This window comes from Massilia rhizosphaerae, from assembly GCF_016093545.1.
Lineage (GTDB): Bacteria > Pseudomonadota > Gammaproteobacteria > Burkholderiales > Burkholderiaceae_D > Telluria > Telluria rhizosphaerae.
The window spans coordinates 1-54,566 of the sequence record NZ_JADKYX010000009.1; the positions used below are offsets into that span (position 1 = coordinate 1).

A 54,566-nucleotide genomic window follows, 5' to 3' on the forward strand; every position below is an offset into this window, starting at 1 on the left:
GTGGGAGAGGTGAAGGGCTTAATCTACACTCGAAGGTCTATGCCTTAAGGGTGGGCTCAAGCTGCTCTTCACCTCAGTTGATGGTAGCTAACCATCAACTCTATCAAGATACAAGGGTGGGCACCCCTGTGCCCACCATGCGTTACTGCAACGCATACGTTTGGTGGGCGGGGGCCGCCCACCCTACCCGTTAGAACATGTGGCGGATACCCCAATCCATGCGGTTCGCGTTCTTGGGATCGATGTGGCCGATGGAGGTGAACAGCGCGGTGCGCTTGGACAGGGCGTAGGTGTAGCCGAGCGCATACTGCGCCATGTCCGCGTTGCGCGCCGAGCGGTCGTTCAGGCGGTTGTACGACGCCAGGATGCGTCCGCCGCCCGCCGGGATCGTCAGGCCGAGCAGCAGGTCGCTCGCATCCACCGGCGCGAGGCCGGCGGCGTCCGTCTTCTGCCGGTCGAGACCGAAATGCAGCTTGGCGAAGCCGAAGTCGTAGTTGGCGCCGACGAACTTCAGCTTGGCCGCGCCGGTGCCGTTGGCGTCGTTGTTGTTCTGGTAGCCGTACGCCAGCTTCAACTTCCCGGCGGTGTACGTGAACGCGCCGCTGATCTGCCGGTTGGCCGACATGCTGCCGGCCGTCTCGCCGAACGCATACGACACCTCGGCCTTCAGGGGTCCCTGCTGCTTCGCGTAGAACACCGCGTTCTGCGTGCGGATGTCGATCGCGGCATAGATATTACGGCCGAAGAACGATTCGGCCGCGCCGGACATGCCGTCCTCGAACGGATCGATCACGTCGGTCAGCAGGCAGTAGGACGGCGTCCAGGTGCGGCCGAAGCGCACCGTGCCGAAGTCGCCTTTCAAGCCCACCCAGGATTGGCGGCCGAAGATGCGTCCGCCCTGCCCCGCGGTGCCCGTATCGGGGCTGAAGCCGTTTTCGAGCTGGTAGATGACGGACGTGCCATTACCGAGGTCTTCCGAGCCGCGAAAGCCGAGGCGGGAACCCCACCAGCCGCCGCTGTCGACACCCCAGCGCGTGGGCGCCACATCGGATTTCGAGTACACCAGGCCGATGTTGATCAAGCCGTAGACGGTGGTACTCGATTGCGCGGACGCGGTGCCGGCAAAGACACCGGATACCGCCAGCAGAAGCAGGGATTTTTTCATGATTGTCTCCTTCGATTATTTATGGATGTGGCGTGAGCGGGTTGGAAAAAACCTGCTTGAATGAGCTCGCGATCATCCGCTCCACATGCATCAATTTAAGGCTGCCCCCACAACACATTTCCTCGAAAGAGCGTGGGCCGACAACATGAAAACTGCGAATTCGCCGTGCGCGACGGCGCAATATGCTGCGCCGTTCTACGCGCTGCGCCGGTAGATGTCGGCGAGGTCGCACAAGTCCCAATTCCCGCCACTGAGCACCGCGCAGACCTTCTCATCCGGCCTGACGGCGAGCGCACCGCCCAGCAAGGCGCCGATGCCGATGGAGGCCGCCGGCTCGGCGATCAATTTCGCATCGTTGGCCAGCATGCGCATGCCCGCGACGATATGCGCGTCGTCCACCAGCACGATCTCGTCCACGTACTTCTCGATGATGGGATAGGGATTGCGGCCAGGGACGCTGAGTCGCAAGCCGTCCGCCACGGTGTCCTGCAACGGGAGCGAGGTGCGTTCCCCGTTGATCCGGCTGTGGAAATACTTCGGCGTCAGGGCCGGCTCCGCGCCGATGACCCGCACCGACGGCTTCGTTTCCTTGATGGCCGTGGCGATCCCGGAAATGAGGCCGCCGCCGCCCAGCGGAACGATGACCGTGTCGACGTCGCCCAGGTCGTCCAGGATTTCGCAGCCGATCGTGCCCTGGCCCGCCATCACCAGCGGGTCCTCGAAACCATGGATCACCGCGTACCCGTTTTCTGCGGCGATTTCATATACCTTTTTCCAGCGGGCCGCGTTATCGCCGTCGAACAGGATGACTTCGGCCCCGAGCGCCCTCGTATTGGCGATCTTGACCTCCGGCGCGGTGACCGGAAGCACCAGGAAGGCTTTCACGCCCAGCATTCTCGCCGCGTAGGCCAGTCCCTGGGCATGGTTCCCCGACGACGTGGCGATCAGGCCGTTCGCCACGGCGTCCCGGGGGAGCGACAGGGCCGTGTTCAGGGCGCCCCTGATCTTGAATGCGCCAGTGATCTGCAAGGTTTCGGGCTTGAGATAGAGTTGGCAGCCGAGGGCCTTTTCCATCTTCTCAGCACGCAGCAGCGGCGTGTGCCGGATATGGGGCCGCAGCCGCTCCCGGGCGTCCCGGATGTCCTGGATCGTAGGGTAGTCATGCATGATGTCGGGATGCCTCATTGGGTGATGAACGCGAAGAACGTACCGACCTGGTTTGCCAGCGCATTCCGGTAGATCCGGGACGCGGTGGTGTTGTCCTGGATGGCCATGCCCGTGGAATCGAAAATCGTGATCTCGTCGTCGTTCTCCCGTCCCGCCTTTGTCCCCGCCAGGATCTCGCCGATTTCGCCGTGAATCTCGTCCCGCGCGATGATGCGTGCGTTCAGCGGATACCAGGTTTCGCCCTTCGTGACGCATTGCGCGATGGAGTCGTTGACGATCTTCGCGTTGCGGAAGATTTCCGGATCGAGTTCCTGCTTGCCTTGCTGGTCCGTGCCGATGGCCACGATATGCGTGCCGGGCTTGATCCAGCCGGCTTCCACCAGCGTGCCTTTGCCGCGCGTCGTCGTCACGAGGATGTCGGCGCGGCGGACCGCGTCTTCCTTCGAGGCGGCCATCACGACGGGAATGTCGAACTCTCTTTCGATATCGGCCTTGTAGGCGGCCAGCGCCTCGGGGTGATGGTCCCAGGCGTGGATCGCCTCGATCTTCATGACCTCGCGGATCGCGCGGATCTGCAACCGGGCCTGGATGCCGGTGCCGATCGACGTGACCGTTTTCGCATCCTTCCTGGCCAGGGCTTTTACGGAAACGGCGCCGGCCGCCCCGGTCCTGAGGCCGGTGATCAGGCTCCCGTCCATCACGCACGCCAGCGCACAGGTCCTGGCGTCGAACAGGAGAATCGTGCCCATATTGGTGGGCAGGCCGAATGCCGCCGGGTTGTCCGGGAATCCGCCGGACGACGCTTTCATCGAAATCATCTCGTTGGCCGGGTAGTAGCCGAGCTTGAAGTCGATTTCCCCGCGCGGGGGCGGCAGATGGATGCCGATATAGTCGGGTTGCTCCACCTGCCCGCTGCTGAACGCCACGTAGGCTTCCTCCACCGCGGCGATGACTTCCTTCATGGCGATCAAGCCGCCCACGTCTTCCTTGCTAAGCAACAGCGTTTTCATGTGTTCTGTCTCCAACCCCGGTCATGCGGCAGCCAATCTGGCGAGGTCCCGCATCAGCAAAGGCGGGCTTGCCAGGACGGGGCATGCCAGTTCGGCGGCGAGCAAGTCGCGCAGATGCGCCAGCGATGCCTGCGCAAGCACCAGCACATCCACCTTGCCGGACAGTGCGCCGGCCGCCGCGACGAGAAGTGCATCATGTCGCGTGCGGTCGCCGGCCATCAGCGCCTGGTAGGCCTCGGCGCACAGCGCGGTCTCGATCGTGATTTCGCAGCCCTGCTCCGCGGCATGCGCGCGCAGCAATGCGCTGCTCGGTCCGACCGTGCTGGCTGCCGTGCAGAGCAGGCCGATGCGCGGGCCGCAGCGCACCGCTTCCGCCGCCATCGGGTCGTCGATCTTGAGGATCGGCTGCGGCACGATACGGCGTGCGATATCGACGGCGGGCGACGTCGATGAACAGGTGACGACGATCAGGTCGGGCCGGGCTTCCGCCGCCAGGACGATTTGATCGACCACGCGCCGGTAAACCAGCGGCTGCGGCGCGCCGCGCAACAGGTCCTGCAACAGGCTCTCGTTAAGGATATGAAAACAGTCGGCGCCGGGGATGTCGGCACGCGCCCGCGCGCGGAATTCGTCGACGAGAAAACCGACGGTATGGACAAACGCAATTCGCTTGGTCATTCAATATTCTCCAGGGATGGCCGTTTCTGCAGGTCGAGCTTGAACACCGACTTGAGATCCTCGATCTGCTCCGCGTTCAAGGGGCGGGTCGGCGCCGTGCGCAGCAGCAGGAACAGCTTGGCCGTCTCTTCCAGTTCCTCCGTCGCATGGACGGCAGCGTCGAGCGAGGCGCCCGATACGACCGGCCCATGATTGGCAAGCAGCACGGCACTATGCTTGCGCGCAAGGCCGCGGATCGCGGCGCCGAGCGCCGGATCGCCGGGGCGGTGGTAGGGAACCAGCGGCAGGCGGCCGACCTTCATCACGAAATAGGCCGTCAGGGGCGGGATGCAGTCGTCGTGATTCAGGCCGCACATGCACGACACGGCGGCGGCATGCGTGGCATGCAGGTGCACGATGGCGCCCGCGCCCGGGCGTTCCTCGTACATCGCGCGATGCAGGAAGGCTTCCTTGGACGGCGCATCGCCGCCGACATGGCGGCCGCTCCAGTCGAGCCTGGCCAGTCGTGCGGGATCGAGGCGGCCGAGGCAGGCATTGGTCGGCGTCAGCAGCCAGCCGTCGTCCAGCCGCACGCTGATGTTGCCGCTGCTGCCGGCGGTCAGACCGCGGTCGAACAGCGAGCGGCCGAATTCGACGATCTTCTCGCGCAATGCCGCTTCGCCTCGGCCGGTGGAAATCATCGTGCTCATTGCAGCTTGTCCCAGGCCTTGAGGAAGAAATCGTCGCTGCCGAAATTGCCCGACTTGAGCGCGAGCGCCAGCGGCCGCGTGTCGTCGTCGTGCAGGGTGCTGGTCCACGGCACGCCGGGATCGATTTCGGGCCCGATGCGCAATCCCGTCACCCCGAGCGCCTTGACGACCGCGCCCGACGTCTCGCCGCCGGCCACGATCATCCGGCCCACGCCGGCCCGGACCAGGCCGAGCGCAATCGTCGCCAGCGCAGTCTCCACGAGATTGCCGGCATGCTCGACGCCGAGTTCGGCCTGCACCTGCCTGACCGCCTCCGGCGCGGCCGTGGCATAGACCAATACCGGTTGCCGCGCGATGCGGCCGGCTGCCCAGTCGAGGGCGGCCGCCACCACGTCCTCGCCGCGCGCCAGCCGCACCGGATCGATGCAAAAGGAGGGACAGGACGCGCGCATCGCCTCCACCTGCCTTTGCGTGGCCGGCGAACAGCTGCCCGAGACGACGGCACGCAGGCCGCCGGTCTGCGGTAGCGCATCGGCCACGGCATTCGACGCCAGCAGTCCGCGCCGGCGGAAGTTCCGCGGCAGGCCGAGCGCGATGCCGGAACCGCCGGTCACCAGCGGCATGTCGGCACAGGCCGCGCCGATCGCGTCGAGGTCCGCGTTGGACAGCGCATCGACGACGGCAAGTCCGTTGCCCTGCTCGCGCAGCGCGGAAAAACGCGCGCGGATCGCGGCATCGCCCTGGCTCACCGTCGCGTAGTCGACGAGGCCGACCTTGCGCTCCACCTGCTCCTGCAGGACGCGTACCAGGTTCGCGTCGGTCATCGGCGTCAGCGGATGGTTGCGCATGCCGGACTCCGAGAGCGGCACGTCGCCGACGAACAAACAGCCCTTGTAGAGGGTGCGTCCGTTGGCGGGGAACGCCGGACAGGCGATGGTGAAATCGGTGCCCAGCGCCTGCATCAAGGCCTCGGCGACGGGGCCGATGTTGCCGCGCGGCGTAGAATCGAAGGTCGAGCAATACTTGAAGTAGAACTGCCGGCAACCCGCCTCGCGCAACCAGCGCAGGGCGGCCAGCGATGCCGCCACCGCATCCCCGGCCGGACAGGTACGCGATTTCAGCGCGATCACCACCGCGTCGACATCGGCGGGCGGCGGCCCGTCCGGTACGCCGATCAATTGGACGGTACGCATGCCCGCCTTCACCAGCATGCCCGCGAGGTCCGTGCCGCCGGTAAAATCGTCCGCGATGCACCCCAGCAGAACTGTCATGGCCGTCTTCCCTTTACGCCGGGCGGTAGATGACGTACAGCTTTGCGACGTTGTCGCGGTTCTCCCAACTGCAGGACGCCCCCTGCTCGATGAGGAACACATCGCCTTTCGAGAACGTGCCGCTGCGCCCCGTTTCATCGACGAAGGTCACGCTGCCTTCCAGCAGAACCATCAGTTCCATGTGACGGAAGTACAGTGGGCGGCGGGCATAGGGCGTCGAATCCCAGGTGCCGCACGTGAATTCGCCGTCGGCGGACCGATAGTCCGTGTGGTTGCGGCAGACCGGCGCCGGCGTGAGCAGCAGGTCGGGCGGCGGCCCGCCGGCCGACGGTCCCATCTCCGGGTTCTCTTTGATCGGCACGATGGCGCCGTCGCCGGCCCGGCTCTTGTTGTAACGGACGAAGATCAGCGACACCGGCCCCTGCGCAGACCAGGTGAATGCGGCGCCCTGCTTGAGCACTGCGCTCTGGTTCGGCCCCAGCGTCAGGGCGGCGCCCTGCTGCGTCAGGGTCAGGCGGCCGGCGTCGACGATGATGAATTCATCCGCCGGCAGAGACTGCACGGCGCCGCTGCCGGCTTCCAGCGTAATGACGCCGGCGGTCACGGGGCTCGGCGCCCAGTCGAGGATACGGCGGCCGGAAAGGAAGCGATCCGGTCCCGCCGCAGCGGTCACTGCGATGCCCCGGGTCTTGTCCCGCGCGAATTTGCGCAGGTCGACGAAGGAGGGCGTGCTGACCGGGACGGCCACTGCTGCTTGCATTGAATTCGACATGGTTTGTTTTTAAGTTGATGACAATGAGGATGAAAATGACACGGCTGCTCACGCCGCGTTCGCGACCGGCGTGGCGAAACGCCCGATGTGGTAATGGTCGATCGGCGTCGTCGTGGTGCCGGTGTGTATCAGTTCCGCCATCACGTCGCCGACGCCCGGCCCCAGCTGGAAGCCTTCGCCGGAGAAGCCGAAGGCGTAGTACAGGCCGGGTACGCGCGCGCTCGGTCCCATGGCTGGCCGGCTATCCTCCATATAACCCTCGATCCCGCCCCAGACGCGAATGATGTTCAGGTGATTGAATGCCGGGATCACGTGCGGCGCACTCTTCAGTTTGAACAGCGTCCTGCCCGGATTCACGTAGGCGCGGCGTTTCTCGATGTCCGCCGGTTCGTGGCCGCCGCCGCCGATGACGATGTTGCCGCGCGCGACCTGGCGGAAGTAGACGACCTGCTCGAACACGTCCGCGATCGCGCCGATGGTCGGTCCGATGGCGTAAGGGACGGGTTCGGTGACGCACATCTGCGGCGCCTTGGCGACCATCGGCACCGGTTCGCCGAAGCGGGTGCTGATACGATTTCCCCATGCGCCGGCCGTGATGAGCGCCACGGGCGCACGGAAGACGCGGCCATCGGCAGCGGTCGCGCGGAAGTCCCCGCCGTCCTTCTCGAGGTTCGTCATCTCGGTGTTTTCGAACACCTGCGCGCCCGCGCGCATCGCGGCACGGCCGATGGCCGGCGCCGCCAGGCGGGGATTGGCATGGCCGTCGTAAGGGGCGTAGCAACCCGCGGTGATGTCCGGTCCCAGGTACGGAAAGCGCTCGTGCAACGTTTTCGTGCCCAGCATCTGCATACCGATGCCGAAGGACCTGGCGTCCTCCGCATACTTGACCATGCGTTCTTCGTGCGCCGGCGTGAAGCCGACGCGCAGGTGGCCGTTCAGCAGGAGCTCGACATCCGCATCGAACAATTCCTTGAACTTCAGCCAGATGTCGCGCGAGCGGTTCGACAACGGCAGTTGCTCGACGGGGCGGCCCATCCGGCGCGTGTTGCCGAAGTTGACGCCGCTGGCCTGCTGGCCGATCAATCCCTGTTCGAGCAGGATGACGGACATCCCGCGCTGGCGTAAAAAGAAGGCGGTGGAGGCACCCATGATGCCGCCGCCCACGATAATGACATCTGCTTTCTGCGCGCTCATTCCACTTCCTCCCGCACCGCGATCGACAGCGGCTTGACCGGGGCCTGGCCACGCAGGCGCCCGACTTGTTCCAGCGGCACGCCGGCGGCATGCGCGATGACTTCCGCACCCGCATGCCCACAATACCTCCCCTGGCAGCGCCCCATGCCGACCCGGCTGAATGCCTTGGCGCGGTTCGCTTCCTGGGCGCCCATGTCCCCCACCACGCGGCGCAGTTCGCCGGCGGTGATGGCTTCGCAGCGGCAGACGATGGCGTCATCCGGCAATTGGGCCGCCTGCTGCGCCGGCCACGGGAACGCTTGCGCCAGGCCCTGGCGGAAACGGTCCATGCGGGCCTGTTCGGCGCGCAGCCGCTGCAGCTCGCCGTTCGCCACCGGCAGCCCGACATCCTGCAGCACCGCCAGCGCCGCCAGCCGTCCGCCGATCTCGGCCGCATCCGCGCCCAGCACACGTACGCCGTCGCCGGCCAGGTAGACGCCCGGCACCGAGGTGCGCCCGTCCTCGCCCAGTTCGGGCAGCCATTGGCGCGTCTCCGGGTCGAAGCGGAAGGCGCAGCGGGCCAGGTCGGCCAGCTGGGTCTCGGGACGCAGGTGGTAGCCCATCGCCACCGCGTCGCATTCCAGCGTCCGGGTGCGTCCGGCGGCGTCCTGGAACACCACCTCCTGCACCCCGATGTCCGCGGCACCCTTGATTTCGACCGGGGTGATGCCGGTCAGCACCGGCACCCCGGCCCGCTTCAGCGCCCCGACCAGCGCCATGCCGTTGCGCAGCGCGGCGGGACGGGCCAGCAGTTTGGGCAGCGCCGCGACGCGCCGCAGGAAGGGCGACGTATCGAGCACCGCCGCCACGTTGGCGCCCGCCTTGACGTATTGCGACGCCACGAGGTACAGCAGCGGCCCGGTGCCGAGGAACACGACCTTGCGCCCGATCGCACACGCCTGCGCCTTCAGGGCGATCTGCGACGCGCCCAGGCTGTAGGTGCCGGCGTATTGCCAGCCCTTGATCGGCATCAGGCGGTCGGTCGCGCCGGAACAGATCACCAGTGCGTCGTAGGGCAAGGCCCGCGAGCGCCGCTGGTCGGTGACGTGCAGCCGGCGGCCGAAGATATTCCAGGCCAGCGTCTCCGGCAGGTAATCGATCTGGTCGCGCAGCGCGTCGAAACTCTCGTGCAGCGACTGGGCGCGGCCGGCCTCTGTGCCGTACAGCTTCGCATACGGACGCGTGAAATTGTCCGGCTGGCGTCGATAGATCTGGCCGCCGTCGCGCCGGTTCTCGTCGACCACGGTCGGGCGCAGCCCGGCGGCGACGAGGGTTTCGGCGCAACGCACGCCCGCAGGGCCGGCGCCGACGATGATTATGCGAGGTTGGGCCATGTCGCCTCCGGTTGTGTTGTGACGATGCTCATTCCCTCTGCCACCACGGTGGTGCAGGCGCGCAGGCGCGCGCCGTCCGCGGTCCAGACCCAGCAATCCTGGCAGGCGCCCATCAGGCAGAAGCCGGCCCGCTTGCCATCGCCGAATTCCGACTCGCGCAGGTGGCGCACGTTGCCCAGCAGGGCGACCAGCAGGGTGTCGCCGGCCAGCGCCTCGACCGGGTGCCCATCGATCACGATGCGCACCGGCGCGCGGCCGGTTTCGGCAAGTCGTACGAAACGGTGGTTCATGCGACGTCTCCTTCGAGCAGGCGCAGCGGCGCCTGGATATCGCGCAACTCGGCGTCGGACCGGTGGCACAGGATGCTGCCGCCGTTGTCGAGCGTGTGGCGCGGCGGCGGCAGGCTGTTGCATACGCCGTCGATGCGCAGATGGCAGCGGTCCAGGAAGGAGCAGATGCCGCGCGCCTGCCCGGCCGCCACGAGCGGCGGCAGCGACGCGGGTTTGCGGCCGGCCGTCTCTTCCAGCCAGCCCCGGCGCAGCGTCGGCACCGACGAGATCAGCAGGTGCGAATACGGATGGAATGGCGGCAGCGCCTGCGCTTCTCGCTTGCGCGCCTCGACCTTGCGGCCGGCGTACAGCACCACGATCTCGTCGCAGATCGCGCGCACCGTGCTGATGTCGTGGCTGATGAACATGTAGGACACGTTCAATTCCTTGCGCAGCTCGGCCATCAGTTCGAGGATGGCCGCGCCCACCACGGTGTCGAGCGCGGAGGTGACCTCGTCGCACAGGATCAGGTCGGGCTGGGCCGCCAATGCACGCGCCAGGTTGATGCGCTGCTTTTGTCCGCCCGACAGTTCGCCCGGCAGGCGGTCGGCCACCGACGCCGGCAGGCGCACCAGGTCGAGCAGCTGCAGCACGCGCTTGCGGCGCGCCTCGCCCTTCATGCCATGGTAAAACTCGAGCGGCCGGCCGAGGATGCGCTCGATGCCGTGCTGCGGGTTGAGCGCGGTATCGGCGTTCTGGAACACGAACTGGATACGCCGCAACTGCTCGCGCGTGCGCCCTTCCAGCGTGGGCGCCAGGCGCTTGCCGTCGAGCAGGATGTCGCCTTCGGACGGCGCCACCATGCCGGCGATGGTGCGCGCCAGCGTGGTCTTGCCGGAACCGGATTCGCCGATGACGCCGATGGTGGCGCCGCGCGGGATCACCAGGTTGATGTCGTCCAGCACGCACTTGACCGGCACACCGCGCCTGGCCGTGCCGTACGAGGCAGACAGGCCACGCACCTCGAGCAGCGGATGCTCGTGCGCCGGCTTGGACTCGCAGCCGGCCGGCACGGACTGCTTGGGCGCGATCGCCGCCAGCAGGCTCCTGGTGTACGGATGGGCGGGCGCCGACAGGATTTGCGCGGTCGGCCCGCACTCCCGGATCTCGCCGTCGCGCAGCACCACGATGCGGTCGGCCATCTGCGCCACCACGGCGAGGTCGTGCGACACGTACACGGCCGTGCTGCCGCGCTCCTTGACGACCTTCTTGAAGGCGCGCAGCACCTCGATCTGCGTCGTCACGTCCAGTGCGGTGGTCGGCTCGTCCAGGATCACCAGGGCCGGATCGGTGATCAGCGCCATGGCTGCCATCAGGCGCTGCAACTGGCCGCCCGACACCTGGTGCGGATAGCGCATGCCGATCTTGTCCGGCTCCGGCAGCGCCAGCGCGCGAAACAGCTCCACGGCCTTGGCCTCGGCCTCGGCGCGCGGCATCACCTTGTGGATCAGTGCGCTTTCGACCACCTGGTCCATCAGCCGTTTGGACGGGTTGAACGAGGCGGCGGCGCTCTGCGCGATGTAGGCCACGGTGCGGCCGCGCAGGCCGGCCAGCTGGCCCTCGTTCAGCGCCAGCACCTGGTGGCCGGCCACGGTCACGTTGCCGCCGGCCAGGCGGCAGCCGGCGCGGGCGTAGCCCATCAGCGCCAGCGCGATGGTGGTCTTGCCGGAACCGGACTCGCCGATCAGCGCCAGCACCTCGCCTTGTTGAATCGAAAAGTCAGCGCCATGGACGATGGGCACTTCCTCGTCCATGTCGTTGCGGGCGGTGACGCGCAGGCCCGATACCTTGACGATCGTGTTCATGTCAGCCCCCCGTGCCACGGCGTTTGCGGCCGGCCAGGCTGTCGATGGCCAGGTTGACGGCGATGGTCAGCGTGGCGATGGCGATGGCGGGCATGACGACGGCCGGCGCGCCTTCGGACAGGCCGATGATGTTTTCGCGCACCAGCGATCCCCAGTCCGCCGCCGGTGGCTGGATGCCCAGCCCCAGGAAGGACAGGCCGCTCAGCAGCAGCACGATGTACAGGAAACGCAGGCCAAAGTCGGCCAGCACCGGCCTGAACATGTTCGGCAACATTTCAAAACACGTGATATAGGCCAGGCCCTCGCCGCGCGCCCGCGCCGCCTGCACGTACTCCATTGCTTGCACATTCACGGCCAGCGCACGCGCGATGCGGTAGGCGCCGGGCATGTAGCCGATGCCGGCGGTCAGGACCAGCAACGGGATCGACGTGCCGAAGCCGGCCACGATGATCAGCGCCAGCAGCTTGTGCGGGATGCTGAGCATGGTGTCGACGACGCGGCTGACGATGGCGTCGAACCAGCCGCCCGCGGCGGCCGCGGACATGGCCAGCGCGGTGCCGCCGACGCTGGCCACCAGCACGGCCGCCAGCGCCAGGCCGACGGTGTATGGCGCGCCGTGCAGGATGCGGCTGAGCATATCGCGGCCGAGGTAGTCGGTGCCGAGCGGATGCAGCGCGCTGATCGGCGCGAACACGTCGTCGCCGACGCCGCCCGCGTCGTCCGGTACCAGGTAGGGACCGGCCACGGCCATCAGCAGCCAGAACGCGAACACGGCGCTGCCGATCACGCCGGCCAGCGGCAGGCGCCGGCGCGGCTTGCGCCGGGCGATGGGAGAAATCACGGAGGTCTTCATTTTCTTAACCTTGGGTTGGAAACGATTGCGCACACGTCCGCCACGGTCAGCAGCACCAGGTAGCCGGCGCAGAACAGCATCGCGCAGGCCTGCACCACCGGCATGTCGCGCATGGTGACGGAATCGACCATCAGGCTGGCGATGCCCGGATAGTTGAAGATCGATTCGACGATGATCACGCCGCCGATCAGGTAGGCCAGCGACAGCGCCACCGCGTTGGAGATCGGGCCGATCGCGTTCGGCAGCGCGTGACAGAGCACCATGCGCACCGGACGCACGCCCTTCAGGCGCGCCATCTCGACGTAGGACGAATCGAGCTGGTCGATCACTGCAGCGCGGGTCATGCGCGCCATCTGCGCCACGATCCCGCAGCACAAGGTGATGACCGGCAACGCATACGTGCGCATGAATTGGCCGAAGGTGGCGATATCGTCGGTATGCGACAGCGCGGACAGCCAGCGCAGCTTGACGGCGAACAGCAGCACCGCCAGCGTGGCGATCAGGAATTCGGGCACGGACACGGTCCACACCGTCGCCACGCTGACGACGCGGTCGAACAACGAGCCGCGGACCATGGCGGACGCGATGCCGAGCGTCAGCGCGAGCGGCACCGACACGACGGTGGTCGCGGCCGCCAGCATCAGCGAGTTCGGCAACCGGCTGCCGATCAGCTCCGTCACCGGCAGGCCGTTCGCCATGGCCACGCCGGGATGGCCGGTCAGCAGCCCGCCCAGCCAGTGCAGGTAGCGCACGTGGGCCGGCAGGTCCAGCCCCAGCTTGACCCGCAGCGCAGCCACCAGTTCGGGCGTCGCCTCCTGTCCGAGCGCCGCCTGCGCCGCGTCGCCCGGCAGCAGGTTGGTGATGGTGAAGATCACGAGCGACACGGCCAGCAGCGTCAGCACCGCGACACCCAGCCGGTTCAGCACCAGTCGTACGGTGGTCCCGTTCATGGTCACGCTTCCAGCCAGATTTGATCGGCGAACATGAACCCCATCAGGCCGCCCAGCGGATGGCTGGCGTAGCCCTTGATCTTGTTGCTGAAACCGTCGAGCGAGTGGATGAACATCGGGATGCCGACGCCGCACTGGTCGTGCACGAGCACCTGCATGTCGCCGTACATCTGCTTGCGTTTGGCTTCGTTGGTTTCGCTCCGTGCCAGGTCGAGCAACTGGTCGAATTTCTCGTTCTTCCAGCCCGACACGTTCATCGGGGAATCGGACTTGTAGAACAGCGAGAACATCAGGTCGACCGTCTGGCGCGGATTGATATTCCCGAACGACATGGGATGCTTGGCCCAATGGTTCGACCAGTAGCCGTCCGGCGGCATGCGCTTGATGTCCAGGTTGAGGCCGGCCCTTTGCGCCGACAGCTGGATGATCTGGGCCATGTCGACCGAGCCGCCAGCGGCGGTCGAGCACACGACCGGCAGGGTCTGGCCGGCCATGCCGGATTTCTTCAGGTAGAACTTCGCCTTGTCCAGGTCGAAGGTGCGCTGCGGCAGGCCGGCGAAGTAGTAGCGGCTGCCCGGCTGCACCGGCTGGTCGTTGGCGATGGTGCCGTAGCCGCGCATCGCCACCTTGCGGATCTGTTCGCGGTCCAGCAGGTACTTCATGGCCAGCACGAAGTTCGGGTTCTTCACCGGGCCGAGCTGGTCGCGCATGATGAGGTCGGTGTACAGGCCCGTCTTCGATTCGAACAGCGTGCAACCGGAACCCGAGAAACTGGCCGCCGAGCGCGGGTTCACGCCGTTGATCAGCTGCACGTCGCCCGACAGCAGGGCGTTGACGCGGGCCGCCTCGTCCGGGATCGAGAAATATTCGATCTCGTCCAGGTAGGGCTTGCCCGGCTTCCAGTACTCGTCGTTGCGCACGCCGATCGAGCGCATGCCCGGCCTGAATTCCTTGCACTTGTACGGGCCGGTGCCGACCGCGGTGGCGAAGTCCGTGGTGCCGTCCTTGACGATGGCGAAATGGGACGCGGCCAGCAGCGCCGGCAGGTCGACATTCGGCGAATTGAGCTTGATCTGCAGCTCGAGCGGACCGGTGGCCTTGACGTCCGCGAACTCGTCGGCCACGGCCTTGGCCTTGGAGGCATTGGCCGGATTCTTGTGGCGCAGCAGCGAGTACACGACGTCCGCCGCGCCCAGCGGCTTGCCGTCATGGAAGCGCACGTCCTTGCGCAGCTTGACGGTCCACAGCGTGCCGTCCTTGCTGTCGATCGATTCGGCCAGCGCCATCTGCGGCGCGAGCCTGGTGTCGATGGTGGTCAGGCAGTTGTAGAACATGTAGTGCCGCACGTAGTCGGCAATGGTGCTGCCCCGGGCGGGATCGAGCGTGTCCGCCGTCGATCCGGCGCCCATGGCCACGCGGATCCGGCCGCCCTTGCGCGGCGTCTGGGCCAGCGCGGTGCCGGGAAAGGTCAGCAGGCCGCCGGCGCCGGACGCCAGCATGCCTCCCGCCAGCAGCGTGCGCATCACGTCGCGGCGCTTGCCGTCTTGCACGACGCCGGCGGCGTCGAATGGTTTGTCGCTCATGATTGTCTCCTCGTTCTTCTTGCGTCTTCAATGATTGTTATGGGAACGGTCCTGCGGCCTCAATGCAGCCAGTCCTGCAGCCGGTAATAGGCGCCCACGACCGGCAGGAACCAGGGCGTGCCGAAATGCCCGGGCACCGCCGGCCACGCCAGTGCGCGCCATGGATTGCGGTCGGTGCGGCCGGCCATGACGTCGGCCATCACCTGCCCCATGTGCACCGACATCTGCACGCCGTGCCCGCTGTAGCCCGTCGAGTAGTACATGCCGCGGTGCTCGCCGGCACGCGGCAGGCGGTCCGCCGTCATGTCGACCAGGCCGCCCCAGCAATAGTCGATGCCCACGCCGCGCAGGGCCGGGAACATCCGCTCCATCGCCGCGCGCAGCACGACCCCGCTCTTTTCGTCCGAGCGCGGGTTCGACATCGCGAAGCGCGCCCGCCCGCCGAACAGCAGGCGGTCGTCCGGCGAGACGCGGAAGTAGTTGCCGATGGCCCTGGACGTCACGTAGTTGCGGCGTCGCGGCAGCAGGCGGTCGAGCAGGGCCGGCTCCAGCGGTTCGGTGGCGACGATGAAGCTGCCCACCGAGATCATGCGGCGGCGGAACCAGGCAAACGGTCCCGCGCGCGAATTGCCGGTCGCCAGCAGCACCTGGCCGGCGCCAATGACGCCGCGGGGGGTGGTGACGCGAAAGCCGCCCGCGGGCAGGCGGTCCAGGCCCGTCACCGGCGTGTGTTCGTGAATGCGCGCGCCGGCACGGGCGGCCGCATGGGCCAGGCCGACGCCGAATTTCCCCATGTGCATCTGGGCGCTCGTCTTCTGCAGCAGGCCGCCGTGGAACTCGTCCGAGCCGACCTCGTCGCGGATGCGCGCCGCGGACACCATCTCGACGTGCGGATCGGCCTCGCGCCGCAGCACGTCGCAGCTGCGCACCAGCTTGTCGTAGTGCTCCGGCTTGGCGGCCAGCTTGAGCTTGCCGACGCGCGCGAAGTCGCACGCGATATCCTCTTGCGCGACCAGGCGTTCGACCGTGTCGACGGCGGCGTTGTAGGCGTGGTAGAAGTTGCGCGCCGTGTCCACGCCGAGGCGGGCGGCGAGCGCGCCGAAATCGTGCGCCGTGCCGCCATTGCAATGTCCGCCGTTGCGGCCGGACGCTTCGCCCACGACGCGGCCCGCCTCCAGCACCACCACCGAGGCGCCGCGCCGGGCCAGCGTCAGCGCGGCCGACAACCCGGTAAAGCCGGCGCCGACCACGACCACGTCGGCGCGCCCTTCCACCGGCCCTGGCGCGCCCGCCGCGAAGGCCGGCGCGGTATCCAGCCAATAAGATTCGAGCTTCATCATGCTCTCCTGTCCGGGTGGCTTTCCGGGTTCATGCGCATGCCGCTTACAGGCCGACCAGCGCCGGCAGACCGCCCAGGTCCGTGACCTGGTGCGAGCCGAACGCCGGCCACGCCGGTTCGTGGCCGCGGGCGACGAAGACGCGGTTCTTGATGCCCACGTCGTCGGCCGACAAGTGGTCGTAGCGCATGCTCGACGACACGTGCAGGATGTCTTCCGGATTGCAGCCCAGCTGGTCGATCATGTACTCGAACGCGCGCAGGCGCGGCTTGTAGGCTTGCGCCTGCTGCGCGGTGTACACGCGGTGGAACGGCGCGCCCAGCTTGTCGACGCTGTCCTGGATCTGCGCATCCATCGCGTTCGACAGGATCACCAGCCGGTATTCCTTGGCCAGGCGCGCGAGCGCGTTCGGCACGTCCGCGTGCGGGCTCCAGGTCGGCACGGCGCGGTAGAACTTCAGGCCCTCGTTGTCGCGGTAGTCGACGCCCCAGCGCTTGCAGGTGCGCTCGACCGAATTGCACAGCAGCTGGTCGTACGGACGCCAGTCGCCCATCACCTCGTCCAGGCGGTAGCGCGCGAAGTCGGTGGTGAACTGCTGCATGTGCTCCGGCGCGATGCGATCGGCGAACAGTTCGCGCGCCAGCTCCGCCATCTGGAAGTTGATCAGCGTGCCGTAGCAGTCGAAGGAAATGTATTTGGGCCGCAGGTTGGTCGTCATGGTTCTGGTTCCTTGGATGATTGATGTTCGCGTCCGCGGCGCGGAAAATCCGGTTGGCGGCTCGGGTCGGGAAGCGCGTTCGCAGGGGCGATTCGCGGTCGCTGCAACGTCGTCTCCTGCTACCCATTACACCATCGCCTCCCTGCATGAAAATCCCGTTTTGACCCTGGCAAAACACAGAAACCGTGGCATTTCCGGCGGCCTTCGGCACACTATGCGGCGTCATTCTCCGGGCGCGAAATCGACCAGCACGCTCTTGTGGCGCAGGTTCGCTTCGTAAGCCTGGCGGCCGAGGTCCTTGCCGATGCCGGAGCGCTTGTAGCCGCCGGTCGGAATCACGTAATCGGCCGTGCGGCCATAGCGGTTGATCCATACCGTGCCCGCCTCGATGCCGCGCGCCAGGCGCAGCGCGCGGCCGATGTCGGCGGTATGCACCCCGGCGGCCAGGCCGTAGTCCGGATGATCGGCCAGCGCCAGCGCCTCCTCCTCGTCGTCGAACGCTTGCACCGTGATCACCGGTCCGAAGATTTCCGACTTCACGGCTTCCATCGCGGGATCGACGTCGGCCAGGATGGTCGGCCGGTAGTACGCACCGTCGTTGCCGCAGTCGATGCGGCCGCCGCCGGCGACCAGCCGGGCGCCCGCGCCGACCGTGCGCTGCACGATGCCGTCGATGCGTTCCAGCTCGCGCTTCGAAATGATGGGGCCCAGCGTAGCCTCGGGGTCCCAGGTGGCGCCGGCCTTGAGCTCCGCGAAGACCGCGGCCAGCCGCTCGACGACACGGTCCGCCACCGCGCGCTGCACGATCAGGCGCGAGCCGGCCACGCACACCTGGCCCGCATTGAGCGTGATGGCGCGCGCGACGGTGCGGACGGTGCGTTCCAGGTCGGGCGCATCGGCGAACACGAGTTGCGGGCTCTTGCCGCCCAACTCCAGCGTGACCGGCTTGGTGCCGCTTTCCGCGCAGGCGGCCATGATGGCGGCGCCGCTGCGGGTCGATCCGGTGAACGTCACTTTCGCGATGCGCGGATGGCGGCACAAGGCGGCGCCGGCGCCCTGGCCGTCGCCCTGGACGATGTTGAAGATCCCCGCCGGCATGCCGGCCTCGATGGCCAGTTCGGCCAGGCGCAGCACGGAAAACGGCGTCAGCTCGGAGGGCTTGAGGACCACCGCGTTACCCGCCGCCAGCGCCGGCGCCACCTTCCACGAGGCCATCACCAGCGGCAGGTTCCAGGGGGCGATGGCGGCGATCACGCCATAGGGTTCGGCGATGGTCATGCCGAGATGGTCGGCGCGGGTCGGCACGACGTCGCCGCCGATCTTGTCGGCCCACTCGGCGAAGAAGCGGATGCCGTCGGCGGTGAACGGCACGTCCCAGCCGGCGGCATCCGCGAGCGGACGGGTCGAGCCGACCGCCTCCAGCCGCGCCAGGACCTGCACATCGGCGTCGATCAGGTCGGCCCAGCGGCGCAGCACGCGGGCGCGCTCGCGCGGCGCGCAGCGTGCCCAGTCGCTCGTCTTCCAGGCGCGCCAGGCATCCTGCACGGCGCGGTCGACCAGGTCGGCGTCGGCCAGCGGCACGCCGGCATACACCCGCCCGTCGGACGGGCGCCTGACGTCCATCCCGTGCGAGCCGCCCGCCACATACTGCCCGCCGATAAAGTGCGCGCTGCGCACCGCCACCCGGTCCGGGTCGAAACGTTCCATCTCCTGTCCTTTCAATGATGCGTCATGTGCGACTTCGAAAGGATTGTAGGTGCGTTCCTCAAGCATTTTATGTGGTCCGGCCGGCCGAAAACGGCACAAGCTTTCGTATTGGCGCGGCAAATGGCGGATCGTTTCGAATTGCGTTTACCCCGTCGCCGGACGCATTCGCATGTGGCATGATGCGACCCGGTAGCCACTCGGCGAGGAGCACTCAGATGAAAGATCGAAACGCAAGCAGCGCGGTCCGGTACCGCAGGATGACGGCCGCCGACCTGCCGGCGGCGCACAAGCTGTCATTGTCGGTGTTGTGGCCGCACCGGCTGGAAGACTGGAAGTTCATCCACGAACTGGGCGAAGGCATCGTCGCCGAAGGTCCGTCCGGCATCGTCGGCACGTGCATGTGCTGGTTGCACGGCCCCGACTACGCGTCGCTCGGCATGACCATCGTCGCGCCCGATCACCGGCGCCAGGGGATCGCGAACGAGCTGCTCGAGCGCATCCTGAACGCGATCGGCGACCGCACCATCCTGCTGCATACCACCGCCACCGGCGTGCGCTTCATCGAGCACGCGGGCTTTGTCCAGACGGGCTGGGTGCGCCAGCACCAGGGCAGCGTGTTCCGCGCGCCCTTCGTGCCGCTCGGCCCGGGCGAGCGGATCCGGCCGGTCGGCCCGCGCGACGAGGCGGCGCTGGCGGACCTGGCCGCGCGCTCGACCGGCGTGCCGCGCGCCACCGTGATCAAGCACCTGCTGACCGTGGCCGATATCGTCGCCATCGACCGCTACGGCGAACTCGTCGCCTTCGCGGCGCTGCGCAAGTTCGGCCACGGCCACGTGATCGGCCCCGTCGTCGCGCCCGACGCCGAGCGCGCCAAGGCGCTGATCGCGCATTGGGCCGGCGCGCATGCGGGCGCCTTTGTCCGCGTCGACGTGCCGGACACCAGCGGCCTCAGTCCCTGGCTCACCGAGATGGGCCTGGTCCAGGTCGAGGAAGCGGTACACGCCATGACGCGCGGCGACCCGCCGCGGCCCGCGGCGTCGATCCAGCGCTTCGCACTGCTCAGCCAATCGCTCGGCTAGCATGACGACCCCATTTACCGCCATCGCCTACCGCCCGATGGGCGAGTTCGACCTGCCCGCCGCGCACGCGCTGTCGCAAGCCGTGCGCTGGCCGCATCGTCCCGACGACTGGCACTTCGCCCTGCGCCTGGGCGCCGGATTCGTGGCCGAGGACGATGGCGCGGTGGTGGGCACCGCGCTGTGCTGGGACCAGGGCCCGCACCACGGTTCGCTGGGGCTGATCATCGTCTCCCCGGCCCACCAGGGCAAGGGCATCGGACGCGGGTTGATGCGGCTGGTGCTGGATCGCCTCGGCGACCGCTGCACGCTGCTCAACGCCACCGCGGCCGGACAGCCGCTGTACGAAAGCCTGGGCTTCCGGGCCATCGGCACCCTCCACCAGCACCAGGGCACGCTGGCGGCGCCGCCTCCGCCGGCGGGACCATGTCCGCGGCCGGCCGAAGCGCGCGACGTCGCCGCCATCATCGCGCTGGCGAACCGCGGTACCGGCATGGCGCGCGACGAGTTGCTGAAACAGTTGATCGGCGTCGCCGAGGGCGCCGTGCTGGAGCGCGACGGCGAAGTGGCCGGCTTCTCGCTGATACGGCCTTTCGGGCGCGGCTACGTGATCGGGCCGGTGGTCGCCCCCGATACCGACGGCGCGCAGACGCTGATCGCGACCTGGAGCGACGCCTACGCCGGCGCCTTCGTCCGCGTGGACGTCACGGGCTCGAGCGGCCTGGGCGAATGGCTGGCGCAAGCCGGCCTGGCCGAAGTGGACACCGCGGTGACCATGGCCCGCAACGGCGTGCCGCCGCGCGACGGCACCGTCCAGCAATTCGCCATCGTCAGCCAGGCGCTCTGCTGACGCGAGCCGCCACGGACGCTCAATAACCGCTCGTCCGGTCGACCACGCCGTCGACCGGCAGGCCGCGTTCCAGCCGGGCGATCCTGGCCGCGATCTGGCGCGCGCTTTCGCGGCGCAGCGTCAGCGCGGCGACGTGCGGCGTGACTTCGATGCGCGGATGCTCCCAGAACGGGTGATCCGGCGGCAGCGGCTCCTGGCGGAACACGTCCAGCGTGGCCTGGGCCAACTGGCCGCTGGCGAGCGCCTGCAGCAAATCCTCCTCGACCAGGTGGGCGCCGCGCCCGATATTGATCAACTGCGCGCCCGGCGCCAGCCGCGCGAACAGCGTCCGGTCGAGTATGCCCGTCGTCTGCGCCGTCAAGGGCAGCAGGTTCACGAGGACATCCAAGCCATCGAGAAAATCCGTCAACGCGTCCTGCCCGGCAAAACAGGCGACCTGGCCGACCGCGCGCGGACTGCGGCTCCAGCCGCGCACCGCGAATCCCAGTTGGGCCAGCGCGGTGGCGACCGGCGTGCCGAGCGCGCCCAGCCCCATGACCCCGACCGTGTGCGTGCCGGCGTCGCGCCCCGGCAGGGGCTGCCAACGCCGCGCCCGCTGAAGCGCCGCGTACTCGGGGAACCGGCGCAGGTGGCGCAGCACGGCGGCCAGCACGTACTGCACCATTTGCGGTGCCATGCCGGCGTCGTCCAGCTTGATCAAGGGCACGTGGGGCGGCAACAGGTCCGGCTGCGCCGCCAGCAGCGCGAGCACGGCGTCCACGCCCGCCCCCAGGTTGAACACCGCCTTCAGCCGCCGGCGTCCGGCCAGCGCCTCCCCCGGCGGACGCCAGACCAGCGCATAGTCGGCGGCGGCGCGATCGCCCGGCCGCCATGGGCGCACGCGGGCCGCCGGCAGCGCGCGGACCAGTTCGTCGATCCAGGACGCGGTATCGTCATCGGGCAGGCACAACAGGATATCCAGGTCGGGCATGGTCTTCTCTCGGCGATGGTGTCAGGTCAAGCGTGGATTGCCGGCCGGCGGTTGGCGTTCGAGCTGGAACACGGTCACCAGTTCGCTCAGCCTGCCGGCCTGGTCGCGCAAGGCGGCCGCGGCGCCGGCGGCATCGTCCACCAGCGTCGCGTTGCGCTGCGTGGCCCGGTCGATATGGCCGATCGCTTCGCTGATCCGGTCGATGCCCGCGCTCTGCCGCTCGCTGGCGGCGGCGATGTCGCCCACGATGTGCGTGACCCGGCCGACGCTGTCCACGATGTCCTGCATCGTCTGGCCCGCCTGGCGCACCAGCGCCGCGCCAGCGCCGATCTGGCCGACCGAGGCGTCGATCAGGGCCTTGATTTCCCTGGCCGCGCCGGCGGCGCGCTGGGCCAGGGCGCGCACCTCGCCGGCAACCACGGCGAAGCCGCGCCCCTGTTCGCCGGCGCGCGCCGCCTCCACGGCCGCATTCAACGCGAGGATGTTGGTCTGGCAGGCGATGCCGTCGATCACGCCGATGATGTCGACGATCCTGCGCGCCGACGCGTCGATCGCTTCCATCTTGTCCACCGCGCCGGCGACGACCGCGCCGCCCCGTTGCGCGGTCTCGGCGGCGCACGCCACCAGCCGGTCGGCGTCGCGCGCGCTGTCGGCATTCTGCTTCACGGCGCGGGCCACCTGGTCCATCGAGGCCGCGGTCCGGCTCAGGGCGCTCGCCTGCTGCTCGATCTGGCCGCGCAGATCCGCGCTGCCGCCGGCGACCTGCGTCGACGCGGCGCCGATCGTCAGGGTCGCGGCGTCGATCTGGCCGATGGTCCGGGTCAGGTTGCGCTGCATGGCATCCATGGCGGCCAGCAGGCTGCGTTGGTCGCCCGGGCGCAGGGCGACTGCGCCGCTCAAGTCCCCTGCCGCGATGCGGCGGACGATGGCGGCCGCGTAGGCCGGCTCGCCGCCCAGGTCGCGATAGACGTGGCGGATCAGGTAGCGGCCGAACAGCGCGGCGGCAAGCGTGCCCAGCACGATGGCCGCCGTCGCGCCATTGCGCAATACCGTGTAGCGCGCGGCCGCCTGCTCGTATTCGCGCCGTGCCGCGTCCACCTGCAGCCGGCGCAAGCCGTGGATGTCCTCCACGACCCGGGCCGCCAGCGCCTGCATGTGCTCCTGCGCGGCCTTGGCCGCTTCCACGTCGCCGCCGCGCAGCGCGGCGATGGCCGGCCGCAGGCCCTCGTCCTGCATGCGCGTCCAGGCGGCGCCGAAGCGGTCGGCCAGCCGCCGCTCCTCCGCCTGGCGCACGGCGGGCAGGCTGGCGCGCCAGGCCTGGTTGATCTCGGCCACGCCGCGCTCGATGCGCGCCGACTCGGCCTTGATGTCGACCATCGGATCGTTGATGGCCTGCGACAGCGACAGGCGGTTTTGCAGCAGCAGCGCGTCGATGCGCGAGATCCGTTCCAGCATCAGCGCACGGTTTTCGTACACGGCCTTCAGGCCCTCGTTGGCCAGCTGCATGCCGTGCAGGCCGAGCACGCCGATGCCGGCCGCGAGGATCGACAGGAATACGATCACGATGCTGAGGCGGGTCTTGATGGTGATGGTCACGGCACTTTTCCTGGTGGGTTACGGGCTGCGGCGAGCAGGCAGTATCGCACCGGGTACGCAGCAGGAAATTCCGAATCGTTCCCAAATACGCAATTTCCGGCGATGTTTGCACGGCGCCGGCGGCAGCTATCGCTGCGCTCCCCTGGCTACCATGTCGCTGTCTTTCCTCTCCCGGCGCACCGCACGGAAGTCCGCCGCACCGCGGCTTCCCGGCGCACTTGTTCAATCACTGATACGGAACCCGCCATGCCAACCAATTCCCTCGTCGCGCTGGACCGCGACCACCTGATCCACCCGCTCGTCAACTACCAGGCCCATGAGCAAAGAGGCGTCACGATCCTGGAGTCGGGCCACGGCGCCTACCTGCGCGACGCGCAGGGCACGGAACTGCTGGACGCGTTTTCCGGCCTGTGGTGCGTCAACGTCGGCTATGGCCAGGAGAGCGTGGTCCGGGCCGCCGCCGAGCAGATGCGCAAGCTGCCGTATGCGACCGGGTATTTCCATTTCGGCTCCGAACCCGCCATCCGTCTCGCCGCGCGCCTGGTGGAACTGGCACCGGCCTCGCTGCGCCATGTCTATTTCACCTTGGGCGGGTCGGACGCGGACGATTCCGCCATCCGCTTCATCACGCACTACCACAACTCGACCGGCCGCCCCGCCAAGAAGCATTTCATCTCGCTCGAGCGCGGTTATCACGGCTCGTCCACGATGGGTGCCGGCCTGACCGCGCTGGCGACGTTCCACCACAATTTCGACGTGCCCCTGCCCCAGCAGCACAAGATTCCCTCGCCTTATCCTTACCGCAATCCGGCCGGTTCCGATCCGGAGACCATCATCCGCACGTCGGTCGAGGCGCTGCGTGTCAAGGTGCACGAGCTGGGGCAGGACAATGTGGCGGCGTTCTTCTGCGAGCCGATCCAGGGCTCCGGCGGCGTGCTCGTGCCGCCCGAGGGCTGGCTCAAGGCCATGCGCGACGCCTGCCGCGAACTGGACGTCCTGTTCGTCGTCGATGAAGTCATCACCGGCTTCGGCCGCACCGGTCCGATGTTCGCGTGCGAGGCGGAAGGCGTGGAACCCGACCTGATGGTCGTCGCCAAGGGTCTCACGGCAGGCTACGCGCCGATGGGCGCCGTGCTGATGTCCGACGCGGTGTACCGCGGCATCGCCGACCACATGCCGGGCGGGGTGCCGGTGGGCCATGGCCACACCTATTCCGCGCACCCGGTCAGCGCGGCCGTCGGCCTCGAAGTGCTGCGCCTGTACACGGAAGGCGGATTGCTGGCCAACGGCCAGGCCCAGGCGCCGCGCTTCGAGCAGGGTTTGCGCGACCTGCTGCAGCACCCGCTCGTGGGCGACGCCCGCAGCCGCGGCCTGCTCGGTGCGCTCGAACTGGTCGCCGACAAGGCGGACAAGACCCGCTTCGACCCCGCGCTCAAGCTGCACGAACGCATCACGGCGGCGGCCTACCGCAACCGCCTGGTGTTCCGCGCCTTCGGCGACAACGTGCTCGGCTTCGCGCCGGCCCTGTGCTATACGGCGGCCGAGTTCGACCTGATGTTCGAGCGCCTGGCCAGGACGCTCGACGAGGTGCTCGACCAGGCCGAGGTGCGGCGGGCGCTCAGGTGAATTTGATGTGGCGTCAGGGAAAAATCGTCATATTCTGAACGGAAATTCGCTGATAGTATGATGACCAGTATCAACGGTTAGACAGGAATGGCAGGCCATGATGATCCCTGATACCCTCAAACTGGACCGGATCGACATCCGCATCCTCAGCCACCTGCAGCGTAACGGCCGGGTCACGAACGTCGACCTGGCCGATGCCGTGGGCCTGTCTCCCAGTCCCTGCCTGATCCGCGTCAAGCGCCTGGAGAAGGCGGGCTACATCAACGGCTACGGCGCCCATCTCCAGCTCGAGAAACTGGGCGACACGCAGGTGGTGTTCACCCAGGTGACCCTGTCGGACCACCGCCGCGAGGACTTCGCCAAGTTCGAGGCGGCCATCCGCAGCATCGACGAGATCGTCGAATGCCACCTCGTCAGCGGGGGCTTCGACTACCTGCTCAAGTTCGTCACCCGCAGCGTGGCCCACTACCACAGCATCGCCGAGGACGTGCTCCGGCAGAGCATCAACATCGAGAAATACTTCAGTTACATCGTGATCCAGTCGCCCTTCGTCAAGCACCATTATCCGATCGAGAGGCTGTTCTCGTCCCACGAATAACATCTGCGCACCGGCGTGCCGCGGCCGATTTACCGCGGAGGCTTGTACTCCGGGAACATTTCCTTGTACAGGAAATTCATCAGTTCCTGCGTATCCTGCGGCCGCGCCGACAGCGTGACCACGCGGTTCAGGCGATGCGATTCCCACTCGAAGTCGCCGGTCTTTTCCTTGCGGATCAGCTCGATCATCTTCTTGACGATGGCCGTCTCGATGTCCGGCTCGTTGCCGCGCTCGACGTTGACGGCCGTCAGCCAGCGGCGCTTGAAGTTCGGGTTCCAGCCGCGGAACTTCAGGTCGGCGGAGTTGAACGTCTTGTTGGTGACGCTGAACACGCCGCCCGTTTCGTTCGGATCCTGGCCGCCGCGGCCGTTGATGGCGGCGATGTTGGCCAGCGCGTTGCGCGTGCCGCGGGCCGCTTCGCTTTCCTCGGCCTGGTCCGTCTGGGCCGGGGCGCCGCGGCGCTTGCGCTGGGCCTCGATATAGGCCTGCATGTCGACTTCCTGCGGCGGCGCCTTCGTCTCTTCCTTGGTCGGCTTCGGCTTTTCCTCGGCGACTTTGACTTCCGGCACAGTGATCGTGTTCGGCAGGCGCGGCATCGTGATGCGCGGCAGCGTCAGTTTCGGCGCGGCCGCCTTGGACGTCTGCTTCGGCGCCTGCTCGGCCGGCTTGGCGGCGGGTTTGTTCTGTTTCAGGGGCGGCAGCCAGACGACGGCTTCGCCGGCCTTGGGCTGCGCGTGCTTTTCGGCCTTGGGCTGGAGCAGCCACACGGCCACGAGCAGCAGGTGCAGCCCGATCGTGATGGCGATGCCGGTGCGATTCGGGCCCTGATCTCTTCCGTAGGTGACCACTTTCCGTCCGGGCAGCGGCTGGCCGCAATGTGCGCAGACATCGCTGTCTTCCAGCGGGATATGGGAATGGTCACGCAAGATAATGAGCGCCTCCGGTCGGAGGACAGTAAAAAGATATTGACGAGGCGCAGTCTAACCGGTTTGGTTTCACCGCGCACGCGCTGTTAAGCATCTGTAATGAGCTTACAAGCTGCATGTATTTAAGGTTGTTACAGTGTGTATCAACCTTGCGACAAGGAATCGGTCGATGTGAAATGGAATTGACCCGCATTTCACATCGCCCGGCCGACGTTCACGCCACCTTGGTCACGCCACCTTGGTCAGCACGGCCTTCGGCCCCTGCTCCATCTCGACGACCTGCGCGTCGGTCATCGGCCCGCTGCCGCTGTATTTGTCGAGATACAGGTAGATCACGGGCGTGATGTACAGCGTGATCACTTGCGAGAAGATCAAGCCGCCGCACACGGCCAGGCCCAGCGGCTGGCGCAGCTCGGCGCCGGCGCCCAGGCCGAGGGCGATCGGCAGCGCGCCCATCAGCGCGGCCAGGGTCGTCATCACGATCGGGCGGAAGCGCAGGATGCACGCCGCGCGAATCGCCTGCTCCGGGCTCATTGCCTGGTTGCGCTGGGCGTCGAGGGCGAAGTCGATCATCATGATCGCGTTCTTCTTGACGATGCCGATCAACATCAGGATGCCGATGATCGCGATCATCGTCAGGTCCAGGTTGAACAGGCGCAAGGTCAGCAGCGCCCCCACGGCAGCGGACGGCAGGCCGGCCAGGATCGTGATCGGGTGAATGAAACTCTCGTACAACACCCCCAGCAGCACGTAGATCACGCCGACGGCCGCGACGATGAGGATCAGCTGGCTCGACTGCGAATCCTTGAACACGGCCGCGTCGCCGCCGTACTTGGTGATGATGGACGCCGGCAGCTTCATGTCGCGGCCCATCTGCTCGATGGCGGCGGTGGCGTCGCCGAGCGGCGCATTGGGCGCCAGGTTGAACGACAGCGTGATCGCCTGCAGCTGGCCCTGGTGGTTGACGGCGATGGGGCCGACCGTGCGCCTGACGGTCGCCACGCTGGACAGTTGCACGAGCTGGCCCGTCTTGCTGCGCACCGACAGGCGCGCCAGCGCGTCCTCGAACTGGCGGTCTTCGTTCGCCGTTTCCAGGATCACGTAATAGCTGGCCGCGCTCGAGTAGATCGTCGACACCTGGCGCTCGCCGAACGCCGCGTACAGCGCCGTGCGGATATCGCCCAGTTGCACGCCCAGCAGATTCGCCTTGTCGCGGTCGATGTCGAGCTTGGCCTGCAGGCCCTTGTCCTGGGTGTCGCTGGTGACGTCGCGGAACATCGGATTGTTGCGCATGCGCTCCAGGTATTCGTTGGCCCACTGGCTGATGTCCGCGCCGGACACGCTCTGCAAGGTGTACTGGTAGCGGCTCTTGCTCGGGCGGCCGCCCAGTTGCAGGTTTTGCACCGGCGCCATGTACACATTGACGCCGGGGATCTTGCTCGTCGCCTTGCGCAGGCGGTCGACCACCTGCGGCATCTTGACGCGCTCGCCGCGCGGCTTGAGCACGATGAACATGCGGCCGTTGTTGCCGCCGCCCGAGAACGACGTGACGTCCTGCACGGCCGGGTCGGCCTGGATCACGTCCGCCACCTTCGTCTGCAGCTTGACCATCGCGGACGACGAGATGTCCTCGGCGGCCTCCGTTGTCACGCGCAGCTGGCCGATGTCTTCCTCGGGGAAGAAACCTTTCGGGATGGTCGTGTACAGCACAACGGTCAGCGCGAACGTGCCGAACGCGACCATCAGCACGACGAAGCGGTGTTTCAGCGCCACGTCGAGCGTCTTCTCGTAGGCATCGCGCACGATCGTGAAGCCCCGTTCGAAGTGGCGGCCGATGAAGCTCTTCTCTTCCGCGTGGTCGTGGCCATGCGCCGGGAGCAGGCGCGACGCGAGCATCGGCACGAGCGTCAGCGACACGGCGGCCGACACGAGGATCGCCAGGCCGACGATGACCGCGAATTCGTGGAACAGCAGGCCGATCACGCCCGGCATGAAGAAGATCGGAATGAACACGGCGACGAGCGAAACGGAGATCGAGAGAATGGTAAATCCCATCTCGCGCGAGCCGTCGAGCGCGGCGCGCAGCGGCCGCTTGCCCATCTCGATGTGGCGCACGATGTTTTCCAGCACGACGATCGCGTCGTCGACGACGAGGCCGACGGCGAGCGTGATACCCAGCAGAGAAATATTGTCGATGCTGTAGCCGAGCCAGAACAGCAGGCTGAGGGCGCCCAGCAGCGAAATCGGCATCGTGATCGCGGGGATGAACGTGGCCGACGCGCGGTGCAGGAACAGGAAGATCACCAGCACGACGAGGCCCACCGTCAGCGCCAGCGTGACGTTGACGTCGTGGATCGCCTCGCGGATCGAGCGGGAGCGGTCGTTGACGAGGTTGATCTTGATGGACGCGGGCAGCTGCGACTGGAAGCGCGGCAGCAGCCGGCGCACGCCGTCGACCACCTCGACCGTATTCGCGTCCGGCTGGCGCTGCACGAGCAGCACGATGGCGCGCTCGCCGTTGTAGGCGCCGAAGGCCCGGGTCGATTGATAGCTGTCCTCGACGTCGGCCACGTCCTTCAGGCGCACCGGCTGGCCGTCGCGGATGGCCACGATCAGGTTGGCGAAGTCGGCCGCCTTCATCATCTGCGGCGGGCCCTGGATGGTGAGTATCTGCTGCGGGCCGTCGAGGATGCCCAGCGCCGAGTTCGAGTTGGCCGAGCGCAGCGCCGTGGCCAGCTCGTCCATCGTGAGGTTGCGCGCGTTCATGAGGTCGGTCTTCGCGCGCACGCGCACGGCGAACCGCTTGCCGCCATGGACCAGCACCTGGGCCACGCCCGGCAACGTGGAAATCGCGGGGGACACGAGGTTTTCCGCGTAGTCGTTCAGGTCCGACAGGTTCATCGACGGCGACGTCATCGTCATGAACAGCACGGGCGCGTCGGCCGGGTTGACCTTGCGGTACGACGGCATCGTCGTCATTTCCTGCGGCAGCTGGCGCTGCGCGGCGAGCAGCGCGGCCTGGACGTCGACGGCGGCCGCGTTGACGTCGATCGACGGGTCGAATTCCAAGGTGAGCGACGTGTTGCCCTGCGTGCTCGTCGACGTGATCAGGCTGATGCCGGCGATGGTCGAGAACTGTTTTTCGAGCGGCAGCGCGACGGACGACGCCATCGTTTCGGGACTCGCGCCGTCCAGGTTGGCGTTGACGTTGATGACGGGCGTGTTATAGCTGGGCAGCGCCGCCACGGGAATGTGCGAATACGCCAGGATGCCGACCAGGATCAGGCTGATCGACAGCAGCACCACCATCACGGGCCGGCGGATGCACAGTTCGGACAGGTTCATCGTGTTCAGCCCTTGCCGGCGACGGCCTTGGATCCGCCTTTGCTCATGTCCGACGCCAGGCGCACCTTGGCGCCCGGGCGCACGTTCTGCTTGCCGTCGGTGATGATCTGCTCGCTGCCGGCGAGGCCGCTGACGGCGGCGACCAGGCCGGCGCCGTACACGCGCTGCACGGGCACGAGGCGCGCGGACCGGTCTTTCTCGAGCACGTACACGAACGTGCCCTGGGCATTGGTGATGATGGCGTTCTGCGGAATCACGACGGCATCCTTGAGCGTCTGCACGACGACCTTCGTGTTCACGTACTGGCCCGGCCACAAGGTCGTGGCGCGGTTGTCGAACTCGGCCTTCACCTTGATCGTGCCGGCCTGCGGGTCGACCGTGTTGTCGACGAAGCTCAGCAGGCCCGTCACGGGCGGCAGGTCGGCGCCCGGCAGCGCCTGGACCTCGACCTTGCCGCGCTTCTGGGCCGCCAGCAGCGCCGGCAGGCTGGATTCCGGCAAGGTGAACGCGACGGTGATCGGGTCCAGCTGGGTGATCGTCGTGAGCGACGTGGCCGGCTGCACGAGGCTGCCCGGATACACGTTGATGCCGCCCACGCGGCCGGACATCGGCGCGCGGATCGCCGTGTAGCTCGTCGCGACGCTGCTCGCGCGCGCGGCCGCGGCGTCGGCCTGCAAGGCGGCGCGGGCCTGGTCGACCTGGGCGCGCAGCGTGTCGACGGCGCTCTGGGCGATGAATTTCTGGGCGAACAGGTCCTGGCTGCGCTTGAACTGGCGCTCGAGGTCGGCCAGCGACGCACGGTCGCGCGCGACCTGGGCCTGGGCCTTGTCGAGGTTGGCGCGGTCCGCGCGGTCGTCCAGCGAGAACATCAGTTCGCCCTGTTTGACGAACTGGCCTTCCTTGATGTGGACTTGCCGGATGGTCGCCGTCGTCTGCGGGTGCAGGTCGACGGCGCGGATCGGCGTGACGGTGCCGTTGGCCTGCTGGACGATGGCCACGTCCTGGCGTTGCGGCGCGACGACGTTGACGACGGCCGGCGGCTGCGCCTTGCCCTTGCCGCCCGCGTGCGGATCCGCCCGGTGATCGAGGACCCACGTACCGGCACCGACGGCGACGGCGACGGCGACGCCGGCGATGATCCCGATATTTTTGCTTTTCATTCCACTCCCTGTGCCGCGCGCGCGGCCGATCTCTTTATTGATTTATGCGATGAGGACGACGCCCGCCGCAAGGACCACGTCGTCGCCGGCGATTGTCCCATACGGTTGTATCAGCAATGTTTCCGCCGATGCGACGGCGCGCGGACTACTTGCCCGGGTAGTATTCCGGCAACATCAGCGTCGCTTCGAGCCCGCCCTCGGGATGGTTGGCGAGGCGGATGCTGCCGCCGTGCTGCTCGGCGATGTTGCGGGCGATGGTCAGGCCCAGCCCGGTCCCGCCCGATTCGCGCGAGCGCGACGACTCGACCCGGTAGAACGGATCGAACACGCGCGCCAGCTCGACGCCGGGGATGCCGGGACCGGTGTCGCGGATCCGGATGCGCGCCGCGCCGTTGATGCGGTCGACGTGGACCTTGGCCGCGTGGCCGTACTTGACGGCGTTGTCGATCAGGTTCACGAGGCAGCGGCGCAGGTCGCTCGGCCGGCCCAGCAGCGCCATGCCGGCGTGGCCGGACAAGGTCACGCGCTGGCGGCTCTCGGCCGCGTCGGCGACGACGGAATCCAGCAGCGAGTCGAGGTCCAGCATCTGCATGGCTTCGTTCGTGTCCATGCTGCGCGCGAGGTCGAGGCCTTCGCGCACCATCGCCTGCATCGCCGACAGGTCGCCGATCAGGCGCTCCTGCAGTTCCGGCTCGTCGACCTTTTCCAGGCGCAGGCGCATGCGCGTGAGCGGCGTCTGCAGGTCGTGCGTGATGGCGGCCAGCATCTGCGTGCGCTGGAAGATGTACTGGCGGATGCGCGCCTGCATCGCGTTGAACGCGGCGCTGGCCTGGCGGATCTCGTCGGCGCCCGTGAGGTCGAGCGGCGGGTGATTGATGTCGTTGCCGAGATCCTTGGCGGCCTGCGCCAGCTGCTTCAGCGGCCGCGTCGTCATGCGCGCCACGAGGTAGGCGAGGAAGGCGACGCTGACGAGGAAGATCGCGATCGTCCACGTGTAGTCGGTGCGCTGGGGCGACAGGGCCGAGCGCGGCGGCAGCACCGACAGCACGAGCTCGTCGCCGTCGCGCAGGCGCACGCTCAGGCTCTCGCACGTGCCGCGCCACTTCATGCGCAGCAGGCCGAACACGACGGGCTGGTCGCGCGCCGTCGCGCACGCGGCCGGGCGCGCGGCCAGCGAGCGCATGACATACCCCTTGCCCATGCGCGCGGCCAGGGCCTGGGTGAATTCGGAATTGGCGGATGCCAGCGCGGCCGGCACGGTGTCGACGTCGACCAGCTGCATGCCGGGACGGTTGGCGACGTCGAGGTAGGCCTTGCGCGCGGACTCGGGGACGATCTCGGTGGCCATGATCAGCTGCTCGGCGCGATCGAGCATGTGCAGGTCGCGGAACTCGTCGATGACGCGCTGGCGCTCGGCGTCGGCCAGGATCTGGGTCAGCGCGGCCGTCAGCAGGATACCCAGCAGCAGGGTGGCGAACACGCGGCCCGTCATCGAGCCGAGGAACGCTCTCACGCGCTCGGCTCCACCGTGACTTGGCCGGCCAGGACGTAACCGCCGTTGCGGACGGTCTTGATAATCTGGGGCATGCGCGCGTCCTCGCCCAGTTTCTGGCGCAGGCGGCTGATCTGGATGTCGATCGAGCGGTCGAACGGATCGGCGTCGCGGCCCTGCGTGAGGTTCAGCAGCTGGTCGCGGTTCAGCACGCGGTTCGGGTGTTCCAGGAACACGCGCAGCAGGCGGAATTCCGCGCCCGACAGCATGATGACCACGCCCTGCGGATTGACGAGGTGGCGCGCGGTGAGGTCGAGCGTCCAGCCCGAGAATTTCATCTGCTGCACGTTCTCGGCCTGCGAATTCGGCGGCATCGCATGGCTGCGCCGCAGCACGCTGCGGATGCGCGCCAGCAGTTCGCGCGGCTCGAACGGTTTCGGCAGGTAGTCGTCGGCGCCCATCTCGAGGCCGAGGATGCGGTCCAGCGGCTCGCTGCGGGCCGTCAGCATGATGACGGGCATGGTCGAATGCGCGCGCAGCTTGCGGCACAGCGTGAGGCCGTCGTCGCCCGGCAGGTTCAGGTCGAGCACGATCAGGTCGGGACGCGACTCGTCCAGGATTTTCCACATGGCGGGGCCGTCGGCCGCGGCGAGCGCGCGGTAGCCGTTCGCTTCCAGGTAGTCCGCCAGCAGCGAGCGGATATCGCGGTCGTCGTCGACGATCAGGATGGTAGATGACGTGTCCATAACGTCATTATCGCGACTTGGCGCGCCCCTGAACAGTCACTTTGTATCGGCTTGTATATGGATCTTCAGGGGAAACAAATTGATACAAAGAACGAGGCAGCGGAAACGCTGCGCTTACATCTGCGGCCCATGATGGACAACGTGCGAAGACGACGCGATGCACGCAGATCGGAGCACGATGACAACGTGTGGCCGTTTGCCACGTTTAACCCTGACTAGGATACGAGATGAAAACCTATCGCAAACACCTCCTTGCCGCCCTGTCCGCGCTGACGCTGGGCGCCGCCGCGCTCGGTGCCCAGGCACAAACGACGGCGCCAGCCGCGCCGGCCGCACACCACGGCATGCGGCACCAGAAACCGACGCCGGAACAGCGCGCGCAATTCCGCGCCCAGCGCATCGCCAAGCTGCACGACGCGCTCAAGATCACGCCGGCCCAGGAAAACGCCTGGAACGCGTTCGTCGCGTCGATGCAGCCGCGCACGCACGAACCGCACGACCGCGCCGCCTGGGCCAACCTGACGGCGCCGGAACGCATGGCGAAGATGGTCGAGCACCAAAAGCAGCGCACGGCCGCCCTCGAGCAGCGCCAGGCCGCGCTCGACACGTTTTATTCCGTGCTGAATGCGGACCAGAAGAAGACGTTCGACGACAAAGCTGCACGTCTGCAGGGACGCTTCGGTCACGGCCACCGCAGTTAACGTAGGGTGGGCACCCCCGTGCCCACCATGATGTCGACGTAACGCATGTATTTGGTGGGCACGGAGTGCCCACCCTACATGAGCTTGCCTAACGACCCGAGGAATTTCTGGGCGTCCTGGTAGCCGATCACGCGACTGTCCGGAATCTCCTTCCCCTGCCGGTCGAACATGATGATGCCGGGCGGCCCGAACAGGCCGAAGCGCTTGAGCATCGCCCGGTCATCCGCATCGTTGGCCGTCACGTCGACCTGCAACAGCACCGTGTTCGCCAGCCGCGCCTTGACGGCCGGATCGACGAACGTCAGCTTTTCCATCTCCTTGCACGACACGCACCAGTCGGCATAAAAATCCAGCATCGCCGTGCGGCCGCCGGTGGCGGCCAGCGCCGCGTCGAGCTGGTCCACGGTCTTGATGCGCGTGAACGCGAGCGGCCGCGCCGGCGCGCCGCCCGTGAAGCGGGCCAGCGGCGCGAGCGGATCGCGCGCGCCGGCGGCCGCGCCGACCAGCTGGATCGCGCCGAGCACGACGCACGCGGCGCCGACGGCTGGGCCGGCCCAATGACCGCCGCGCAGTCCACGCAGCAGATAACAACCATAGCCGAGCAGCAGCGCGGCCCACAACAGCATCTGCGCGAGGCCAGGCAGAACTGGCGCGGCCATCCACAGCGCCATCGCCAGCATCAGCACGCCGAAGAAGCGTTTCACGGACTCCATCCACATGCCGGCGCGCGGCAGCAGCGAGCCGGCGGAGACGCCCACGAGCAGCAGCGGAATGCTCATGCCGATCGCCATCGCGAACAGGGCGGCGCCGCCGACGACGACGTCGCGCGTGTGGCTGATGTACACGAGCGCCCCGGCCAGCGGCGCGGCCACGCACGGGCCGACGATCAATGCGGAGATGGCGCCCATCACGAACACGCCGGCCAGCTTGCCGGACGCCTGGCGCCCGGAGGCGCGGGCCAGGCGGGTCTGCAGCGCGGCCGGCACCTGCAGCTGGAACACGCCGAACATCGACAACGACATCAGGGCGATCAACAGCGCGAAGGTGGAGAGGATCCACGGATTCTGCAGCGCCGCCGCCAGGCCCTCGCCGACGAGGCCGGCGGTCACGCCCAGCGCCGTGTAGACGATCGCCATCCCGAGCGAATACGCAAGCGACAGCACGAAGCCGCGTGTGCGGTGCACCTGCTTGCCCTCGCCGACGATGATCGACGACAGGATCGGCACCATCGGCAGCACGCACGGCGTGAACGCGAGGCCGAGGCCCAGCAGGATGAAGGCGGGAATGATGGCCAGCAGCCGCCCGCCCTGCAGCAGCGAAGCGATGCCGGACAGGTCGGACGGGGGCGCGGCCGGCTTGGCGGCGACGGGCGCGGGTGCGGGTGCGGCTAGTGCGGCCGGCGCAGGCGTGTCGGCTTGCGGCGCCGGCTGGGCGGCCTGGCCGGGGAAGGCGAAGCCGCCCTGGCCGGCCGGCTGCGACTGGCCCGGCGCCACGCTCATCTGCGGCGCACCGCCGCCCGCGGGCACGAGCCGGATCGATGCGTCCTGCGGCGGATAGCACAGGCCCTTGTCCGCGCAGCCCTGGCCGGTGGCGTTCAGGGTGAACGGTCCGGTCGCCTCGACCGGGATGCGGATCTCGACGCCGTCATGGTAGGTCTCGACGTTCTTCTGGAACGTGTCGTCGAAATGGATCTTGCCGGGCGGGATGACGGGCGCGCCCAGCTTGGCACCATTGGCGCTGAAGTGGAAGCGCTCGCGATACATGTAGTAGCCGGCGGCGATCGCATAGTTCACGACGATCGTGTGCTCGTCCGCCATATGCGCGGAGAACTTGAACGCCTGATCGGGCGGCAGGAAGCCTTCGTCCGCATGGGCGACGGGATTGAGGCCGAGGCAGGCCAGCAGCAGCGCGGCCAGCAGGCGCAGCATCGACGGGAGGGAGAGTCGGGACATGATCGGAATATTGGTTCAACGCATCAGCATGGTACACCGGGTCCGCGCAGGCTGCAGGCGAAAAAAAACCAGGCCGAAGCCTGGTTTTTCATGATACCGGAGTCCGATTACTCTGCGGTCGGAGCATCGTCGGCCGAGGTGACTTCCGGACGATCGACCAGCTCGACGAAGGCCATCGGTGCGTTGTCGCCAACGCGGAAGCCCATCTTCAGGATGCGGAGGTAGCCGCCCTGACGCGCGTTGTAGCGCGGGCCGATTTCGGCGAACAGCTTCTGCACGATTTCGCGGTCGCGCAGACGCGAGAAAGCCAGACGCTTGTTGGCCAGCGTGTCGCTCTTGCCCAGGGTGATGATCGGCTCGACGACTTTGCGCAGTTCCTTGGCTTTCGGCAGGGTGGTCTTGATCGCTTCGTGACGCAGCAGCGAAACGGTCATGTTGCGCAGCATGGCGAGGCGGTGGGACGAGGTACGGTTCAGCTTGCGAAGGCCGTGACGGTGACGCATGGTATTTCCTTTCGATGTTTTAAATCCAGTTCTTCGATCGTTCACGCACGCGCGTGAACGCGGACCGGTTCAAGGTTGAAAACTGCCCGAGCAACATTGCCTGGGCAGGTACAGCAACTATTACTTCTCGAGGCCGGCCGGCGGCCAGTTCTCGAGCTTCATGCCCAGGGTCAGGCCGCGCGAAGCGAGGACTTCCTTGATCTCGTTCAGCGACTTGCGGCCCAGGTTCGGCGTCTTGAGCAGTTCGTTTTCCGAACGCTGGATCAGGTCGCCGATGTAGTAGATGTTCTCGGCCTTCAGGCAGTTTGCCGAACGGACGGTCAGCTCCAGGTCGTCCACCGGACGCAGCAGGATCGGATCGACCAGCGGTGCGCGCGACGGCGCTTCCGCGGCGGCTTCCGTGCCTTCCAGGGCGGCGAACACGTTCAGCTGGTCGACGAGGACGCGGGCCGACTGGCGGATCGCTTCTTCCGGCGTGATGACGCCGTTGGTCTCGATGTTGATGATCAGCTTGTCGAGGTCGGTACGCTGTTCGACACGAGCCGATTCCACGGCGTACGACACGCGGCGGACCGGCGAGAACGACGCGTCCAGGATGATGCGGCCGATGGTCTTGTTGGTGTCTTCCGACAGGCGGCGCACGTTGCCCGGCACATAGCCGCGGCCTTTTTCGACCTTGATCTGCATGTCCAGCTTGCCGCCGGCGGTCAGATGGGCGATCACGTGTTCCGGGTTGATCAGTTCCACGTCATGCGGCAGGTCGATGTCCGATGCCAGGACCGGGCCTTCGCCTTCCTTCTTCAGGGTCAGCGTCACGGAGTCGCGGTTGTGCACCTTGAAGACGACGCCTTTCAGGTTCAGCAGCAGGTCGACGACGTCTTCCTGCACACCGTCCAGCGACGAGTACTCGTGCACGACGCCGGCGATCGTCACTTCGGTCGGCGCATAGCCGATCATCGACGACAGCAGGACGCGGCGCAGCGCGTTACCCAGCGTGTGGCCATAACCACGTTCGAACGGTTCCATCACGACTTTCGCGTGGCCGGCGCCGAGCGTCTCGACATCGATAATACGTGGCTTCAACAAACTATTTTGCATGAAATGTCCTTTTCAATACCCTCGGCTCGTTACACCGATAAGGCTGATGGCATCAGTAGTGGAAACGCCTGCTTCTGTGAGCAGGCGGTCAAGCGAATTCGGTGCTGGACGGAGGAATGCGCACTCCGTCGGCGAACAAATGGAGCGGCGCGCCGCTCCATTTATCGATTAACGCGAGTACAGTTCGACGATCAGTGCTTCGTTGACGTCGGCAGCGATCTCGTTACGCTCCGGGTACGCGCGGAAGGTTGCTTCCATCTTCTTGGCGTCGACCGACACCCAGCTCGGGAAGCCAACCTGCTCGGCCAGCGACAGGGCTTCGACGATACGGGTCTGCTTCTTGGCCTTTTCGCGCACGGCGATGACGTCGCCGGTCTTGACTTGGTACGAAGCGATGTTCACGACGTTGCCGTTCACGGTCAGGGCCTTGTGGCTGACCAGCTGGCGTGCTTCGGAACGGGTCGAGCCGAAGCCCATGCGGTAGACGACGTTGTCCAGGCGCGATTCCAGCAGCTTCAGCAGGGTCTCGCCGGTGTTGCCCTTGCGGCGCGACGCTTCGGCGAAGTAGCGGCGGAACTGACGCTCCAGCACGCCGTACATGCGCTTGACCTTCTGCTTTTCACGCAGCTGGTTGCCGTAGTCCGACGTACGCTGGCCCGACTTGACGCCGTGCTGGCCCGGCTTGACGTCCAGTTTGCACTTCGAATCGAGCGAGCGGCGTGCGCTCTTGAGGAACAGGTCGGTGCCTTCACGGCGCGACAGTTTTGCTTTGGGTCCGATATAACGTGCCACGTTAAACTTCCTTTATTTTGATGATCACGCCCCGGATGCGATTCGATAAACGTTCGCAACAGGCGCTAGTCCGATTCTGCGATGAGACCGGACGTGGCTTACAAAAACACCCGGGGCCGTGACGGCCCAAGGCGACAATAGCCGGGCAGTATAACCCATTTCGGGGTTAACTGCACCGGCGATTCTTGACACCACGGCGTGGCGTACCGATACCGCGACAGGCGGAAAAGACCGCCCGAACCGGTATTAGATACGACGACGCTTCGGCGGACGGCAGCCGTTGTGCGGAACCGGCGTCACGTCCTGGATCTCGGTGATCTTGATACCCAGGTTGTTCAGCGCGCGCACAGCCGACTCACGGCCCGGGCCCGGGCCCTTGATACGCACTTCCAGGTTCTTCACGCCGTATTCCTGAGCAACCTTGCCAGCTGCTTCGGCTGCGACCTGCGCCGCGAACGGGGTCGATTTACGCGAACCCTTGAAGCCTGCGCCGCCGGACGTCGCCCACGACAGGGCATTGCCCTGACGATCGGTGATCGTGATGATGGTGTTGTTGAACGATGCGTGGACGTGTGCGATGCCTTCGGCGACGTTCTTTTTGACTTTCTTGCGGATGCGTGCTGCAGCCGCCGAGCTTTGTTGCTTAGCCATGGTCAGTTCCTAGGTTATTTCTTGAGCGATTGAGCTGCCTTGCGCGGGCCCTTGCGGGTACGTGCATTCGTACGGGTGCGCTGGCCGCGGACCGGCAGGCCCTTGCGGTGACGCATACCGCGGTAGCAACCCAGATCCATCAGACGCTTGATGCTCATGGACAGCTCACGGCGCAGGTCGCCCTCGACGACGAACTTGCCGACTGCATCACGCAGCTTTTCCAGTTCGTTGTCGTCCAGGTCCTTGACCTTCTTGTCGGTCGCGACGCCGGTCGATTCGCAGATCTGCTTCGAGCGGGTACGGCCGATGCCATAGATTGCCGTCAGGCCGATGACGGTGTGCTGATGATTGGGGACGTTGACCCCTGCAATACGTGCCATTCGTTATTCCTCGAAATTAACCTTGACGCTGCTTGTGACGCGGCTCGACGCAGATCACACGGACCACGCCCTTGCGCTTGATGATCTTGCAGTTGCGGCAGATCCGCTTGACTGAAGCGTTAACTTTCATTTTGCACTCTCTTCCAGATTCGATAACTTGATTAGTTTTACTTGGTGCGGAACACGATGCGGGCCCGGGACAAGTCGTAAGGGGTCAGTTCCACCGTTACCTTGTCACCCGGAAGAATGCGGATGTAATTCATCCGCATTTTACCCGAGATATGTCCAAGCACCACGTGCCCGTTTTCCAGCTTCACGCGAAAGGTCGCGTTCGGGAGATTCTCCAGAATCTCCCCTTGCATTTGGATGACGTCGTCTTTTGCCATTCGGTCTATTCACTCCTGGGGACGCCAGCCGCTCAACGCGACGGGATGCCGCCCTTGAAATTAGCCTTACGCAGCAGCGATTCATATTGCTGCGACATGACGTAGTTCTGCACCTGCGCCATGAAATCCATCGTGACGACCACGATGATCAGGAGCGAGGTTCCGCCGAAGTAGAAAGGTACTTTCCACTGGCTCTGGAAGAACTCCGGCACCAGGCACACCAGCGTGATATAGACCGCACCGGCCAGGGTCAGGCGCATCAGGATCTTGTCGATGTAGCGCGCGGTCTGCTCGCCCGGACGGATGCCCGGTACAAACGCGCCGCTCTTCTTCAAGTTGTCCGCCGTTTCCTTGCTGTTGAATACCAGCGCCGTATAGAAGAAGCAGAAGAACACGATGGCCACCGCATACAGCAACGCGTGGATCGGTTCGCCCGGCGTCAACGAGGCAGCGAAGTCTTTCAGGAACCCGATGAACGGGTTCGTGACGTCCTTGCCTTTCGTGAACCAGTCGATGATCGTGGCCGGGAACAGGATGATCGACGAAGCGAAGATCGGCGGGATCACGCCCGACATGTTCAGCTTCAGCGGCAGGTGGCTGGTCTGGCCACCGTAGATCTTGTTACCGACCTGGCGCTTCGCGTAATTCACCAGGATCTTGCGCTGGCCGCGTTCGACGAACACGACAGCGTAAGTCACCAGGCCAACCAGAATCACGATGATGATCGCGGAGAAGCTGCCGATCGAACCGTTCGACACCAGGGTAAACAGATTCCCCAGTGCGTTCGGCAGACCCGCTGCGATACCGGCAAAAATGATGATCGAGATACCGTTGCCAAGACCACGTTCGGTGATCTGCTCGCCCAGCCACATGAGGAACATGGTGCCGGTCAGCAGGGTCACGACGGTCACTAAGCGAAAGCCCATGCCAGGATCGAGCACGAGGCCTTGCTGCGCCTCGAGCGCGACGGCGATGCCGAACGCCTGGAACAACGCCAGCACGACCGTGAAGTAACGGGTGTACTGGGTGATCTTGCGGCGTCCTGCCTCGCCCTCTTTCTTCAGTGCCTCCATCTGCGGCGAGACGATCGACACCAGCTGCATGATGATCGAAGCCGAAATGTACGGCGTGATGCCAAGTGCGAACACGGCAAAACGGGACAAGGCGCCGCCCGAGAACATGTTGAACATGCCCAGGATGCCGCCCTCGTTCTGCTTGAACAGCTGGGCCATGGCGATCGGGTCGATCCCGGGGACCGGGATGTGAGCTCCGATACGGTACACGACCAATGCGCCAAGCAAGAACCACAACCGGCCCCAGGGGAAACCGGAAGCAGCGCTTTTACCAAGTTGTGAATTAGTCGCCAATTTTTGCTCCGATCAGGCAGCGGTCGCGTTTAGGCGACCGAACCGCCAGCTGCTTCGATCGCTGCCTTCGCGCCAGCGGTTGCCTTGATGCCTTTCAGGTTCACCGCCTTGGTGATTTCGCCCGACAGGATCACGCGCACGTCGCGAGCGACGACCGGCAGCACGCCGGCTTGCTTGAGCACGAGGACGTCGACGTCGGCGACGGCCAGGTTGTTCAGGTCCGACAGACGCACTTCAGCCTTGAACGTGGCGTTCAGCGACTTGAAGCCACGCTTCGGCAGGCGGCGCTGCAGCGGCATCTGGCCGCCTTCGAAACCGACCTTGTGGAAGCCGCCCGAACGCGACTTCTGACCCTTGTGACCGCGGCCGGCGGTCTTGCCCAGGCCCGAGCCGATACCGCGACCGACGCGGCGCTTGGCGTGTTTCGCGCCTTCAGCGGGTTGGATGGTATTGAGTTGCATTATTTTCTCCGTTGACCAAGCCTAAGCTTAGTCGACAATTTTCACGAGGTAGTTGACCTTGTTGATCATGCCGCGGATCGCCGGGGTGTCCTGCAGCTCGGAAACCGAGTTGACACGACGCAGACCCAGACCGCGCACGGTGGCGCGGTGATCCTGACGGGTACCGATCAGGCCTTTGACCAGCTTGATTTTGATGGTGTTTGCCATGGTATTCCCCTTAACCCAGGATCTCTTCCACCGACTTGCCACGCTTGGCAGCGATGTCGGCCGGAGTGCTCATTTTTGCCAGACCGTCGAGGGTCGCGCGAACCAGGTTGTACGGGTTCGACGAACCGGTCGACTTGGCGACGACGTCGGTCACGCCCATCACTTCGAAGATGGCGCGCATTGCGCCGCCTGCGATCACGCCGGTACCCGGCTTGGCCGGCGCCATCAGCACGCGCGACGCGCCGTGACGGCCGGTGACGGTGTGCTGCAGCGTGCCGTTCTTGAGGGGCACCTTGATCAGGTTGCGGCGGGCTTCTTCCATCGCTTTCTGCACGCCGACCGGAACTTCCTTCGACTTGCCTTTGCCCATGCCGATGCGGCCATCGCCGTCACCGACAACGGTCAGCGCTGCAAAACCCATGATACGACCACCCTTCACCACCTTGGTGACGCGGTTGATCGCGATCATTTTCTCGCGCATGCCATCATCCGGCTTGTCGCTTGCCATTTTCGCTTGCATTTTTGCCATGACGATTCTTCCTTAGAACTTCAGACCAGCTTCGCGCGCGGCTTCTGCCAGCGCCTTCACACGGCCGTGGTAACGGAAACCCGAACGGTCGAATGCGACTTCGGTGATCCCTGCTTTCAGTGCTTTTTCTGCGACGCGCTTGCCAACCAGTGCGGCTGCGGCGGCGTTGCCGCCCGCACCCGACTTGCCGCCCAGCTCGGCGCGCACTTCTGCTTCCAGCGTCGAAGCCGAAACCAGGACCTTCGCATCCGGGCTGATCAGGTTCGCATAGATGTGCAGGTTGGTGCGATGCACCGACAGGCGGTTCACGCCCAGCTGCGCGATCTTGATGCGGGTTTGGCGTCCGCGACGCAGACGCGATTCTTTCTTGTCCATCGTCAGCTCCGATTATTTCTTCTTGGTTTCTTTAAGCTTCACCACTTCGTCCGCATAACGGACACCCTTGCCTTTGTACGGCTCAGGCGAGCGGTAAGCACGCACTTCTGCGGCAACCTGGCCGACCTTTTGACGGTCGATACCCTTGATCAGGATCTCGGTCGGGGTCGGGGTCGCTGCGGTGACGCCTTCCGGCATCGCGTGCAGGACCGGGTGCGAGAAGCCCAGCGACAGGTTCAGGGCGTTGCCTTGGACGGCGGCCTTGTAACCCACGCCGACCAGGGTCAGGCGCTTTTCGAAACCTTTGGTGACACCGGTCACCATGTTGTTCACCAGTGCACGCAGGGTGCCCGACATGGCGTTCGATTCACGCGAATCGTCGATCACGTCGAAGGTCAGCGTGCCGTTGTTGTTTTCCACTTTGACCAGGCCGTTCAGCGACTGGGTCAGGGTGCCCAGCGGGCCCTTGACGGTGATCGACGACGCGTTGATCGCGACATCGGTACCGGCCGGGACGGCGATTGGCATCTTAGCTACTCGAGACATCGTCTACTCCTTAAGCCACGTAGCAAATCACTTCGCCACCGACACCGGTTGCGCGTGCTTTGCGGTCGGTCATCACACCCTTCGGGGTCGAGACGATCGCCACGCCCAGGCCGTTCATGACCTGGGGGATCTCATCCTTGCCCTTGTAGATGCGCAGGCCAGGACGGGAGACGCGCTCGATGCGCTCGATAACCGGACGGCCGACGTAGTACTTCAAACCGATTTTCAGTTCAGCCTTGCCACCTTCGTTGGACACGGCGTAATCTTCGATGTAACCCTCATCCTTCAGGACGTTGGCAATCGCAACTTTCAGCTTCGACGACGGCATTTCGACGGTGGTCTTCTGCACGCCCTGCGCGTTGCGAATACGGGTCAGCATATCGGCGATAGGATCGCTCATACTCATTGCTTATTCTCCTATTACCAGCTAGCTTTGGTCATACCCGGGATTTCGCCTTTCATGGCGAATTCGCGGAGTTTGGTACGGGCCAGACCGAATTTACGGAAAGTGCCACGGGGACGGCCGGTGATGGCGCAGCGGTTACGCTGGCGCGACGGGGCCGAGTTACGCGGCAGGGCCTGCAGCTTCAGGCGTGCTTCGTAACGCTCTTCTTCGGTCTTCGACTGGTCGTCGATGATTGCTTTCAGAGCGGCACGCTTTGCGGCGAATTTCTCCACCAGGTCTGCACGCTTCTGTTCGCGGTTAATCAGTGCAAGTTTTGCCATGTTCTTAGTTCCGGAACGGGAATTTGAATGCGGCGAGCAGCGCTTTGGCTTCTTCGTCGGTCTTAGCGGTCGTGGTGATCGAGATGTTCATGCCACGCAGCGCATCGATCTTGTCGTAATCGATTTCCGGGAAGATGATCTGCTCTTTGACGCCGATGTTGTAGTTGCCGCGACCGTCGAACGATTTGCCGCTGACGCCACGGAAGTCACGCACGCGCGGCAGGGCCACGGTGATGAAACGATCCAGGAATTCGTACATGCGGGCGCCGCGCAGGGTCACCATCGTGCCGATCGGGTAGCCTTCGCGGATCTTGAAACCTGCGATTGCCTTGCGAGCCTTGGTCACGACCGGCTTTTGGCCGGCGATCTTCGTCAGGTCGCCGGTTGCGTGCTCGATGATCTTCTTGTCGGCGACAGCTTCCGACAGACCCATGTTCAGGGTGATCTTGGTCAGGCGCGGCACTTCCATCACCGACTTGTAACCGAATTTTTCGGTCAGTTCAGCGACGACTTTGTCTTTATACAGTTGTTGGAGACGGGCCATTTCTCATTACCCTTTCACTACTTCGCCGTTCGACTTGAAGACGCGGACTTTTTTGCCATCCACTTCTTTGAAGCCAACGCGATCAGCCTTGCCGGTCGCTGCGTTGAACAGCGCGACGTTCGACACGTGAATCGGCATGGTCTTGTCGACGATACCACCAGTTACGCCGGTCATCGGGTTCGGCTTGACGGCCTTCTTGGCCACGTTCACGCCCTCGACGATGACGTGCTCAGCATCTACACGCTGCTGAACGACACCGCGCTTGCCCTTGTCTTTGCCGGCCAGAACGATGACTTCGTCGTTTTTACGAATCTTATCCATTGCTGCTCCCTTACAGAACTTCCGGTGCCAGGGACACGATCTTCATGAACTTCTCGGTGCGCAGTTCGCGCGTCACCGGTCCAAAGATGCGGGTACCGATCGGCTCCAGCTTGTTGTTCAGCAAGACGGCGGCGTTGCCGTCGAACTTCACCAGGGAGCCGTCCTGGCGGCGCACACCTTTAGCGGTACGCACGACCACGGCGTTGTAGATTTCACCTTTCTTGACGCGGCCGCGCGGAGCAGCTTGCTTCACGGTGACCTTGATCACGTCGCCAATACTGGCGTAACGGCGTTTGGAGCCGCCCAATACCTTGATGCACAAAACTTCTTTTGCACCGGTATTGTCGGCCACTTCGAGCCGGCTTTCGGTTTGAATCATGATATTTTCTTTCCCAACTTAAGCCGAAGAAACCCCACGGAAAACCGTAGGCCTGCGGTCAGTCTTGGTCCCGCCGTCCGCACTCATTGCGAGCGCATACGTTTGGGTGATTGGACTTTCCAATGTTCGTTGCAGGCCGCAGTTACCGAAGGACAAACTGCGGCAACACATGAACGAAGCCCGCTAGTATTCCACATACCAGCGGGCCACGCAAGACAAATTTTAGAAGCGTTGTGACAACGCCTCTTCAGGCATTACAGAACCGGTGCGACCTGCAGAACTTTGGTCAGGGTCCAAGCCTTCGTCTTCGAGATCGGGCGACCTTCCGCGATCTCGACGGTGTCGCCGATTTTCGCCTGGTTGGTCTCGTCGTGCGCGTGATACTTGTTCGAGCGCACGATGATCTTGCCGTACAGCGGGTGCTTGACGTGACGTTCGATCAGCACGGTCACCGTCTTGTCCATCTTGTCGGACACGACTTTGCCGACCAGCGTACGCTTCAGCGCCGTTTTAGTGGTGTCGTTCATTTGGCTTCCTTCTGGTTCATCACGGTCTTGACACGCGCGATATCGCGGCGCACCTTCTTGAGCTGGGCGGTGTTCGTCAGTTGCTGCGTAGCGATTTGCATGCGCAGGCCGAACTGTGCCTTCAGCAGCTCATTCAGCTCTTGTTGCAGAGCTGCCTGGTCCTTGCCGCGGAGTTCCGTTGCTTTCATTCTTAACTCCTGTTATTGGCCGACTTGACGCACGACAAACGTCGTCGCCAGCGGCAGTTTGGCGGCAGCCAGGCGGAATGCTTCGCGCGCCAGTTCTTCGGCGACACCGTCCATTTCGTACAGGACCTTGCCCGGCTGGATCTCGGCCACGTAGTACTCCGGATTACCTTTACCGTTACCCATACGGACTTCAGCCGGCTTGTTCGAGATCGGCTTGTCCGGGAAGATACGGATCCAGATACGACCGCCACGCTTGATGTGACGGGTCATGGCACGACGTGCAGCTTCGATCTGGCGCGCGGTGATACGGCCGCGGGCAATCGCCTTCAGGCCGAATTCGCCGAACGACACCGACGTGCCGCGGGTGTGCGAAATGCCGGTGTTGCGGCCTTTCTGCTCTTTACGATACTTTCTGCGGGATGGCTGCAGCATGCTTATTCTCCTGCTTTCTCAGCAGCCGGCTTGGCAGCGCGGCGGCCTGCGGGTGCGGTACCTGGCTTGGCGCCCGGGCGGCCACGGCCGGCCGGCTTGCCGTCGTCACGACGCGGACCGCGCGGCTTTTTCTCGTCGGCCGGAACGTCGATCACCGGTGCTTCGCCGGTCGGCGAACGGTCGCCCTTGTAAACCCAGACTTTCACGCCGATGATGCCGTACGTGGTCGAGGCTTCGCTGGTGCCGTAGTCGATGTCGGCGCGCAGGGTGTGCAGGGGCACACGGCCTTCGCGGTACCATTCGGTACGTGCGATCTCGATGCCGTTCAGACGGCCCGACGACATGATCTTGATGCCGACAGCGCCCAGACGCATCGCGTTCTGCATCGCGCGCTTCATGGCGCGACGGAACATGATACGTTTTTCGAGCTGCTGGGCGATCGAGTCGGCGATCAGCTGCGAGTCGATTTCCGGCTTGCGGATTTCTTCGATATTGACGTGCACGGGCACGCCCATGATCTTCGTCAGCGACGACTTCAGGACTTCGATGTCTTCGCCCTTCTTGCCGATGACGACGCCCGGACGCGACGAGTAGATCGTGAAGCGCGCGTTCTTGGCAGGACGCTCGATGACGATGCGGCCGACGGAGGCGTTCTTCAGCTTCTTCTTCAGGAAAGCGCGAGCTTCCAGGTCTTCCTTCAGCATGTCGGCGAAATTGCCGTTGCCAGCGTACCAGCGCGATGCCCAGTTACGGGTGACCGCCAGGCGGAAGCCGGTTGGGTGGATTTTCTGACCCATCGTGTGACTCCTTAGTTACCGACAGTCACGAAGATGTGACAGGATTGTTTCGAAATGCGATCACCGCGGCCTTTGGCACGTGCCGTAAAGCGCTTCAGGATCGGGCCCTTTTCGACATAGATCTGAACGACCTTCAGTTCGTCGATGTCGGCACCATCGTTGTGCTCGGCGTTCGCGATTGCGGACTCCAGCACCTTCTTGATGATGGTCGCGCCTTTCTTCGGGCTGAACTGCAGGATGTTCAGCGCGGCGTCGACTTTCTTGCCGCGGATCAGATCGGCGACGAGGCGGCCTTTCTGTTCCGACAGGCGGACGCCTTTGAGGATAGCTTTGGTTTCCATTATTTCTTCGCCTTCTTGTCAGCGGCGTGGCCCTTGAACGTGCGGGTCAGGGCGAATTCGCCCAGCTTGTGACCCACCATGTTCTCGGACACGTACACCGGCACGTGCACTTTACCGTTGTGAACGGCGATCGTCAGACCGATGAAGTCCGGGGTGATCGTCGAGCGGCGCGACCAGGTTTTGACTGGCTTCTTGTCTTTGGTCGCTTGCGCGGTCTCGACTTTTTTCACCAGGTGGGCGTCGATGAACGGCCCTTTTTTCAATGAACGAGTCATGTCTTATCCTTATTTCTTGCCGCGGCGCGAAACGATCATCGAAGAAGTACGCTTGTTCGAACGCGTCTTCTTGCCCTTCGTCTGCTGGCCCCATGGCGACACCGGGTGACGACCGGCAGCCGTACGACCTTCACCACCACCGTGCGGGTGGTCGATCGGGTTCATCACGACACCGCGAACGGTCGGACGGACACCGCGCCAGCGCATTGCACCGGCTTTACCAATCTTGCGCAGGTTGTGCTCGCCGTTGCCGACTTCGCCAACCGTCGCGCGGCACTCGATGTGCACGCGGCGCACTTCACCCGAGCGCAGGCGGACCTGGGCGTAGGTACCTTCGCGGGCCATCAGCACGACGCCGGCGCCTGCGGTACGGGCCATCTGAGCACCCTTACCCGGCAGCATTTCGACGCAGTGCATGGTGGTGCCGACCGGAATGTTACGGATCGGCAGGCAGTTACCCGACTTGATCGGCGCTTCCGAGCCGTTCATGACGGTATCGCCCACGGCCATGCCCTTGGTGGCGATGATGTACGCGCGGTGACCGTCGGCGTAGCACACCAGAGCGATGTGCGCGCTGCGGTTCGGGTCGTACTCGATGCGCTCGACCTTGGCCGGGATACCGTCCTTGTTGCGCTTGAAGTCGACCACGCGGTAGTGGTGCTTGTGACCACCGCCGATGTGGCGGGTGGTGATGTGACCGTTGTTATTGCGGCCAGCGGTCTTCGATTTCTTCTCAACCAGGGCTGCGAACGGGCGACCCTTGTACAGGTCGGCGTTCACAACCTTCACCATGCCGCGGCGGCCTGGGGAGGTTGGCTTCATCTTAACGAGTGCCATTATTTAGCCTCCTCGACAAAATTGATTTCCTGGCCCGGCTTCAGGGCCACGAAAGCGCGCTTGGTGTGGTTGCGACGGCCGGTGAAACGGCCCGAACGCTTCTGCTTGCCTTCGCGGTTCACGGTCTGCACCGATTCCACTTGTACCTTGAACAGCAGTTCGACGGCGGCTTTGATTTCCGGCTTGGTCGCGTCCGGCAGGACCTTGAACACGATCTGTTCGTTCTTTTCCGCGACGAAGGTCGCCTTTTCGGAAATGACCGGAGCCAGCAGCACCTTCATCAGGCGCTCTTCGCTGAATTTGATTGCGGCGCTCATGCGTACATCTCCTCGATCTTGGCCAGAGCAGCTTTGGTGACCAGGACTTTCTTGTAGAACACCAGCGACATCGGGTCGGCATGCTTCGGCTCGACAACCAGCACGTTCGGCAGGTTGCGCGATGCCAGCAGCAGGTTTTCATCGATGGTGTCGGTGATCACCAGGACCGAGTCCAGACCCATGCCCTGCAGCTTTTGCGACAGCAGCTTGGTCTTCGGGGCTTCGACGGTCAGGTTCTCGATGACGTTCAGGCGGTCTTCGCGGGCCAGCTGCGAGAAGATCGAGCAGATACCTGCGCGATGCATCTTCTTGTTGACCTTGTGCGAGAAGTTCTCGTCCGGCGAGTTCGGGAAGATGCGACCACCGCCACGCCACAGCGGCGACGACGACATACCGGCACGAGCGCGGCCCGTACCTTTTTGACGCCACGGCTTCTTGGTCGTGTGGGAGACTTCTTCACGATCCTTCTGCTTGCGGTTGCCGCTGCGCGCGTTGGCGGCGTAGGCGACCACGATCTGGTGGATCAGGGCTTCGTTGTAATCACGGCCGAACACGGTGTCGGCGGCGTTGACTGCGGCGCCAGCTTGACCTTGCTCATTCAGGAGCTTGAGTTCCATCGCTTATGCTCCTTTCTTGGCTTTGACCTTGACTGCAGGCTTGACGATCACTTGACCGTTCTTGGCGCCAGGAACGGCACCCTTAACCAGCAGCAGTTGACGCTCGGCGTCGATACGGGCGATTTCCAGGTTCTGGGTGGTGACAGTGACATCACCCATGTGACCGGTCATGCGCTTGCCCGGGAACACGCGGCCCGGATCCTGCGCCATACCGATGGAGCCAGGAACGTTGTGCGAACGCGAGTTACCGTGGGTCTGACGACCCGACGCGAAGTTGTGGCGCTTGATGGTACCGGCGTAGCCCTTACCGATCGAGGTGCCTTGCACGTCGATTTTCTGGCCCACTTCGAACATCGAGACATTGACTGCGTCGCCAGCTTTGAAACCAGCGGCTTGAGCGGCTTCGACGCGGAATTCCTTCAGCATCGTGCCGGCTTCGACGCCAGCTTTGGCGTAGTGACCGGCGGCGGCCTTGTTCACGCGGGAAGCGCGACGTTGACCGAAGACGACCTGAACTGCGGCATAACCATCAGTTTCAGGAGTTTTGATTTGCGCAACACGGTTGTTCGACACGTCCAGCACGGTGACGGGAATCGAATCGCCGTCGTCCGTGAAGATACGCATCATGCCAACCTTGCGACCGAGAAGGCCCAGGCTCATTTTTTCTCCATTCCCACCTACGATTGGGCGGGGCTAGTTGACTATCGGAAGCTTTGAAACTTCCGCTAAAAACGCATGGGCCAAAAAAAGACAGGCCCATACCGAAGCCGGCTAGTATAGCGCGCGCTGCGGATAGGCGCAACAAGAGAATGCGGAGTTGACGCAGCCTGTTGCGTTTTACGCTAGAGTCATGGAGATCAGAGAATCCGTTCGAGCTGAACGGCACAGAAAAAGCACCTTGGCACTTTTTCTCTACAGGCTCGAGGCCTGCGACATGGAGGAATTCTGGTGGGCGGTGCAGGATTCGAACCTGCGACCCCTTGGATGTCGACCAAGTATTCTAACCAGCTGAACTAACCGCCCGGGGAGCCGCATTATACGAGCATGTTTTAGCAAAGCGCAATAGCCATCCTCAAAAACTTGTGCGTCACATCGAGCCCTTACAATAGTGCCCCGCAAGGACAACGAAAGGATGATCGGATGAATTTGGTGTTCTTCAACAACACGACACTCGCCTGGCTCACGGCCCTCGGCATCGCGGCCGGCGTCGCGCTGGCGCTGTACATCACCAAGCGAGTCGGCGTGCACCACATGCGCAAGCTGGCCGAACGCACGGAGACGCGGCTGGACGACATCGCCGTCGAGGCGCTCGACGGCACGCGGCTGCTGGCCATCGTCATCATGGGCCTGTTTGCCGGCAGTAAGTTTCTCGTATTGCCGCCGGAAGTGGACGTGTTCGCGGTGCGCGCGGCCATCGTCACGGGCCTCGTCCAGGCCGCGCTGTGGGGCCACCGCGCGCTGCGCGCCTGGCTGACGGATTATTACCAGAACCGCGCCGGCGATCCGGCCCGCGCCACGTCGGCGGCCGCCGTCGGCTTCATTGCGCAGACCGTGCTGTGGACCGTGCTGTTGCTGATGGTGCTGGACAATCTCGGCGTCAACATCACGACGCTCGTCGCCTCGCTGGGTATCGGCGGTATTGCGGTGGCACTGGCCGTCCAGAACATCCTCGGCGACCTGTTCGCGTCGCTCTCCATCGTGCTCGACAAGCCGTTCGTCATCGGCGACTTCATCATCGTCGACAAATACCTGGGCACCGTGGAATACGTGGGCCTCAAGACGACCCGGCTGCGCAGCCTGGGCGGCGAGCAGCTCGTGTTCTCGAACGCCGACCTGCTGAAGAGCCGCCTGCAGAACATGACGCGCATGAACCGGCGCCGCGCCGTGTTCACCGTCACCGTCACCTACGACACGCCGACAGCCACGCTGCGCCGCATCCCGGCCATGTTGACGGACATCGTCAACAGCCAGGCACCCGTGACGTTCGACCGCGCCCACTTCAGCGGCATGGCGGCCTCGTCGCTGAACTTCGACGTCGTGTACTGGGTGGAGACGGCGGATTTCAACGTCTACATGAACATCCAGCAGGAAATCTATCTGCAGATCATGGACCGGTTCGCGGCCGAGGGCATCGAGTTCGCCTTCCCGACCCAGACCCTGTACATGCACGACGTCCGCGCGCCGGAAGCGGTGGCGCCGCCAGCCCCGGCGGCCAGCTAACTCGTACCTGTTATTGCAGCGGTGCCGTGGACGCCCGCACCACGAGGGTGCTGGGCAGCGCCATGCTGCGCAGCGGCACGCAGCCGCTGCGGATACGCTCGATCAGGCGCGCGATCGCGAGACTGGCCATGGCGCGCTTGGGCGGCGCCACCGTCGTCAGCGGCGGCAGCGCGTAGCCGGCGCCGGCGATGTCGTCATAGCCGACGACGGACAACTGCGCCGGCACGCGCACGCCGGCCACGCCCGCCGCGCACAACCCGCCCAGCGCCATCAGGTCGCTCGTCACGAACACGGCAGTCGGCGGATGCGGGTCGGCGAGCAGGCGCGTAAAGGCCGCATGGCCGCCGGCGCTCGTGAATTCCTCGTGCACGATGCGCACGGGCGGCACCGTCAACCCGGCCTCCGTCATCGCGCGCAGGAAACCGCCGACGCGCTCGCGCGTGCGCGGCAGGTCGGCCGGGCCGGCCACGCAGGCGATGTCGCGGTGCCCAAGTTCGATCAAATGGCGCGCGGCCGCGTGGCCGCCCTCTTCCTGGCCGGCGAGGATCAGGTCCGCGTCGAGGCCGGGCAGCGCACGCTCCAGCTGGACGATCGGGACCGCTTCGTGGCGCACCAATAAATCCTGTTCGTCGTCGGCGCCGCTGGCGACGAGCACGAGGCCATCGATGCGCTTTTCCATCAGCAGGCGCAGATACGCCGTCTGCTTTTGCGCGCCGCCGTGCGCGTTGCACAGGATGATGTTATAGCCGAGCTCGAACGCCGCGTCCTCGATCCAACGGATCAGCTCGGCGAAATATGGATTGGACGAGTTCGGCACGAGCACGCCGATCGTATGGGTCTTGTCGTTCTTGAGGCTGCGCGCGACGGCGCTCGGGATGTAGCGCATCTCGTCGATGATGCCCAGCACGCGCCGGCGCACGTCGTCGCTGACGACGCGTGTGTTGTTGATCACGTGAGACACCGTGGAGATCGACACCCCGGCGCGCTCCGCTACCTGCTTCATGGTCGCCATCGCGTTCCTCCTGAGGCGCGATTATCACCGATGCATTTCAGTAATTACAACCACCGGCACAGTCCGTATTCAAGATCAGGACGATATCCGGCTTATCAAGAGGGCGCGGCGAGCGGCGCCGATCTGATATTTTCACGCAAAACGCTCTTGAGAAATTGTATACAAAGCGTGTGAAAATATCGCGCGCCCCTCTTGAGCGACACTGTTTTATGCGACTCTTTCGACACGGAAACTGTATACAAATTCGTTGACAGTGCTGTCATGCGGGGGCATCATGATTTCGATACAAGGCCGCCGCAGAGTGGCCCCAAGCTTCGTGGAGACGTCATCGCGTTCCCGGCCGTATCCCGGCCCCGCCCGCCCTTCGGTTGCATCCGCATCACGGATTGCCTGCCGTGGTCGACCGTCCTCCACTGTCCGGATTCCCTCGACGTACCCAGGACACCATTCGACGGAGACACACATGAACAACCTGCTGTACAAGGTCGACGACCGCCCTCCCCTCCTCACCACGACGCTGCTGGCGGCCCAGCACATGCTGGCCGCGCTCGGCGGCATCATCGCCGTGCCGCTCGTCGTCGGCGCCATCCTCAAACTGCCCGCGGACCAGGTCGTCGCCCTCGTCAACGCGGCGCTGCTGGGCTCGGGCATCGTCACGATCGTCCAGTGCAAAGGCGTCGGCCCGATCGGCATCCGCCTGCCTTGCGTGATGGGCACGAGCTTCGCCTTCGTCGGCGCCGCGATCAGCATCGGCTTCGAGCACGGCGTGGCGGGCATCCTCGGGTCCTCGCTCGCCGGCTCCGTGATCATGATCGTCGGCAGCTTCTTCATGCCGCAGATCCGCAAGCTGTTCCCGCACCAGGTGACGGCCGTCGTCGTCACGATGATCGGCCTGTCGCTCGTCCCCGTCGCCGTCGACTGGGCGGCCGGCGGCAAGGGCGCCGGCGACTACGGCGCGCCCACACACCTGGGCATCGCCCTGTTCGTGCTGGCCGTCGTCGTCGCGCTGGTCCAATTCGGCAAGGGCATCGTCTCGGCATCGGCCATCGTGATCGGCATCGCGATCGGATACGCCATCTGCCTGGGCCTCGGCATCGTCGACTTCGCGAGCGTGCAGCGGGCCGCGGTGTTCGCGCTGCCGCAGCCGCTGCGCTTCGGCATGAGCTTCCCGCCCAGCGGCATCCTCGCGATGGGCCTGGCCTATGTCGTCACGATGGTCGAAACGACCGGCACCTTCATGGCGCTGGGCGCCGCGACGGAGACGAAGATGCGCGGCACCCTGCTCAAGCGCGGCGTGCTGTGCGACGGCGTCGGCTCCGCGTTCGCGTCGACGCTCGGCGCGCCGCCGATGTCGACGTTCGCGCAGAACGTGGGCGTCATCTCGCTGACGGGCGTCGCCAGCCGCCACGTCGTCGCGCTGACCGGCGTGATGCTCGCGCTGGCCGGCCTGTTCCCGGTGCTGGGCGCCGTCGTCGTCACGATCCCGCAGCCCGTGCTGGGCGGCGCCGGTCTCATGATGTTCGCGATGATCCTCGCGGCGGGCGTGCAGATGCTGGGCAAGGTCGAGCACGACAAGCGCACGGGCCTCATCATCGCCGTGTCGATCGGCTGCGGCCTCGCGGTCAGCGTGCGGCCGGAACTGCTGGCCAAGCTGCCGTCGTTCGTCAACGACATCTTCGGCTCCGGCATCAGCACGGGCGCCATCATGGCTGTCCTGTTGAACCTGGTGCTGCCGAACCGTCCCGTGGAAGTCCACGACGACGAAGAAGACGTCCCCCAGCCGCTGCTGGTGAAAGACTTGGAGGCGGTCTGACGGGGACACTCCCGACATTGTTTCCGCAGTGCCCGCGCATTGTTTCCGCAGTGTTGAATATTTAAAAAAGGTGGAACAAGCAATGAGCAAAACGCTCCTGATCAAGAACGCGCGCGTCCTCGTGACGATGGACGACGCGCGCCGCGAAATCCCGGACGGCGCCGTGTTCGTGCGCGACAACGTCATCGAACAGGTCGGCCCGACGGCGGACCTGCCGCACGACGCCGACGACGTCATCGACGCGCGCGGCCACGTCGTCATCCCGGGCCTCGTCAACACGCATCAC

General features: G+C 65.4%; 62 protein-coding genes and 1 tRNA gene (1 of these 63 running past the window's edge). 8 read left to right on the forward strand and 55 right to left on the reverse strand.

The window, feature by feature from the left end; genetic code table 11:
- Window positions 1-190 precede the first annotated feature (190 nt).
- The 17 genes from ISF28_RS14560 to ISF28_RS14640 all read right to left on the reverse strand — a co-directional run bounded on the left by ISF28_RS14560 (window position 191) and on the right by ISF28_RS14640 (window position 18,601).
- Complete coding sequence (locus ISF28_RS14560; protein WP_198117914.1) at window positions 191-1,165, reverse strand: porin; 975 nt, start codon at window positions 1,163-1,165, stop codon at window positions 191-193.
- Window positions 1,166-1,360: 195 nt separating this feature from the next.
- Entirely contained in the window at window positions 1,361-2,332 is a 972-nt protein-coding gene (locus tag ISF28_RS14565) for a threonine/serine dehydratase family protein (RefSeq protein ID WP_198117915.1), read from the reverse strand.
- A 14-nt stretch (window positions 2,333-2,346) separates the two neighbouring features.
- On the reverse strand, window positions 2,347-3,342 hold the full coding sequence (locus ISF28_RS14570) for an ornithine cyclodeaminase family protein (protein WP_198117916.1): 996 nt from the start codon (window positions 3,340-3,342) through the stop codon (window positions 2,347-2,349).
- A 21-nt stretch (window positions 3,343-3,363) separates the two neighbouring features.
- On the reverse strand, window positions 3,364-4,020 hold the full coding sequence (locus ISF28_RS14575) for an aspartate/glutamate racemase family protein (protein WP_198117917.1): 657 nt from the start codon (window positions 4,018-4,020) through the stop codon (window positions 3,364-3,366).
- Window positions 4,017-4,709, reverse strand: a complete 693-nt coding sequence (gene otnC, locus ISF28_RS14580; protein WP_229519098.1) for a 3-oxo-tetronate 4-phosphate decarboxylase — start codon at window positions 4,707-4,709, stop codon at window positions 4,017-4,019. Before otnC ends, ISF28_RS14575 begins: the two co-directional genes overlap by 4 nt.
- On the reverse strand, window positions 4,706-5,980 hold the full coding sequence (gene otnK, locus ISF28_RS14585; RefSeq protein WP_198117918.1) for a 3-oxo-tetronate kinase: 1,275 nt from the start codon (window positions 5,978-5,980) through the stop codon (window positions 4,706-4,708). The genes otnC and otnK overlap by 4 nt, the downstream gene beginning before the upstream one ends.
- Window positions 5,981-5,993: 13 nt before the next feature.
- A complete protein-coding gene (locus tag ISF28_RS14590) occupies window positions 5,994-6,740 on the reverse strand; it encodes a cupin domain-containing protein (RefSeq protein ID WP_229519099.1) in 747 nt (248 codons plus the stop codon).
- 60 nt (window positions 6,741-6,800) lie between these two features.
- Complete coding sequence (locus ISF28_RS14595) at window positions 6,801-7,946, reverse strand: NAD(P)/FAD-dependent oxidoreductase (protein WP_198117920.1); 1,146 nt, start codon at window positions 7,944-7,946, stop codon at window positions 6,801-6,803.
- Window positions 7,943-9,319 carry an FAD/NAD(P)-dependent oxidoreductase gene (locus tag ISF28_RS14600; RefSeq protein WP_198117921.1) on the reverse strand — a complete coding sequence of 459 codons (1,377 nt, stop codon included), beginning with the start codon at window positions 9,317-9,319 and terminating at the stop codon, window positions 7,943-7,945. Before ISF28_RS14600 ends, ISF28_RS14595 begins: the two co-directional genes overlap by 4 nt.
- Window positions 9,301-9,609 carry a (2Fe-2S)-binding protein gene (locus ISF28_RS14605; protein WP_198117922.1) on the reverse strand — a complete coding sequence of 103 codons (309 nt, stop codon included), beginning with the start codon at window positions 9,607-9,609 and terminating at the stop codon, window positions 9,301-9,303. The genes ISF28_RS14600 and ISF28_RS14605 overlap by 19 nt, the downstream gene beginning before the upstream one ends.
- Entirely contained in the window at window positions 9,606-11,453 is a 1,848-nt protein-coding gene (locus tag ISF28_RS14610; RefSeq protein WP_198117923.1) for an ABC transporter ATP-binding protein, read from the reverse strand. The genes ISF28_RS14605 and ISF28_RS14610 overlap by 4 nt, the downstream gene beginning before the upstream one ends.
- Before the next feature lies 1 nt (window position 11,454).
- A complete protein-coding gene (locus ISF28_RS14615) occupies window positions 11,455-12,306 on the reverse strand; it encodes an ABC transporter permease (protein WP_198117924.1) in 852 nt (283 codons plus the stop codon).
- Window positions 12,303-13,256, reverse strand: coding sequence for an ABC transporter permease (locus ISF28_RS14620; protein ID WP_198117925.1), 954 nt, complete (start codon window positions 13,254-13,256; stop codon window positions 12,303-12,305). Before ISF28_RS14620 ends, ISF28_RS14615 begins: the two co-directional genes overlap by 4 nt.
- Window positions 13,257-13,258: 2 nt before the next feature.
- On the reverse strand, window positions 13,259-14,839 hold the full coding sequence (locus ISF28_RS14625; RefSeq protein WP_198117926.1) for an ABC transporter substrate-binding protein: 1,581 nt from the start codon (window positions 14,837-14,839) through the stop codon (window positions 13,259-13,261).
- Window positions 14,840-14,898: 59 nt separating this feature from the next.
- Window positions 14,899-16,176 (reverse strand): NAD(P)/FAD-dependent oxidoreductase, encoded by a 1,278-nt coding sequence (locus ISF28_RS14630; protein ID WP_198117927.1) that lies wholly within the window; start codon window positions 16,174-16,176, stop codon window positions 14,899-14,901.
- 46 nt (window positions 16,177-16,222) lie between these two features.
- A complete protein-coding gene (locus ISF28_RS14635; RefSeq protein WP_198117928.1) occupies window positions 16,223-16,894 on the reverse strand; it encodes a haloacid dehalogenase type II in 672 nt (223 codons plus the stop codon).
- Window positions 16,895-17,116: 222 nt separating this feature from the next.
- The gene (locus tag ISF28_RS14640) at window positions 17,117-18,601 is read right to left on the reverse strand and encodes an aldehyde dehydrogenase family protein (protein ID WP_198117929.1); all 1,485 of its coding nucleotides are present in this window, start codon (window positions 18,599-18,601) and stop codon (window positions 17,117-17,119) included.
- Window positions 18,602-18,816: 215 nt separating this feature from the next.
- Between ISF28_RS14640 and ISF28_RS14645 the strand changes: the two genes are divergently transcribed.
- Complete coding sequence (locus ISF28_RS14645; RefSeq protein WP_198117930.1) at window positions 18,817-19,680, forward strand: GNAT family N-acetyltransferase; 864 nt, start codon at window positions 18,817-18,819, stop codon at window positions 19,678-19,680.
- A gap of 1 nt (window position 19,681) precedes the next feature.
- A complete protein-coding gene (locus tag ISF28_RS14650; RefSeq protein WP_198117931.1) occupies window positions 19,682-20,527 on the forward strand; it encodes a GNAT family N-acetyltransferase in 846 nt (281 codons plus the stop codon).
- 19 nt (window positions 20,528-20,546) lie between these two features.
- Here the strand turns inward: ISF28_RS14650 and ISF28_RS14655 are convergent, their stop codons facing one another.
- Both ISF28_RS14655 and ISF28_RS31195 read right to left on the reverse strand, forming a co-directional pair.
- Window positions 20,547-21,488 (reverse strand): 2-hydroxyacid dehydrogenase, encoded by a 942-nt coding sequence (locus tag ISF28_RS14655; RefSeq protein ID WP_370663443.1) that lies wholly within the window; start codon window positions 21,486-21,488, stop codon window positions 20,547-20,549.
- A 30-nt stretch (window positions 21,489-21,518) separates the two neighbouring features.
- The gene (locus tag ISF28_RS31195; protein ID WP_198117933.1) at window positions 21,519-23,093 is read right to left on the reverse strand and encodes a methyl-accepting chemotaxis protein; all 1,575 of its coding nucleotides are present in this window, start codon (window positions 23,091-23,093) and stop codon (window positions 21,519-21,521) included.
- Between the two features lie 246 nt (window positions 23,094-23,339).
- On the opposite strand from ISF28_RS31195, the gene ISF28_RS14665 reads away from it, so the two are divergent.
- Window positions 23,340-24,719, forward strand: coding sequence for an aspartate aminotransferase family protein (locus tag ISF28_RS14665; protein ID WP_198117934.1), 1,380 nt, complete (start codon window positions 23,340-23,342; stop codon window positions 24,717-24,719).
- A 97-nt stretch (window positions 24,720-24,816) separates the two neighbouring features.
- The gene (locus ISF28_RS14670) at window positions 24,817-25,317 is read left to right on the forward strand and encodes an Lrp/AsnC family transcriptional regulator (protein WP_198117935.1); all 501 of its coding nucleotides are present in this window, start codon (window positions 24,817-24,819) and stop codon (window positions 25,315-25,317) included.
- Between the two features lie 29 nt (window positions 25,318-25,346).
- Here the strand turns inward: ISF28_RS14670 and ISF28_RS14675 are convergent, their stop codons facing one another.
- The 5 genes from ISF28_RS14675 to ISF28_RS14695 form a co-directional block, all read right to left on the reverse strand.
- Window positions 25,347-26,243: a cell envelope integrity TolA family protein gene (locus tag ISF28_RS14675; protein ID WP_198117936.1), complete on the reverse strand. Its 897-nt coding sequence runs from the start codon at window positions 26,241-26,243 to the stop codon at window positions 25,347-25,349.
- 228 nt (window positions 26,244-26,471) lie between these two features.
- On the reverse strand, window positions 26,472-29,588 hold the full coding sequence (locus tag ISF28_RS14680; RefSeq protein ID WP_198117937.1) for an efflux RND transporter permease subunit: 3,117 nt from the start codon (window positions 29,586-29,588) through the stop codon (window positions 26,472-26,474).
- 5 nt (window positions 29,589-29,593) lie between these two features.
- On the reverse strand, window positions 29,594-30,748 hold the full coding sequence (locus tag ISF28_RS14685) for an efflux RND transporter periplasmic adaptor subunit (RefSeq protein WP_198117938.1): 1,155 nt from the start codon (window positions 30,746-30,748) through the stop codon (window positions 29,594-29,596).
- Between the two features lie 145 nt (window positions 30,749-30,893).
- A complete protein-coding gene (locus tag ISF28_RS14690) occupies window positions 30,894-32,261 on the reverse strand; it encodes an ATP-binding protein (protein WP_198117939.1) in 1,368 nt (455 codons plus the stop codon).
- Window positions 32,258-32,986, reverse strand: a complete 729-nt coding sequence (locus tag ISF28_RS14695; RefSeq protein ID WP_198117940.1) for a response regulator — start codon at window positions 32,984-32,986, stop codon at window positions 32,258-32,260. Before ISF28_RS14695 ends, ISF28_RS14690 begins: the two co-directional genes overlap by 4 nt.
- Before the next feature lie 227 nt (window positions 32,987-33,213).
- Between ISF28_RS14695 and ISF28_RS14700 the strand changes: the two genes are divergently transcribed.
- Entirely contained in the window at window positions 33,214-33,687 is a 474-nt protein-coding gene (locus ISF28_RS14700; RefSeq protein ID WP_198117941.1) for a Spy/CpxP family protein refolding chaperone, read from the forward strand.
- Between the two features lie 74 nt (window positions 33,688-33,761).
- Here ISF28_RS14700 and dsbD read toward each other — a convergent pair whose 3' ends face one another.
- The 30 genes from dsbD to ISF28_RS14850 form a co-directional block, all read right to left on the reverse strand.
- Window positions 33,762-35,639, reverse strand: coding sequence for a protein-disulfide reductase DsbD (dsbD, locus tag ISF28_RS14705; protein WP_370663435.1), 1,878 nt, complete (start codon window positions 35,637-35,639; stop codon window positions 33,762-33,764).
- Window positions 35,640-35,746: 107 nt separating this feature from the next.
- On the reverse strand, window positions 35,747-36,142 hold the full coding sequence (gene rplQ, locus ISF28_RS14710) for a 50S ribosomal protein L17 (RefSeq protein ID WP_198117942.1): 396 nt from the start codon (window positions 36,140-36,142) through the stop codon (window positions 35,747-35,749).
- A gap of 120 nt (window positions 36,143-36,262) precedes the next feature.
- Window positions 36,263-37,240 (reverse strand): DNA-directed RNA polymerase subunit alpha, encoded by a 978-nt coding sequence (locus ISF28_RS14715; protein WP_036240374.1) that lies wholly within the window; start codon window positions 37,238-37,240, stop codon window positions 36,263-36,265.
- 168 nt (window positions 37,241-37,408) lie between these two features.
- Window positions 37,409-38,032, reverse strand: a complete 624-nt coding sequence (rpsD, locus tag ISF28_RS14720; RefSeq protein WP_198117943.1) for a 30S ribosomal protein S4 — start codon at window positions 38,030-38,032, stop codon at window positions 37,409-37,411.
- A 246-nt stretch (window positions 38,033-38,278) separates the two neighbouring features.
- The gene (gene rpsK / locus ISF28_RS14725) at window positions 38,279-38,683 is read right to left on the reverse strand and encodes a 30S ribosomal protein S11 (RefSeq protein ID WP_036172227.1); all 405 of its coding nucleotides are present in this window, start codon (window positions 38,681-38,683) and stop codon (window positions 38,279-38,281) included.
- A 14-nt stretch (window positions 38,684-38,697) separates the two neighbouring features.
- Complete coding sequence (gene rpsM, locus ISF28_RS14730; RefSeq protein ID WP_198117944.1) at window positions 38,698-39,063, reverse strand: 30S ribosomal protein S13; 366 nt, start codon at window positions 39,061-39,063, stop codon at window positions 38,698-38,700.
- 16 nt (window positions 39,064-39,079) lie between these two features.
- Window positions 39,080-39,193, reverse strand: coding sequence for a 50S ribosomal protein L36 (rpmJ, locus tag ISF28_RS14735; RefSeq protein ID WP_005663407.1), 114 nt, complete (start codon window positions 39,191-39,193; stop codon window positions 39,080-39,082).
- Between the two features lie 37 nt (window positions 39,194-39,230).
- On the reverse strand, window positions 39,231-39,449 hold the full coding sequence (gene infA / locus ISF28_RS14740; protein WP_005663428.1) for a translation initiation factor IF-1: 219 nt from the start codon (window positions 39,447-39,449) through the stop codon (window positions 39,231-39,233).
- 32 nt (window positions 39,450-39,481) lie between these two features.
- Window positions 39,482-40,816, reverse strand: a complete 1,335-nt coding sequence (secY, locus tag ISF28_RS14745; RefSeq protein WP_198117945.1) for a preprotein translocase subunit SecY — start codon at window positions 40,814-40,816, stop codon at window positions 39,482-39,484.
- A gap of 29 nt (window positions 40,817-40,845) precedes the next feature.
- Window positions 40,846-41,277, reverse strand: coding sequence for a 50S ribosomal protein L15 (gene rplO, locus ISF28_RS14750; protein WP_036240364.1), 432 nt, complete (start codon window positions 41,275-41,277; stop codon window positions 40,846-40,848).
- 27 nt (window positions 41,278-41,304) lie between these two features.
- The gene (gene rpmD, locus ISF28_RS14755) at window positions 41,305-41,484 is read right to left on the reverse strand and encodes a 50S ribosomal protein L30 (RefSeq protein ID WP_036172219.1); all 180 of its coding nucleotides are present in this window, start codon (window positions 41,482-41,484) and stop codon (window positions 41,305-41,307) included.
- Between the two features lie 10 nt (window positions 41,485-41,494).
- On the reverse strand, window positions 41,495-42,013 hold the full coding sequence (gene rpsE / locus ISF28_RS14760) for a 30S ribosomal protein S5 (RefSeq protein WP_047826112.1): 519 nt from the start codon (window positions 42,011-42,013) through the stop codon (window positions 41,495-41,497).
- A 12-nt stretch (window positions 42,014-42,025) separates the two neighbouring features.
- Window positions 42,026-42,388 carry a 50S ribosomal protein L18 gene (gene rplR, locus ISF28_RS14765; protein WP_036240357.1) on the reverse strand — a complete coding sequence of 121 codons (363 nt, stop codon included), beginning with the start codon at window positions 42,386-42,388 and terminating at the stop codon, window positions 42,026-42,028.
- A gap of 12 nt (window positions 42,389-42,400) precedes the next feature.
- Window positions 42,401-42,934 (reverse strand): 50S ribosomal protein L6, encoded by a 534-nt coding sequence (gene rplF / locus ISF28_RS14770; RefSeq protein ID WP_198117946.1) that lies wholly within the window; start codon window positions 42,932-42,934, stop codon window positions 42,401-42,403.
- 10 nt (window positions 42,935-42,944) lie between these two features.
- Complete coding sequence (rpsH, locus tag ISF28_RS14775; RefSeq protein ID WP_198117947.1) at window positions 42,945-43,340, reverse strand: 30S ribosomal protein S8; 396 nt, start codon at window positions 43,338-43,340, stop codon at window positions 42,945-42,947.
- A 14-nt stretch (window positions 43,341-43,354) separates the two neighbouring features.
- Entirely contained in the window at window positions 43,355-43,660 is a 306-nt protein-coding gene (rpsN, locus tag ISF28_RS14780) for a 30S ribosomal protein S14 (protein ID WP_075794239.1), read from the reverse strand.
- A 4-nt stretch (window positions 43,661-43,664) separates the two neighbouring features.
- Window positions 43,665-44,204, reverse strand: coding sequence for a 50S ribosomal protein L5 (gene rplE, locus ISF28_RS14785; protein WP_075794238.1), 540 nt, complete (start codon window positions 44,202-44,204; stop codon window positions 43,665-43,667).
- A gap of 6 nt (window positions 44,205-44,210) precedes the next feature.
- Complete coding sequence (gene rplX, locus ISF28_RS14790) at window positions 44,211-44,525, reverse strand: 50S ribosomal protein L24 (protein WP_036240348.1); 315 nt, start codon at window positions 44,523-44,525, stop codon at window positions 44,211-44,213.
- A gap of 10 nt (window positions 44,526-44,535) precedes the next feature.
- A complete protein-coding gene (gene rplN, locus ISF28_RS14795) occupies window positions 44,536-44,904 on the reverse strand; it encodes a 50S ribosomal protein L14 (protein ID WP_036240346.1) in 369 nt (122 codons plus the stop codon).
- Window positions 44,905-45,158: 254 nt separating this feature from the next.
- Window positions 45,159-45,431: a 30S ribosomal protein S17 gene (gene rpsQ, locus ISF28_RS14800; RefSeq protein WP_036240344.1), complete on the reverse strand. Its 273-nt coding sequence runs from the start codon at window positions 45,429-45,431 to the stop codon at window positions 45,159-45,161.
- The gene (gene rpmC / locus ISF28_RS14805; protein WP_036240341.1) at window positions 45,428-45,619 is read right to left on the reverse strand and encodes a 50S ribosomal protein L29; all 192 of its coding nucleotides are present in this window, start codon (window positions 45,617-45,619) and stop codon (window positions 45,428-45,430) included. The genes rpsQ and rpmC overlap by 4 nt, the downstream gene beginning before the upstream one ends.
- Before the next feature lie 12 nt (window positions 45,620-45,631).
- Window positions 45,632-46,051 (reverse strand): 50S ribosomal protein L16, encoded by a 420-nt coding sequence (rplP, locus tag ISF28_RS14810; protein WP_198117948.1) that lies wholly within the window; start codon window positions 46,049-46,051, stop codon window positions 45,632-45,634.
- 2 nt (window positions 46,052-46,053) lie between these two features.
- Window positions 46,054-46,848 carry a 30S ribosomal protein S3 gene (gene rpsC, locus ISF28_RS14815; protein ID WP_036240339.1) on the reverse strand — a complete coding sequence of 265 codons (795 nt, stop codon included), beginning with the start codon at window positions 46,846-46,848 and terminating at the stop codon, window positions 46,054-46,056.
- An 11-nt stretch (window positions 46,849-46,859) separates the two neighbouring features.
- Window positions 46,860-47,192, reverse strand: a complete 333-nt coding sequence (rplV, locus tag ISF28_RS14820) for a 50S ribosomal protein L22 (protein WP_179966292.1) — start codon at window positions 47,190-47,192, stop codon at window positions 46,860-46,862.
- On the reverse strand, window positions 47,189-47,464 hold the full coding sequence (gene rpsS / locus ISF28_RS14825; protein ID WP_141835699.1) for a 30S ribosomal protein S19: 276 nt from the start codon (window positions 47,462-47,464) through the stop codon (window positions 47,189-47,191). Before rpsS ends, rplV begins: the two co-directional genes overlap by 4 nt.
- A gap of 9 nt (window positions 47,465-47,473) precedes the next feature.
- Window positions 47,474-48,301 carry a 50S ribosomal protein L2 gene (gene rplB / locus ISF28_RS14830; RefSeq protein ID WP_091663821.1) on the reverse strand — a complete coding sequence of 276 codons (828 nt, stop codon included), beginning with the start codon at window positions 48,299-48,301 and terminating at the stop codon, window positions 47,474-47,476.
- Complete coding sequence (rplW, locus tag ISF28_RS14835) at window positions 48,301-48,618, reverse strand: 50S ribosomal protein L23 (protein WP_198117949.1); 318 nt, start codon at window positions 48,616-48,618, stop codon at window positions 48,301-48,303. The genes rplB and rplW overlap by 1 nt, the downstream gene beginning before the upstream one ends.
- Window positions 48,615-49,235 carry a 50S ribosomal protein L4 gene (rplD, locus tag ISF28_RS14840; RefSeq protein WP_166857981.1) on the reverse strand — a complete coding sequence of 207 codons (621 nt, stop codon included), beginning with the start codon at window positions 49,233-49,235 and terminating at the stop codon, window positions 48,615-48,617. Before rplD ends, rplW begins: the two co-directional genes overlap by 4 nt.
- A gap of 3 nt (window positions 49,236-49,238) precedes the next feature.
- Entirely contained in the window at window positions 49,239-49,895 is a 657-nt protein-coding gene (gene rplC / locus ISF28_RS14845) for a 50S ribosomal protein L3 (RefSeq protein ID WP_198117950.1), read from the reverse strand.
- Between the two features lie 286 nt (window positions 49,896-50,181).
- Window positions 50,182-50,258, reverse strand: a tRNA-Val gene (locus ISF28_RS14850).
- A gap of 117 nt (window positions 50,259-50,375) precedes the next feature.
- On the opposite strand from ISF28_RS14850, the gene ISF28_RS14855 reads away from it, so the two are divergent.
- Complete coding sequence (locus tag ISF28_RS14855) at window positions 50,376-51,455, forward strand: mechanosensitive ion channel family protein (RefSeq protein ID WP_198117951.1); 1,080 nt, start codon at window positions 50,376-50,378, stop codon at window positions 51,453-51,455.
- A gap of 10 nt (window positions 51,456-51,465) precedes the next feature.
- Here the strand turns inward: ISF28_RS14855 and ISF28_RS14860 are convergent, their stop codons facing one another.
- Window positions 51,466-52,467: a LacI family DNA-binding transcriptional regulator gene (locus ISF28_RS14860; RefSeq protein WP_229519100.1), complete on the reverse strand. Its 1,002-nt coding sequence runs from the start codon at window positions 52,465-52,467 to the stop codon at window positions 51,466-51,468.
- Between the two features lie 463 nt (window positions 52,468-52,930).
- Here ISF28_RS14860 and ISF28_RS14865 point away from each other — a divergent pair, with 463 nt between their 5' ends.
- Entirely contained in the window at window positions 52,931-54,280 is a 1,350-nt protein-coding gene (locus ISF28_RS14865; protein WP_198117952.1) for a nucleobase:cation symporter-2 family protein, read from the forward strand.
- An 82-nt stretch (window positions 54,281-54,362) separates the two neighbouring features.
- Window positions 54,363-54,566: the 5' portion of an 8-oxoguanine deaminase gene (locus tag ISF28_RS14870; protein WP_198117953.1), read on the forward strand. 1,158 nt of this gene lie beyond the right edge of the window; only the first 204 of its 1,362 coding nucleotides appear in the window; it begins with the start codon at window positions 54,363-54,365; its stop codon lies off the right edge, out of view.

Bases quoted from the DNA above. Each gene is read 5' to 3' on its own strand.
- rplQ (WP_198117942.1), bottom strand. From the start codon at position 36,142: ATGCGTCACCGTCACGGCCTTCGCAAGCTGAACCGTACCTCGTCCCAC.
- ISF28_RS14700 (WP_198117941.1), top strand. From the start codon at position 33,214: ATGAAAACCTATCGCAAACACCTCCTTGCCGCCCTGTCCGCGCTGACG.
- rpsQ (WP_036240344.1), bottom strand. From the start codon at position 45,431: ATGAACGACACCACTAAAACGGCGCTGAAGCGTACGCTGGTCGGCAAA.
- ISF28_RS14615 (WP_198117924.1), bottom strand. From the start codon at position 12,306: ATGAAGACCTCCGTGATTTCTCCCATCGCCCGGCGCAAGCCGCGCCGG.
- rplR (WP_036240357.1), bottom strand. From the start codon at position 42,388: ATGGACAAGAAAGAATCGCGTCTGCGTCGCGGACGCCAAACCCGCATC.
- rpsK (WP_036172227.1), bottom strand. From the start codon at position 38,683: ATGGCTAAGCAACAAAGCTCGGCGGCTGCAGCACGCATCCGCAAGAAA.
- ISF28_RS14630 (WP_198117927.1), bottom strand. From the start codon at position 16,176: ATGAAGCTCGAATCTTATTGGCTGGATACCGCGCCGGCCTTCGCGGCG.
- ISF28_RS14715 (WP_036240374.1), bottom strand. From the start codon at position 37,240: ATGCAAAATAGTTTGTTGAAGCCACGTATTATCGATGTCGAGACGCTC.
- rplW (WP_198117949.1), bottom strand. From the start codon at position 48,618: ATGAGCGCCGCAATCAAATTCAGCGAAGAGCGCCTGATGAAGGTGCTG.
- dsbD (WP_370663435.1), bottom strand. From the start codon at position 35,639: ATGTCCCGACTCTCCCTCCCGTCGATGCTGCGCCTGCTGGCCGCGCTG.
- ISF28_RS14560 (WP_198117914.1), bottom strand. From the start codon at position 1,165: ATGAAAAAATCCCTGCTTCTGCTGGCGGTATCCGGTGTCTTTGCCGGC.
- ISF28_RS14590 (WP_229519099.1), bottom strand. From the start codon at position 6,740: ATGCAAGCAGCAGTGGCCGTCCCGGTCAGCACGCCCTCCTTCGTCGAC.
- rplP (WP_198117948.1), bottom strand. From the start codon at position 46,051: ATGCTGCAGCCATCCCGCAGAAAGTATCGTAAAGAGCAGAAAGGCCGC.
- infA (WP_005663428.1), bottom strand. From the start codon at position 39,449: ATGGCAAAAGACGACGTCATCCAAATGCAAGGGGAGATTCTGGAGAAT.
- ISF28_RS14595 (WP_198117920.1), bottom strand. From the start codon at position 7,946: ATGAGCGCGCAGAAAGCAGATGTCATTATCGTGGGCGGCGGCATCATG.
- ISF28_RS14565 (WP_198117915.1), bottom strand. From the start codon at position 2,332: ATGCATGACTACCCTACGATCCAGGACATCCGGGACGCCCGGGAGCGG.
- ISF28_RS14575 (WP_198117917.1), bottom strand. From the start codon at position 4,020: ATGACCAAGCGAATTGCGTTTGTCCATACCGTCGGTTTTCTCGTCGAC.
- rpsE (WP_047826112.1), bottom strand. From the start codon at position 42,013: ATGGCAAAAATGCAAGCGAAAATGGCAAGCGACAAGCCGGATGATGGC.
- ISF28_RS14600 (WP_198117921.1), bottom strand. From the start codon at position 9,319: ATGGCCCAACCTCGCATAATCATCGTCGGCGCCGGCCCTGCGGGCGTG.
- rpsH (WP_198117947.1), bottom strand. From the start codon at position 43,340: ATGAGTATGAGCGATCCTATCGCCGATATGCTGACCCGTATTCGCAAC.
- ISF28_RS14695 (WP_198117940.1), bottom strand. From the start codon at position 32,986: ATGGACACGTCATCTACCATCCTGATCGTCGACGACGACCGCGATATC.
- otnC (WP_229519098.1), bottom strand. From the start codon at position 4,709: ATGAGCACGATGATTTCCACCGGCCGAGGCGAAGCGGCATTGCGCGAG.
- ISF28_RS14670 (WP_198117935.1), top strand. From the start codon at position 24,817: ATGATGATCCCTGATACCCTCAAACTGGACCGGATCGACATCCGCATC.
- ISF28_RS14855 (WP_198117951.1), top strand. From the start codon at position 50,376: ATGAATTTGGTGTTCTTCAACAACACGACACTCGCCTGGCTCACGGCC.
- rplN (WP_036240346.1), bottom strand. From the start codon at position 44,904: ATGATTCAAACCGAAAGCCGGCTCGAAGTGGCCGACAATACCGGTGCA.
- rpsN (WP_075794239.1), bottom strand. From the start codon at position 43,660: ATGGCAAAACTTGCACTGATTAACCGCGAACAGAAGCGTGCAGACCTG.
- rpmC (WP_036240341.1), bottom strand. From the start codon at position 45,619: ATGAAAGCAACGGAACTCCGCGGCAAGGACCAGGCAGCTCTGCAACAA.
- rplE (WP_075794238.1), bottom strand. From the start codon at position 44,204: ATGGCCCGTCTCCAACAACTGTATAAAGACAAAGTCGTCGCTGAACTG.
- ISF28_RS14865 (WP_198117952.1), top strand. From the start codon at position 52,931: ATGAACAACCTGCTGTACAAGGTCGACGACCGCCCTCCCCTCCTCACC.
- ISF28_RS14625 (WP_198117926.1), bottom strand. From the start codon at position 14,839: ATGAGCGACAAACCATTCGACGCCGCCGGCGTCGTGCAAGACGGCAAG.
- rplF (WP_198117946.1), bottom strand. From the start codon at position 42,934: ATGTCTCGAGTAGCTAAGATGCCAATCGCCGTCCCGGCCGGTACCGAT.
- rpmJ (WP_005663407.1), bottom strand. From the start codon at position 39,193: ATGAAAGTTAACGCTTCAGTCAAGCGGATCTGCCGCAACTGCAAGATC.
- rplC (WP_198117950.1), bottom strand. From the start codon at position 49,895: ATGAGCCTGGGCCTTCTCGGTCGCAAGGTTGGCATGATGCGTATCTTC.
- rplD (WP_166857981.1), bottom strand. From the start codon at position 49,235: ATGGAACTCAAGCTCCTGAATGAGCAAGGTCAAGCTGGCGCCGCAGTC.
- otnK (WP_198117918.1), bottom strand. From the start codon at position 5,980: ATGACAGTTCTGCTGGGGTGCATCGCGGACGATTTTACCGGCGGCACG.
- ISF28_RS14620 (WP_198117925.1), bottom strand. From the start codon at position 13,256: ATGAACGGGACCACCGTACGACTGGTGCTGAACCGGCTGGGTGTCGCG.
- ISF28_RS14605 (WP_198117922.1), bottom strand. From the start codon at position 9,609: ATGAACCACCGTTTCGTACGACTTGCCGAAACCGGCCGCGCGCCGGTG.
- ISF28_RS14610 (WP_198117923.1), bottom strand. From the start codon at position 11,453: ATGAACACGATCGTCAAGGTATCGGGCCTGCGCGTCACCGCCCGCAAC.
- rpsC (WP_036240339.1), bottom strand. From the start codon at position 46,848: ATGGGTCAGAAAATCCACCCAACCGGCTTCCGCCTGGCGGTCACCCGT.
- rplO (WP_036240364.1), bottom strand. From the start codon at position 41,277: ATGCAACTCAATACCATCCAACCCGCTGAAGGCGCGAAACACGCCAAG.
- rplB (WP_091663821.1), bottom strand. From the start codon at position 48,301: ATGGCACTCGTTAAGATGAAGCCAACCTCCCCAGGCCGCCGCGGCATG.
- rplX (WP_036240348.1), bottom strand. From the start codon at position 44,525: ATGGATAAGATTCGTAAAAACGACGAAGTCATCGTTCTGGCCGGCAAA.
- ISF28_RS14860 (WP_229519100.1), bottom strand. From the start codon at position 52,467: ATGGCGACCATGAAGCAGGTAGCGGAGCGCGCCGGGGTGTCGATCTCC.
- ISF28_RS14680 (WP_198117937.1), bottom strand. From the start codon at position 29,588: ATGAACCTGTCCGAACTGTGCATCCGCCGGCCCGTGATGGTGGTGCTG.
- ISF28_RS14665 (WP_198117934.1), top strand. From the start codon at position 23,340: ATGCCAACCAATTCCCTCGTCGCGCTGGACCGCGACCACCTGATCCAC.
- ISF28_RS14645 (WP_198117930.1), top strand. From the start codon at position 18,817: ATGAAAGATCGAAACGCAAGCAGCGCGGTCCGGTACCGCAGGATGACG.
- ISF28_RS14685 (WP_198117938.1), bottom strand. From the start codon at position 30,748: ATGAAAAGCAAAAATATCGGGATCATCGCCGGCGTCGCCGTCGCCGTC.
- ISF28_RS14650 (WP_198117931.1), top strand. From the start codon at position 19,682: ATGACGACCCCATTTACCGCCATCGCCTACCGCCCGATGGGCGAGTTC.
- ISF28_RS14570 (WP_198117916.1), bottom strand. From the start codon at position 3,342: ATGAAAACGCTGTTGCTTAGCAAGGAAGACGTGGGCGGCTTGATCGCC.
- ISF28_RS14635 (WP_198117928.1), bottom strand. From the start codon at position 16,894: ATGACGACCAACCTGCGGCCCAAATACATTTCCTTCGACTGCTACGGC.
- rpsS (WP_141835699.1), bottom strand. From the start codon at position 47,464: ATGACTCGTTCATTGAAAAAAGGGCCGTTCATCGACGCCCACCTGGTG.
- rpmD (WP_036172219.1), bottom strand. From the start codon at position 41,484: ATGGCAAACACCATCAAAATCAAGCTGGTCAAAGGCCTGATCGGTACC.
- ISF28_RS14640 (WP_198117929.1), bottom strand. From the start codon at position 18,601: ATGGAACGTTTCGACCCGGACCGGGTGGCGGTGCGCAGCGCGCACTTT.
- rpsM (WP_198117944.1), bottom strand. From the start codon at position 39,063: ATGGCACGTATTGCAGGGGTCAACGTCCCCAATCATCAGCACACCGTC.